The following is a 57671-nucleotide window of genomic DNA, read 5'->3' as shown; positions in this document are numbered from 1 at the left end:
CCGCCGGTCTCATGGATTGAACCAGCAGTGGCGTGGCAACGAACATCACCGTTCACAGTTGCGGGGGCAGCCGCGGCATCGACCGCGTTCCCTTCTTAGCTTCGACAAACGCCGAAGAACCTCGAAAGCGCAAGGCTACGCATGGTATTGGGGCGGGTCAATGTTCACTTGAAATCGGCGGTGATCCCTTCGCGAGCAGGCTCGCTCCCACAGGGGGAGCGCACTTCAATGTGGGAGCGAGCCTGCTCGCGAAGAATTCGCCTCGATTCAGAGTTGAGAACCCTTGCCAATTGACGCCCAACCCCTGCCCATGCTCTCCTACACACCTTGTTACGGGTGCCCTTCACAGGGTGAAACGGGAAACCGGTGAATCATGTGCTTTACTTCAAAGCCATGTCAGTCCGGTGCTGCCCCCGCAACGGTAAGCGAGCGAAGCATCAGATCCACTGTGCCATCACAGCATGGGAAGGTGATGCTTGCAGGATCAGGCTGATGCCTGCGCCCCTCGTGAGCCCGGAGACCGGCCCGCAACACAAAGTGACCAGAACGGTCACTGAAACAACAAACCCGCGGTGGGCGGGCGCTGTTTGAAACGCTGCGCGCCTGGCCGTGCAGGTTTTTGCATGCGCCCTCATTCCCCGCTGACAGACCAGAGGGAAACGCCATGTCGATCATCAGCAGCACCGGCCACACTACAACCAGCACCACTTCTAGCCTGGCTCAACGCCTGACCGCCGCCGTCTGCGCGTCGATCCTGGGTGCGTGCCTGGTGTATTTCGCCGGCTTCTCGCACATCGAAGCGGTGCATAACGCCGCCCACGATACCCGTCACAGCTCCGCGTTTCCGTGTCATTGAGACCTGCCAATATGATCAAGCGTATTGCGCAAACCGCAGGTTTCACCGGGCTGCTGGCCGCCCTGTTGCTGACGCTGCTGCAAAGTTTCTGGGTCGCGCCCCTGATTCTGCAGGCCGAAACCTACGAAAAAGCCGAACCGGCCGCTGTTGAAATGCATGAACATGCCGACGGCGCGATGGCTGCCCACACTCACGATGCGCAAGCCTGGGAGCCGGAAGACGGCTGGCAGCGCGTGCTGTCGACCACTGGCGGTAACCTGGTGGTGGCTGTCGGTTTCGCTCTGATGCTGGCCGGCCTGTACACCTTGCGCGCACCGACCAGAACCTCCCAGGGCCTGCTCTGGGGCCTGGCCGGTTATGCGACATTCGTGCTCGCGCCGACCCTCGGCCTGCCACCTGAATTACCCGGCACTGCCGCAGCCGACCTGGCACAACGGCAACTGTGGTGGGTCGGCACCGCCGCCTCCACCGCCGTCGGTATCGCCCTGATCGTATTCAGCCGTCACTGGCTGATGAAAGTCCTCGGCGCGGCGATCATCGCCGTTCCCCATGTGCTTGGCGCACCGCAACCGCAAGTGCATTCGATGCTCGCTCCAGAGGCGCTGGAAACTCAGTTCAAAATCGCTTCGCAACTGACCAACGTGGCGTTCTGGCTGGCCCTTGGGCTGATCAGCGCCTGGTTGTTCCGTCGCAAAAGCGATGGCCAATACCGCGCATGACGGATGTCAGCACAGCGCCGACCCTGGTGGTCGGCCTGGGCTGCCAACGGGGCTGCCCCGTCAGCACGTTGCGGGCGCTGCTCGACCAGGCGTTGGCGGCGCATCAAATCCCGTTGCATGAAATCAAGGCCCTGGCCAGCATCGACTTGAAACGCGACGAACCGGCACTGATCGAGCTGGCGACGCAACTTGGCCTGGAATTGATGTACTTCAGCAGCGAACAATTGGCCGTTTATGAGGCGCAACTCAGTCATCAATCGCAAATAGCGTTTGAGCGCACCGGTTGCTATGGCGTGGCGGAAAGCGCCGCACTGGCCCTGGCGGAACAACTGGCTCAGGCCCCGGCAAAACTGCTGATTCCACGACAAAAATATGCCCAGGCAACACTGGCATTGGCCGGCGCCGCCTGAAATCCCCGATAATCCCCGCCATCGATCATGAACATTCTTCATCTGAAGCCCTGTTCATCCCCTTTTTTCCCCACAGGAACCGACGATGACCGTCTACTTTATTGGCGCAGGTCCCGGCGACCCCGAACTGATTACCGTCAAGGGCCAGCGCCTGATTCGCAGCTGCCCGGTGATCATTTATGCCGGCTCCCTGGTGCCTGCCGCCGTACTGGAAGGTCATTGTGCCGAACAGGTGGTCAACAGCGCCGAGCTGCACCTGGAACAGATCATCGAACTGATCAAGACGGCCCACGGCAAAGGTCAGGATGTTGCCCGGGTGCACTCCGGCGACCCGAGCCTGTATGGCGCCATTGGCGAGCAGATCCGTTATCTGCGTGAGCTCGGCATTGCATTCGAAATCGTACCGGGCGTAACGGCCACGGCCGCTTGTGCCGCGCTTCTGGGCGCGGAACTGACGCTGCCGGACATTTCACAGAGCGTGATCCTGACGCGCTACGCCGACAAAACCGCCATGCCACCCGGAGAGGAATTCTCCAGCCTGGCGCAACACGGCGCGACCATGGCGATTCATCTGGGGGTCAGTCACCTGCCGAAGATCGTTGAGGAACTGCTGCCGCATTACGGCGCCGATTGCCCGATTGCGGTGGTGCACCGCGCGAGCTGGCCTGATCAGGATTGGGTGGTGGGAACGCTTGAGGATATTGCCGGGAAGGTTGAAGCCAAAGGGTTTCGGCGCACAGCGTTGATTCTGGTGGGCCGAGTGCTGGGCAGTGATCACTTCGGTGAGTCATCGCTGTATCGCGCGGGGCATGCGCATCTCTATCGCCCATGAGACCATTCGCGAGCAGGCTCGCTCCCACAGTTGACCGTATTCCAATGTAGGAGCGAGCCTGCTCGCGAAGGCGCCAGTGAATTCAACCCATAAAAAACGGCGCTCACGGGGCGCCGTTTTCTATAGTCGCAGCGAACACCTTAGTAGTAGGCGTTTTCTTTCTGCGTGTGGTCGGTCACGTCGCGAACGCCCTTGAGCTCGGGAATACGCTCGAGCAGGGTGCGCTCGATGCCTTCCTTCAGCGTCACGTCGGCCTGGCCGCAGCCCTGGCAACCACCGCCGAACTGAAGAACGGCGATGCCGTCTTCGACCACATCGATCAGGCTGACCTGACCGCCGTGGCTGGCCAGCCCCGGGTTGATCTCGGTTTGCAGGTAATAGTTGATGCGCTCGTTGATCGGGCTGTCGGCGTTGACCATCGGTACCTTGGCGTTGGGCGCCTTGATGGTCAGCTGGCCGCCCATGCGGTCGGTGGCGTAGTCGACAATCGCGTCGTCCAGAAAGGCTTCGCTGAACGAATCGATATAAGCAGTGAAGCTTTTGAGCCCCAACGCAGTGTCTTCGGGTTTTTCTTCGCCCGGCTTGCAGTAGGCAATGCAGGTTTCGGCGTACTGGGTGCCAGGCTGGGTGATGAAGATGCGGATACCGATGCCCGGGGTGTTCTGCTTGGAGAGCAGATCAGCCAGATAATCGTGGGCGGCGTCAGTGATGGTAATAGCGGTCATGGAAACTCCTCGCAGGCTTGGGCGCAGTTTACGCCAATCAACGCGCCGGACAAAGTCCCAGTATTTTTGTCGGGAAAGATTCCGATGATCCTCCCGACAAAACTATAGGAGCAGCCGGTTGACGCTCGATTGCTCGCGATGGTGGATCGGGGATTGTTCAGAGGTTCTCGTAGCGGTTCATGTCCAGCACGCCTTCTTCCACCGGATCGGTTTCGTGGATGTAGCGGCTCAGGTCATGGAAATAAGCCCAGAATTGCGGATGACTGCGGCGTACTCCCCACCGTTCGACGATTTTCTCGAAGCTGTTGGTATCCTTGGCGCTCTCCATTGCATCCACAAACGCCGGCACTTGCCCGGCCGGGATGTTGAACATGAAGTTCGGGTAGCTGCTGAGCACGCCCGGGAAAATCGTCAGGGTGTCGAGCCCCGGCTGATAACGCAGCGATTCGCCGAGCAGGAACGCGACGTTACTGTGGGCCCGGTTGCGCAGCAGGCTGTAGACCTCGCGTTTGCCGCTACGGGTTTCGATCCGTAGCAGGGTCGCCTCCGGCAGTTGATCGATGACTTTGAGTCCCGCCGCCGGGCGCGAAGTCAGGTGGCTCAACGCCTGTTCGGCATTTTGCAGGTCCGGATCGATATTCGGTCGCGAGCAGTAAGCGCCATCGCAGCGGTTGATCGGGTCGGGCCTGGCATTGAGATCGCCATAACGGGCCAACAATTGTTGGGCGAAATCCCGTTTGGGATCCCGCGGATCAAGCTTCAGTGCAGTCGGCTTGTCATCGTCGATGGACTCGTAGTCCAGCCACATCTTGAATTTGCCGCTGTTCTGATACCAGTCGTCGAGGTAGCCATCCCGGGAATCGGCAGGCATCAGGCGCAGGAAATTTTGCTCGGCACCGTTGCGGATCAGGTCGAAATACAGGCGCGTCTGGGCCTGGTGGGACACGTTGCCGAACACATCGAAGTTCACTGCCAGTTGATAGTAGGTGCGTTCCAGCAGCGGATAGTCGAACAGCCACATCGTTTGCGGCACCTCGCCGATCAGGCCTTTGGTCACCGAAGCACTGTCGAAATGGCGGAAGATACTCAGCAACGCATTGTCGTTGCCAGCCCACAGGGTCGACCAGCTCGGCGCTGGCTGGTCGGCGTAGCTGTCCCGACGCAAGGCTTCGTATTCATTACGTTTGTCGCGGTAGTCGTGCCACAGGCTGAGGACGCTGCCGACATCATCGTTCTGCCCCGGCATCGCCAGCAGCGGCGTAGCCTGCCCGCGATAGTTCGGATCGGTGACATAGAGGTCGTGCTCGGGCGCCTGGAACAGCGCCCAGAAATTATCGCGGATCACGTCCGTGGCGATCTGACCACGACACACTGGCCCACGGATAAACGTGCGCACAAAGTACTCGGCGTTATCGAGCATGAACTGATAGCGCGCCTGGGCCGGAATCGCTTCGAAGGTGGCAAACGGGTTGGCCCGGCTCTGCGGTCCATAGCCCGGCAACGCGCTGACCTGCCAGTTGCCGCTGTAGAACAGGCTCTTGACCCGTGCCAGCTTCGCCGTACTCAGCGGATAGGTGATGTGGGTTTTGTGCACAATCACGCCCTGTACCGGCCACAAGCGGTAGTAAAACTGCGTGCCCGGATCATCGTTCGGGCGGCGGGTGTTGATCAGGTCGATCGGCTGGCCGGTTGGGGTGCGCGAACGCACCCACTGGAAGAAATGCCCAGGCTCGCCATCCTTGAAGTAGAGATGGGCGAGGAACCAGTGCTCGTACAGCCAGCGCCCCACCAGACTTTCCCGGGCGCCCGGCGAATTGAGCAGGTTTTCCCACTGGACCACTTGCCGGGCTTCCGTTGCGCTGGGGGCCAGGTCCTGCTGGTCGATGGGCGCGCCTGCCGCCAGCCAGCGTTGCAATGTCTGGTACTGCTGGTCGGTCAGGCCGGTCACTGCCAGCGGCATACCCTCCTTCGGGTGCGAAGCGGCATAGCCGCCGAACTCCGCGGGCATGGCGCACATGTTTTCCCGGTTCAGGCCCAGGACGATGTCTTCCGGCAGCTTCGCGTTGGGCTGCAACGGGGTGTTGTGGCCAAGCTCCAGCATCCGCGCCATCAATGCGGCCTGGCTGCCCTGGGCATCGAGCACCGAATAGAAGCCCTTGTGCTGCCAGGCGGTTTTTCCGGAGGCGTCCAAAAACAGCCGCGTCGGTGCCACCGCTTTGGTGCGATCACCGTCATACACCGGGACTTTCGTCGCACCCCGCGCCGCGCCCTCGCCGCTGCCCAGGTTGAGCTGACAGGCGGCGTCGTTACAGGCGTGGCAGGCCACGCACTTTTCAGTGAAGATCGGTTGAATATCACGGCTGTAGGAAATGGCAGAGGAAACTGCCGGACTTTGCGCCACGGCGCCCCAGCTTAAAAACAGCAGCAATGTGCCGATGACGAAGCGATACGACATGTCCCTGGTCCCGAATCCTGAAAAAACGCCGCGATTCTACCGGTCTGTCACCTCTGCCAACATGAACGATATTCATGCAAAACCGAGTCATGCTCTAAAAGCGCACAGGTTTGCTATCATCCCGGCCCTTCGTCATGGTCTTACCGAGTAGTCCAAATGTCCGATCGCAGCGTTCGCCTTCAAGCTCTCAAGCACGCCCTCAAAGAGCGCATCCTGATTCTCGATGGCGGTATGGGCACGATGATCCAGAGCTACAAGCTCGAAGAGCAGGATTACCGTGGCAAACGCTTCGCTGACTGGCCGAGCGATGTCAAAGGCAACAACGACTTGTTGGTACTGACTCGCCCGGACGTGATTGGCGGCATTGAAAAAGCCTACCTGGACGCCGGCGCCGACATTCTGGAAACCAACACCTTCAATGCCACCCGGATTTCCCTGGCTGACTACGGCATGCAAGGCCTGGCGTACGAGTTAAACGTAGAAGGCGCACGCCTGGCGCGCAAGATCGCCGATGCCAAGACCCTGGAAACCCCGGACAAGCCGCGCTTCGTTGCCGGCGTGCTCGGCCCGACCAGCCGCACCTGCTCGTTGTCCCCGGACGTGAACAACCCCGGCTACCGCAACGTGACCTTCGATGAACTGGTGGAAAACTACACCGAATCCACCAAAGGCCTGATCGAAGGCGGCGCCGACCTGATCCTGATCGAAACCATATTCGACACCCTGAACGCCAAGGCCGCGATCTTCGCCGTACAAGGTGTGTTCGAGGAACTGGGCGTTGAACTGCCGATCATGATTTCCGGCACCATCACCGATGCCTCGGGCCGCACCCTGTCGGGCCAGACCACCGAAGCGTTCTGGAACTCCGTGGCCCATGCCAAGCCGATTTCCGTCGGCCTGAACTGCGCCCTCGGCGCCCGTGAATTGCGCCCGTACCTCGAAGAGCTGTCGAACAAGGCCAACACCCACGTTTCCGCGCACCCGAACGCCGGCCTGCCGAACGAATTCGGCGAGTACGACGAGTTGCCATCGGAAACCGCCAAGGTCATCGAAGAGTTCGCCCAAAGCGGCTTCCTCAACATCGTCGGCGGCTGCTGCGGCACCACGCCGGGCCACATCGAAGCCATCGCCAAGGCCGTGGCCGGTTATGCGCCGCGCGAGATTCCGGACATTCCCAAGGCTTGCCGCCTCTCGGGCCTGGAACCTTTCACCATCGATCGCAGTTCGCTGTTCGTCAACGTCGGCGAACGCACCAACATCACCGGTTCCGCCAAGTTCGCCCGGCTGATCCGCGAAGACAACTACACCGAAGCCCTGGAAGTCGCCCTGCAGCAGGTCGAAGCCGGCGCCCAGGTGATCGACATCAACATGGACGAAGGGATGCTCGATTCGAAGAAGGCCATGGTGACCTTCCTCAATCTGATTGCCGGCGAACCGGACATCTCCCGCGTACCGATCATGATCGACTCCTCGAAGTGGGAAGTGATCGAAGCCGGCCTCAAGTGCATCCAGGGCAAGGGCATCGTCAACTCGATCAGCATGAAAGAAGGCGTCGAGCAATTCATTCACCACGCCAAACTGTGCAAGCGCTACGGCGCCGCGGTGGTGGTGATGGCCTTCGACGAAGCCGGCCAGGCCGACACCGAGGCGCGCAAGAAAGAAATCTGCAAGCGCTCCTATGACATTCTGGTCAACGAAGTGGACTTCCCGCCGGAAGACATCATCTTCGACCCGAACATCTTCGCCGTGGCCACCGGTATCGAAGAGCACAACAACTACGCCGTCGATTTCATCAACGCCTGTGCCTACATCCGTGACGAGCTGCCATATGCGCTGACTTCCGGTGGCGTGTCCAACGTGTCGTTCTCGTTCCGCGGCAACAACCCGGTACGTGAGGCGATCCACTCGGTGTTCCTGCTGTACGCGATCCGCGCGGGGCTGACCATGGGCATCGTCAACGCCGGCCAACTGGAGATCTACGACCAGATCCCGGTGGAATTGCGCGACGCCGTCGAAGACGTGATCCTCAACCGCACACCGGAAGGCACCGACGCCCTCCTCGCCATCGCCGACAAGTACAAGGGCGACGGCAGCGTCAAGGAAGCAGAGACCGAAGAGTGGCGCAACTGGGACGTCAACAAGCGTCTGGAACATGCGCTGGTCAAAGGCATCACCACCCACATCGTTGAAGACACCGAAGAATCGCGCCTGTCCTTCAGCCGCCCGATCGAAGTGATCGAAGGCCCGTTGATGGCCGGCATGAACATCGTCGGCGACCTGTTCGGCGCCGGTAAAATGTTCCTGCCGCAGGTGGTCAAATCCGCCCGCGTGATGAAGCAGGCCGTGGCACACCTGATCCCGTTCATCGAACAGGAAAAGGGCGACAAGCCGCAAGCCAAGGGCAAGATCCTGATGGCAACCGTAAAAGGCGACGTGCACGACATCGGCAAGAACATCGTTGGCGTGGTGCTGGGCTGCAACGGCTATGACATCGTCGACCTCGGCGTGATGGTCCCGGCGGAGAAAATCCTCCAGGTGGCCAGGGAACAGAAGTGCGACATCATCGGCCTGTCCGGCCTGATCACTCCGTCGCTGGACGAGATGGTCCACGTTGCTCGCGAAATGCAGCGTCAGGACTTCCACCTGCCGTTGATGATCGGTGGCGCCACCACCTCCAAGGCGCACACGGCGGTGAAGATCGAGCCGAAGTACAGCAACGATGCGGTGATCTACGTCACCGACGCCTCCCGCGCCGTGGGCGTTGCAACTCAGTTGCTGTCAAAGGAGCTCAAGGCCGATTTCGTCGAGAAAACCCGCCAGGATTACATCGAGGTTCGCGAGCGCACGTCCAACCGCAGCGCCCGCACTGAGCGCCTGAGCTACGGCGCGGCCATCGCCAAGAAGCCGCAATTCGACTGGGCGTCCTACACGCCGGTCAAACCGACTTTCACCGGCACGCGGGTACTGGACAACATCGACCTCAACATTCTGGCCGAGTACATCGACTGGACGCCGTTTTTCATTTCCTGGGACCTGGCCGGCAAGTTCCCACGCATTCTCCAGGACGAAGTGGTCGGTGAAGCCGCTACCTCGCTGTACAACGATGCAAGGGAAATGCTGCGCAAATTGATCGACGAGAAGCTGATCAGTGCTCGCGCTGTGTTCGGCTTCTGGCCCGCCAACCAGGTGCATGACGACGACATCGAGCTTTATGACGATGACGGCAAGCCAATGGCCAAGCTGCATCACTTGCGCCAGCAGATCATCAAGACCGACGGCAAGCCGAACTTCTCCCTGGCCGACTTCGTCGCGCCGAAAGACAGTGAAGTGACCGACTACGTGGGCGGTTTCATCACCACCGCCGGCATCGGCGCCGAAGAAGTGGCCAAGGCTTACCAGGACGCTGGCGACGACTACAACTCGATCATGGTCAAGGCGCTGGCCGACCGCCTGGCCGAGGCGTGCGCCGAGTGGCTGCACCAGCAAGTGCGTAAAGAACACTGGGGCTACGCCAAGGATGAAGCGCTGGATAATGAAGCGCTGATCAAGGAGCAATACACCGGCATCCGTCCGGCACCAGGTTACCCGGCCTGCCCGGATCACACAGAGAAAGCCCAGCTGTTTGCCCTGCTCGATCCAGAGGCCCAGGAAATGCGCGCAGGCCGCAGTGGTGTATTCCTCACCGAGCACTACGCCATGTTCCCGGCTGCGGCAGTCAGCGGCTGGTACTTCGCTCACCCGCAGGCGCAGTACTTTGCCGTGGGCAAGATCGACAAGGACCAGGTGCAGAGCTACACCTCGCGTAAAGGCCAGGAGTTGAGCGTGACCGAACGCTGGCTGGCGCCAAACCTGGGTTACGACAACTAAGCTGTACTGTGGGAGCGGGCTTGCTCGCTCCCACTTTTGTCTTGTGCACAACTGAATTGTCTATGCTTACGACTCACACATTCGTGGCGAGGGATTTATGGACGATCCGGACGACAACAAGCCGCCGACCTTCTGGCAAATGCTGCACAGCGTCATGGCGGCCGCTTTCGGGGTGCAGAGCGGGAAGAACCGGGCCCGTGATTTCACTCACGGCAAGCCGAGTCATTTCGTGATTCTGGGGATTGGGTTCACGGTGGTGTTTGCATTGACGCTGCTCGGCATCGTCAAGCTGGTGCTGCTTCTGGCCGGGGTTTGAGGCGACTCAGTGCATCAGGGTTTGCAGGGTGAACGGGTAACGCCATGACGCAGGACGCCCCTTGGCCGAGAGTTTGTGGAAATCCACGCCGAAGTCCTGCGCGGTGCCCATCGCCAGCAGTCGCCGGGCCTGTGCCCGATCAATCAGTTGCAACAACGGAACCTGTCGGTCACGACCACCATACTGGCTGATGTCCACCCCTTCATCGTAGTCATGCAATTGCACCAGCGCCCAGCCACCGAGGGTAAAGTGCCCGCCCAGCAACACACTCAGGCGACCGTCCAGCAGTGCCTGCAGCGCCGCGGGTGAATTGTTGATCGCGCCGAACAACACGCCTTTGCCTGGCACGCCTCCAGCCTCGACATATGCCTGCATCACGCCGAACGCCATTTCGTCATTCGCGGCCCAGACCAGCGACGTCTGCGGGTAGCGTTTGAACAACAACCTGGCCTGCTCGTAGGCGCGTTGCCGGGTCCAACCGCCGTATACCAACTGCCGCAAACGCACCTCGGGGTGCTCGGCCAGGGCGCGCCGCATGCCTTTCTCGCGAAACTGCGCGGACGGGGTGATTTTCAAACCGGAAAAAGCCAGCAAATCGATGGTCTGGCTGGGAGCTACCGGGCCGTGCTGTCGGATCAGCTCCTTGAGCATCAGATAGCCGCCCTCCTCGTCATTGGGCACCAGGCTGCCGAGCAAATCGGGATACTTGTCAGGTCGTGCGCCGACAAGCTTCATCTGATCCGGGGTCAGGGCGTTGTTGACCATGAACAGCTTCACACCACTGCCTTTGGCCAGCCGCAGGATTTCAGGGGCGATGTACTGCTCGTTGACGAAGACCAGGTAGTCGGGACGATGGTAGCCCTGAAGGGCTTCACGAGCCTGGCGGATGGTGTTTTCGGAGACTCGGTCGGAATACTGGATGCGCAAGTCCATCCCCAGGTCGGTCGCCGCGGCCTGCATGAACTGCGAGTAACTCAGCCAGAAAGCTTCCGTGGGGGTTCCCGGGTTCAGGAACAGCACTGACGCCGCCTGGGCACAGGGTCCCACGACCATGCCCAGCGTCAGTAATACGCCACACAGAAACTTCAACATTGGTCGTCCGAGCCCCCGGAAATTCGCCGCGCATTATAGCCAACGAACATCCGTAAAAACGGCGATTTATCCGTTTTTTGTCGGACAATCGTCGGAACCGGGCCCGGACGGGGTCGTTTACTGATGACTGACCCAGAAAACCGCCGTCCCCACGACCAGAATGATCAGGAACAAGATTGCCCAGGCATCAACGGTGCTATCGCTTTTCCGTGCTTTGGTTGGGTTGCTCATTGCATCGCCTCTTGTCGGTTTTATCGGTGATTGCAGAAAGACTCGAGCAGAGTAAAGACGACGATTGCCCGCACCACAAACAGGGTCTATGCAACAACGATTCTCATTAGGCGATTTGGTTCTTTACATATGCTCAAACATCACTTTTACGCATAACTGCAAACTGTTATCTTGCCCCGGCTCCGAAGGGAGTGCGCGGCCGTGCGCGCAGAATTGCAGAGGCTCCATCGGACTCCGGCAAGCACAAAAACGCAGCTGTATCCGAGCGACCCAAGCCTGAGAACAGGACTTATATGTACGTATACGACGAATACGATCAGCGGATCATCGAGGACCGCGTCAAGCAGTTCCGTGATCAGACCCGACGCTATCTGGCAGGCGAGCTGAGCGAAGAAGAATTCCGCCCCCTGCGCCTGCAAAATGGCCTTTATATCCAGCGTTTCGCCCCTATGTTGCGAGTCGCTGTGCCTTACGGCCAACTGACTTCGCGCCAAGTGCGAATGATGGCCAGGATTGCCCGCGACTACGACAAGGGCTACGCCCACATCAGTACCCGGCAGAACGTACAGTTCAACTGGCCGGCCGTGGAAGACATTCCGGACATTCTCGCTGAACTGGCCACCGTGCAGATGCACGCGATCCAGACCAGTGGCAACTGCCTGCGCAACGTCACCACCGACCAGTTTGCCGGCGTCGCCGCCGACGAACTGATCGACCCGCGCCCATGGTGCGAAATCGTTCGCCAGTGGACCACGTTCCACCCGGAATTTGCCTACCTGCCGCGCAAATTCAAGATCGCCGTCAACGGTTCGACCTCCGACCGCGCCGCCATCGAAGTCCATGACATCGGCCTTGAGCCCGTGCACAACGCCGCTGGCGAACTGGGCTTCCGTGTGTTGGTCGGCGGCGGCCTGGGCCGTACGCCGGTGGTGGGTGCGTTCATCAATGAATTCCTGCCATGGCAAGACCTGTTGAGCTACCTCGACGCCATCCTGCGGGTCTACAACCGCTACGGCCGTCGCGACAACAAGTACAAGGCGCGGATCAAGATCCTGGTCAAAGCGCTGACGCCGGAAGTCTTCGCGCAGAAAGTCGATGAGGAAATGGAGCACCTGCGCGGTGGCCAGACCACACTGACCGAAGCCGAAGTGCAGCGCGTCGCCAAACACTTCGTCGACCCGGACTACAAGGTTCTGGAGAACCAGACCGCCGCCCTGGCCGAACTCGACCGGCAGCACCCGGGCTTCGCCCGCTGGCGCGCGCGCAACACCCTGACCCACAAGAAGCCGGGCTATGTGGCCGTGACCTTGTCCCTGAAGCCAACCGGCGTTGCACCGGGCGACATCACCGACAAGCAGCTCGACGCCGTAGCCGACCTGGCCGACCGTTACAGCTTCGGTCAACTGCGCACCTCCCACGAGCAGAACATCATTCTGGCCGACGTCGAGCAGGACAAGCTATTCGCCATGTGGGGCGAGCTGCGCGAGCAAGGCTTCGCCACACCGAACATCGGCTTGCTGACCGACATCATCTGCTGCCCGGGTGGTGACTTCTGCTCCTTGGCCAACGCCAAGTCGATCCCGATCGCCGAATCGATCCAGCGCCGTTTCGACGACCTGGACTACCTGTTCGACATCGGCGAACTGGACCTGAACATCTCCGGTTGCATGAACGCCTGTGGTCACCACCACGTCGGCCACATCGGCATTCTCGGGGTGGACAAGAAAGGCGAAGAGTTCTACCAGGTTTCCCTCGGCGGCAGCGCCAGTCGCGACGCCAGCCTGGGCAAGATCCTCGGCCCGTCCTTCGCCCAGGAAGCCATGCCTGACGTGATCGAGAAGCTGATCGACGTGTACATCGAACAACGTACCGAAGACGAGCGTTTCATCGACACCTACCAGCGTATTGGCATCGACCTCTTCAAGGAACGCGTCTATGCAGCGAATAATTAAGAACAACGAGGTCGTCGACGAGACCTGGCACCTGCTGCCCAAGGATTTCAGTATCGACGGGATCACCAACTGCGACGACTACATCGTCCCGTTGCAGCTGTGGCGCGAACACAGTCGTATGCTCCTTGCCCGCGACGGTGGCCTGGGCATCTGGCTGGACGCGGATGAAGAAGCCGAAGAAATCGGTGAAGATGTGGCGCAGTTCCAGGTCATCGCCCTGAACTTCCCGACCTTTACCGATGGCCGCAACTACTCCAATGCCCGCCTGTTGCGTGACCGTTATGGATTCAAGGGCGAATTGCGGGCCATTGGCGACGTGCTGCGTGACCAGTTGTTCTACATGCATCGCTGTGGATTCGACGCGTTTGCCGTACGCCCCGATAAAGATCCATATGAAGCGTTGGAAGGTCTCAAGGACTTCTCGGTGACCTATCAGGCCGCCACTGACGAACCGCTGCCGCTGTTCCGTCGTCGCTAAGTAAGTACGTAGCCCGACAAAAAGCCCTGAGTCGGAAACCGGCTCAGGGCTTTTTTGTGTCCGGCGTGAACCGTTACCAGAAGCGTTGCTGGGTCAAACGGCTCCACCAGTTCAGCACCAGGCGGTCGACCGAACCGCTGGCGGCCATGCCAATGCGTTCCTGCAGGCTTTTGCGCTCGGCATAGTGCAGGTGATAAAGCTCGGACTGCCTGGCGCGCTCGGCGAGGTATTCATCGCTGGTCTTGAGTTCGTCAACCAGGTGTTTTTCCAGCGCCGCAACACCGAGCCAGATTTCGCCGGTGGCCACTTCATCGATCGCCAGTTGCGGGCGATAGCGCGATACGAAGTTCTTGAACAGTTGATGGGTGATGTCCAGGTCTTGCTGGAACTTCTCCCGTCCCTTCTCGGTGTTTTCGCCAAACACGGTCAGGGTGCGTTTGTACTCACCGGCGGTCAGCACTTCGAAGTCGATATCGTGCTTTTTCAGCAAGCGATTGACGTTGGGCAACTGCGCCACCACGCCAATCGAGCCGAGGATCGCGAACGGTGCACTGATGATCTTCTGGCCGATGCACGCCATCATGTAGCCGCCGCTGGCAGCGACCTTGTCGATGCACACGGTCAAGGGCACGCCGGCTTCACGGATGCGCGCCAGCTGCGAGGAAGCCAGTCCGTAGCTGTGAACCATGCCGCCGCCGCTTTCCAGGCGCAGCACCACTTCGTCCTTCGCAGTGGCGAGGGTCAGCAAGGCAGTGATTTCGTGGCGCAGGCTTTCGGTGGCCGATGCCTTGATATCGCCATTGAAATCCAGCACGAACACCCGGGGTTTGGCCTCGGCTTTTTTCTTCTGTTTCTTGTCGGTCTTAGCCTGGGTCTTGCGCAGGGCCTTGAGCTGGTCCTTGTCGAGCAAGGTTTGCTCCAGGCGTTCGCGCAGTCCTTTGTAGAAATCATTGAGCTTGCTGACCTGCAACTGGCCGGACGACTTGCGCCGCCCTTTGCTGCGCAAGGCCGCAAAACTGGCCAGGACCACCAGAATGGCGATCACCAGGGTCACGGTCTTGGCCAGGAAAATGGCGTACTCGGAAAAAAACTCCACAGGGACTCCTCAAACGATGCACGGCTCGAACGCGCGCGGGATACTTCCAGCATACCCATGCGCCGGCCTTGCGACCAGTCGCGTAACCTCTGGTAACAGGCCTGTAACGAGCATTTCAAACAAGCGTATGTTTTTTCATTGACAGCTCACCGCCATCCTCATAACCTCGCCAAACCTTCAACGTACCGGGATGACGCGGACGTGGGCAGCATCTATTTGATTCGACATGGCCAGGCCTCCTTTGGTGCAGACGACTACGACGTCCTGTCGCCGACCGGCATTCGTCAGGCTGAAATCCTTGGCCGGCACCTGGCCGAACTCGGGATCAGCTTCGACCGCTGCCTGGCGGGAGACTTGCGCCGCCAGCAGCACACGGCCAACAGCACGCTGGAACAGTTCGCCGCGGTGGGCCTGCCGGTGCCGCTGCTGGAAACCGACTCCGCCTTCAACGAATTCGACGCCGATGCGGTGATCCGCGCACTGTTGCCGGCCATGCTGCCGGACGAACCCGAAGCGTTGCACATCTTGCGCAACGCCGCGCAAAACCGTGGTGAATTCCAGCGTATCTTCGCCCTGATCATCGAACGCTGGCTCGCCGGCACCTACGACACACCGGGCCTGGAAAGCTGGCTGGGGTTTGTCGAGCGGGTACAGGCCGGCTTGCATCGCATCCTCGACCAGGCCGACAACACCCAGAAAATCGCCGTGTTCACGTCCGGCGGCACCATCACCGCCCTGCTCCACCTGATTACGCAAATGCCTGCCCGGCAGGCCTTTGAATTGAACTGGCAAATCGTCAACACCTCGCTCAACCAATTCAAGTTTCGTGGTCGCGAGGTGACCCTGGCTTCCTTCAACAGTCATGCGCACCTGCAACTGTTGAAGACCCCGGAACTCATCACGTTTCGCTGAGTCCGGACTATTGTGACCCTGGCTGTAATCAACCCGCTCTTATTAGACAAGAAAGGATCGAACCATGACCTCCGTAGCTGATGCCGTAGAAGCAATGAAAGCCAAGTTCAACCCAGCCGCTGCTGCCGGCCTGGACCTGGTCTTCGGTTTTCGCATCGACGACACCAAGAACTTCTCGCTGATCGTCAAAGACCAGACCTGCGACCTGCAGGAAGGCGAGAACCCGGACGCCCAGGTGACCCTGGTGATGGACGGCGAAACCCTGAAAGGCATCGTCAGCGGCGAAACCGACGGCATGCAAGCATTCATGGGCGGCAAACTGCGCGCTGAAGGCGACATGATGCTGGCCATGAAACTGTCCGAGCTGTTCCCGTCGTCCTAAGCACCCGGTTCCCGATCTTCGGGAGCGTGCAAGGCCGCAAACGAATCCCGCCCCTCGTGGCGGGATTCGTCATTTTGAATCCCGACCTGTGGCGAGTGGTGCCAATGAGGTATCCGCTCTTACAATGCCCGCACTTACCACACCGGCCGCCCCATGGACATCGACCTCGCCCGCACCTTCCTCGAAATCGTCCGCCATGGCAGCCTGGCCGCGGCTGCCGAGAAGCTCCATGTCACCCAGACCGCGATCACTGCACGAGTGCAAAAACTCGAGAGCCAACTGGGCAGCACCCTGTTCGTGCGCAATCGTGCCGGAGCCCGCCTGACGCCCAACGGTGAAGCCTTCGTGATCTATGCCAATCAACTTGTGCAAACCTGGGAAGCCGCGCGGCGTGACTTGCCGTTGCCCGAGGGTTATCGCGATGTGCTGCACATCGGTGGCGAGGTCAGCCTGTGCAATCCGCTGATGCTCGGTTGGGCCGGTGAAATCCGTGAAAAAATCCCCAGCCACGCCTTGCGCATGGAAATCCGTGACGGCGAAAACCTGTTGCGCCAACTGGAGTTGGGCGTACTGGATGCCGCGCTGGTGTATCAGCCCGCGTATTGGCCGCGCTTGCAGGTCGAGCAGGTTCTTGAAGAAAAACTCATCCTCGTGCGTTCAGTCGAACGACCCGAGCCTTACGTGTACATTGATTGGGGTCCGGGCTTTCGCCGCCAGCATGACGCGGCCCTGCCGGAGAAAGCCAAGGCTGCGCTGACCTTCAACCTTGGTCCGTTGGGTTTGCAGTACATTCTCGAAAACGGCGGTAGCGGCTATTTCCGCACCCGCGTGGTACAGCGTTACCTTGAAAGCGGTGTACTGGAACTGGTGCCCAAGGCCCCGGAATTCAGTTATCCGACCTACCTGGTCTACTCCCGCGATCGCGACTCGCCAACCCTGCAACACGCCTTCGAAATGCTGCGCCAGGTCATCGATTCCGACGAAGACTGGTCACAGCGCTGGGACCCTCTGACCTGATAACGGTTTGCACCGGATCATGGCCAATGTGCCTTCAAGGTTCGGCCAGTCACCACGCTGGAATCGACTAATCTGCAGAGATAACAATAACGACAGGTGATTGCAGTGAGGCAGACCACCGAAGGATTCCGCAGCCGCTACCGCGCCGCCATTCATCCGCTCTACAACCCCTGGTTGCACGGTGCTTTTGTCCTGGCGTTCGGGGCACTGGCGATCAGCATTTTCTGGAGCAACGTACATCAGGTACGGCCGGCACAATGGCTGGCGGTACCAGCCACGCTGCTGTTGTTCAACTTCGGCGTGTACATGGTGCATCGCCACCTGGGGCATCATAAAAAGAGTTTCGCCCGGCTGTTTTATGCCCGTCACGCTGGTGACCACCACAGTTTTTTCACCCCCGGCCACATGACCTACGACAGCGCCCGCGACTGGCGGGTGATTCTGTTTCCGGCATGGTTGATCGTGCTGCACACCCTCGCCGTCGCCCTGCCCCTCTGGTGGCTGCTCAAGCAATTGGATACGAACGTTGCCGGATTGGTCGGCGGCCTTCTTGTCCTCGGTTACCTGGCTTATGAAGTGTTTCATGCCTGCGAGCACCTGCCGCCACGCAACCCGGTTACGCGGTTGCCGTGGATCCGCCAGATGCGCCGGCTGCATGAGCTGCATCACCGCCGCGAACTGATGCAGGAGCGTAATTTCAACATCGTTTTCCCGCTGATGGACTACCTGTTCGGCACCCTCTACTGGGAGCCGGAACCTGTGCCGCTCAATCCGCCGAGAACGCCCATGACCCGCATGCAGCATCAGATTATCATTACCGGAAACCCGGTAGACGTACTGGCCTACGCCAGTACTGTAACCCTTTGGCCGCAATGGCATCCCTCGTCGCTGCATATCGATGGGCCAAAAGGCCCGCTGCATGCCGGCGCACGTTTCGAGGAGGATATCCGCGCCGGTGGCCGCGACGGGCACTTGAGCTGGGAGGTAGCGCAATACCTGCCCGGACGGCGCTGGAGCGCCCGGGCTCGGGGTGATCATGGCCTGTCGCTGGTGGTGACCTATGAATGCGATGCCACAGGCCAGGACACACGTTTCGTCCGGACCCTGGAATATCAATTCAGCGGTCTGGCGATGCGGATTGCCAACCGGTTGTTGCTCCAGCGGCGCATCAATCGGGAGTCGGCGGCGTCGATGCAGGCGTTGCGCGACATGGCGCAGAAATACCTGGTGGCGACAGGAGTCAACGCGTGAGCAGAATCTTCAAATGCCTGTTGCTGGTCATCGTCGCCGTCGGCGCCTTCCTGCTGCTGATGCCAACCAGGGTGCAACCGGTGGCCTGGGCGCCACAACCCGCGCCTTCCCTCACCAGCGGAATCTACGCCGACAATCAGCGGCTCAAGGGCATGGAGCGTGTCGGTGCCGCCGACATCGACGGGCCGGAAGCCTTGTTGCTGGAAAACGATACACTCCTCACCGGACTGCACGACGGTCGCCTGATCCGCACCAGCCTGGACGGCAAGACCACCAAAGTCCTGGTCGATACCGGTGGCCGGCCATTGGGCCTGGCCCGGCATCCCAATGGCCTGCTGGTGATCGCCGATGCCATCAAAGGCTTGTTGTCACTCGACGCCCAGGGTCGCCTGGTGGCTCTGACCACAGAAGCCGGCGGCGTTCCCTTCGGCTTTACCGACGATGTGGTTATCGACAAATCGGGTCACTACGCCTATTTCAGCGATGCTTCGAGCCGCTTTGGCTATGGCCACGATGGTGAAGCCGTGCTCGAACACGGCGGTGACGGCCGACTGCTGCGTTATGACTTCCAGAGCGGCAAAACATCGGTTGTGCTGGACAAGCTGGAGTTTGCCAATGGCGTAACCCTGGGGCCGGACGATGCCTACGTGCTGGTCAATGAAACCGGCGCCTACCGTATCAGCCGTTACTGGCTCAGCGGCCCCAAGGCCGGCACCCATGACCTGTTTATCGACAACCTGCCGGGGCTACCGGACAACCTGTCGTTCAATGGTCACGACCGGTTCTGGGTGGCACTGTATGCCCCCCGAAACGCCCTGCTCGACGGCACGGCGGCGCATCCGTTCATACGCAAGATGATCGTGCGAGCCATGACCGTCTTGCCCAAACCCGTGGAAAAACGCGGGTTTGCCCTGGGCCTGGACCTTGAAGGCAAAGTGATCGCCAACTTGCAGGACGGCAGCAGCGACAACTACTCCCCCATCACTACGGTGCGCGAGTATGGGGACTGGTTGTATTTCGGCTCGCTGAAAGCGCAGAACATGGTGCGGTTGCCGTTGAGCAAGGCATTGCAATGAGCAAGCCCAGCATCTGATCCTGTAGGAGCGAGCTTGCTCCGGGCGGCGTTCCGACGATAAACCCGAGAACGCCGCGGGGCACCTGCCAACCAGCGTTATCGTTGACGACCATCGCGAGCAAGCTCGCTCCTACAGGGGGCGGTGTTCAGTTCACAGGGGTATTTGAGCTGGATGATGAGGCACCTCGTCGAGAGCCGTAACATCGGTCTCCGGGCATTCGAGGTGCCGGTTCTGGTTGCCGTTCCAGCCTGGATCAGGACGACGAGCCAAGTTGCCTGACGATCTTGTCCTTGACCTCCAGGCGCTTCGCCTTGAGCTTCGTCACCGTGTCATCGCTGGATTTGGCCTCCTCCGCCTTCACCACTTCGGCATCAGCCAGGGAATACTTGTTGATCAGTGAATCCAGTAACGGATCCTTGGTGCGTTTCTGCTGGATTTCTTCCTTTGAGCGTTTCAGATCCTGATAAAGGTCATGGGGCACCGGCATGGAACACCTCCGTCTGTTGATCGGCAGCGAGACGCGATCAATTGCGTTCACCAACTATCAGAATGGCCTCGGTTAGCCTGTTCTGTCGACCACCTGTCAGACCAGCGGTGTCCGTTCGTCGTCCTGTCGCAAAGTCGATAAAACCTTCGCCTGCGCCGACGCCTCCACCGGCTGACGTTTACTTGAGTACCTTTAAAACCTGTGTGGAGAATCAGCTGTTTTTGTCAGCCGTTGAGCACCGTGCGCACCATTTGCCTGAGTGCTTCGGGATTGTAGGGTTTGCTCAGCAGATGGGTGTCGGGGCTGAGCTGGTGATTACGCGAGATGATGTCGCGGGTATGCCCCGAGGTGAACAGCACGGCCACCGGAGGTTCCTGCACTTTCGCCCAGGCCGCGAGGTCCGAACTCTTGATCAGCCCAGGCATGACCACGTCGGTGAAGATCAGGTCCACCGCCAAGCCTTCCAGCAACATTTGCATGGCGACGTCACCGTTGGTGGCCGTGAGGATCTGATAGCCCTCTTCGCGCAACAACTCCACCACCGACACCCGCACCGCCTCATTGTCTTCAACCACCAGGATGCGTTCGTGCCCGCCCCGCTGCGGCACATCAGGGCTCGGTGTTTCGCTGAGTGCCGCGCGCAAGGTACGCGGGAAGTACAACTGCACCCGAGTCCCCTGCCCGACGTCGCTGGCAATTTCGATATGACCGCCACTCTGTTTGACGAAACCAAACACCATGCTCAATCCCAGCCCGGTGCCCTGCCCGTCGGCCTTGGTGGTGAAAAACGGTTCGAACGCCTGGGCCAGCACCTGCGGCGGCATGCCGACACCGGTATCCGTCACGGACACCCGCACATAGTCCCCGGCGGTAATGCCCTTTGCTGCGCAAAACTTGCGATCGAGGGTGATGTTTTCCGCACAAAGGTCAATCCTGCCCTCGCCTTGAAGGGCGTCACGGGCATTGATCGCCAGATTGAGAATGGCGTTTTCCAGTTGATTGCGATCAACAAACACATTCCAGGAATCTTCAGGTGCCGTCATATGAACCTGAAGGGTTTCACCCAGGGCACGCAGCAACAGCTCCGCCAGGCCATCGAAAATCTGTCGCAGCGTGAAGACTGCAGGCGACAACGGTTGGCGGCGGGCGAATGCGAGCAATTGCGAGGACAACTTGGCACCGCGCTCGACGGCGGCAATCGACGCCGCGACCCGGCGCTGCACATTGGCGTTGCCCGGCTCATGGCGTGCCAGCAGGTGCAGGTTGCCGGCGATCACTTGCAACAGGTTGTTGAAGTCATGGGCCACACCACCGGTGAGGCCGCCGATGGCTTCGAGTTTCTGTGACTGGCGCAATTGTTCTTCCGCCGCCAGGCGCGCCTCGACCTCATCGGCCACCCGCTGTTCCAGGTTGCGGGTGAACTTGAGCAGGGATTCTTCGGCGGTCTTGCGTTCGTGAATATCGATCAGCACGGCAGGGAAACGAAACGCCTCGCCCTGCTCATCGAACTCGCAACACCCACTGGCGAGTACCCAGAGGTAGCTGCCATCGGGGCGCTGAATCCGGTACTCGACGTTGTAGGGTTCGCCTGTCTCGACCGACAGTGTGATGCGCTCCTGAACCCAGCCGCGATCGTCCGGATGGATCCGGCTTTCAGCGATGTCCTGGGACAGATTTTGCAAGTCTTGCCCGGGCGGATAGGAAAACGTGCGGGCGAAGCGCTCATCACCCGACAGCACGTTGCTCTTGATGTCCCAGACGAAGGAGCCGAGCAAGGCACCGGCGTTCAGTGCCAGGCGCACTCGTTCGTTGTCCGCACGATAAGCGTCTTCGGCTGTCTGTCGCCCACGTTCGGACATCACCCGTTCCGTGGTTTCCACCACCATGGACATGACCCCGGCCGGACGTCCGTCATCGTCAGCCACCGGGCTGTAGTAGAGGTCCATCCAGACATCTTCCGGAACCCCGTCACGCAACAGCACCAGTTCTTTGTTGCGATAGGACAAGGTGCCGCCCGCCAGGCAGGTATCCACCACGTGGCGATTGAACTCGGCGACCTCGGGCCAGCCCAGTTCGACCGTAGAGCCCAGCAGGTACGGATGGCGCCCACCGGCAAACTTGGAGTATGCGTCGTTGTAGATCATGTACCCCGACTGTCCCCAGAGCATCACCATCGGCAACGGCGAGGCGAGCATCAACTGCACCGCACTGCTCAGGCTTTTCGACCATGAGTCGAGTGGGCCAAGCTCAGTCAGCCTCCAGTCGAACGCACGAATGCGCCCGGCCATTTCGCCGTTCCATCCGGCACACCCGTGGCTATCCGCTAGAAACTGCATCGCCTGGCCCAATCCCGATAAATTGCACCCGTTTGTTTCGAGCATTCTGGACGCTATTCGTTTCATAGAGGTATAGCTGATTCCAGTTGGATCCTTGGCTCCCACAGATTGATTTGCGATTACACCTCTATCAAATGTTTGAGCGGGTTGTAGCTGGTCTTCAACGTAGCCGCGACGTCGAGAATGGCCTTCTCTATGCCATTCAGATGCATGCAGGTCAGCTCGATGGCCGCGCTCTGGTTACCTGCTTCGATGTATTCGATCAGCCGCAGGTGTTCATCGTCGCGGCAGGCTTCATGGCTGTCGTCATCCAGTGCAGCGGCATACAGCGACGCCCGGGAAATCAGCTTCTGGAACCAGTCGAGCAGCACCGGGTTGTTCAGGCTGCGGGCCAGCTTGATGTGAAATTCGCCGAGCAGGTGAATCAATCGCTCGTGATCACCACTTTGATGCGCCTCATCTTCCAGTAGCAAGTGATCGCGCAGGTCCTGGGTCACCGCCGTATCGCGACGACGGCACAGTTCACTGACGATACCGATCTCGACCAGACGCCGGGTTTCGAACAGCGAACGAATCTCCTCGTCGCTGGGCAACGACACCGATGCACCTTTATTGGGCTCGGTGGTGACCAGTCCGTCAGCCTCCAATTGCTTGAGCGCAGCCCGGACAGACGTGCGGCTGACATTGAACAGCTCGGCCAGCGAGGCTTCGCCGAGTTTCATTCCCGGGCGCAGCGAGCGCTTGCTGATCGCCTCGTAAACCCCTTGGTAGACGCGGTCGACCGTGGTTTCCAGTTTCTTTTCCGTCATTCATCAACTCCTTCAGCCCTGTGCAAACGACCCTGGCGAATGAACAGCCATTGAAAAAGGGGCTTGCACAGGCAGGTTAATCCGGGTATTTCTAAATTGCATCCAGATTTTGCATACAATAATTAGAGGAATGCACCATTATGGGTCATCCAGTTGCAATTGAAGTGCGAAACGTCTCCAAACGCTATTCCGACGATCCAGGGCTTGCACCCGCCCTCGATGATGTATCGGTAGACATTGCCGACAACGAATTTTTCACCCTGCTCGGCCCGTCCGGCTGTGGCAAGACCACCCTGTTGCGCACCATTGCCGGCTTCGAGCATGTCAGCGACGGCGAGATTCGCCTTGCGGGCGAGGCGGTCAATGACTTGCCGCCGTTCAAGCGTCGGGTCAACACGGTGTTCCAGAGTTACGCACTGTTTCCGCATATGAGTGTTGCGCAGAATATCGCCTTCGGCCTCGAGATGCAGGGCCTTGATCGCAAACTGATCCCGCAGCGGGTCGATGAGATGCTCGCGCTGGTGCAAATGCAGCACCTGGCCAGGCGCAAACCCGCCGAACTGTCCGGCGGCCAACAGCAACGGGTGGCTCTGGCCCGTGCCCTGGCGCCGAAACCGAAAGTGCTGTTGCTCGATGAACCGCTGTCGGCCCTGGACCTCAAGCTGCGCAAGGAAATGCAGGTCGAACTCAAGCGCGTGCAGAAAGAAGCCGGGATCACCTTCATTTTTGTCACCCACGATCAGGAAGAAGCGCTGACCCTGTCCGATCGTATCGCCGTGATGTCCGCCGGCAAAATCCTGCAAATCGGCACGCCCAATGAAATCTACGAGCGCCCGCGACACCAATTCGTCGCGCAATTCATCGGCGATATCAACTTCCTCCCCGGCCACCTCAAGCGCGGCCAGCAGAACGAAAAGCTCTTTGTGCCCAGCGGCATGCCAGTGGAAATCCCCTGCCCGGCCCAGGGCTTTGACGGCAGCAAGGTGCAACTGGCGTTCCGCCCCGAGCGTTCGCAACTGGTCGAGCCGACCCAGCCCCACCACCTGCGCGGTGTGATCGAAGCCGTGCTGTATGTCGGCACGGCCACGCTCTACCAATGCCGTTTGAACAACGACATCAAGGTCATGCTGCGCGAGAATAACGAAGGCCTGAGCCACGGGCGGGTGGTGGGGGATCGCGTCGCAGTCAACCTGCCGCCCCACGCCTGCCTGTTGATGGAGGCCTGAGATGAGCGTCAGCAGCACTTCTCCGGCCCTGAACCGTGCGCTGTTGCTCAGCCCGGTCGTCCTGACCCTGCTGTCCCTGATCGCCATTCCGCTGGGCATCATGGGCTACATCAGCCTGTTGCCACGCAACGTCTATGGTGGCGTCGACTGGCAGGCCAACTGGCAATTGCAAAGTTATGTGCAGTTGTTCTTCCAGGAAGGTTTCGACGGTGAACTGGAACTGAACTGGGTCTATGCCCAGGCACTGATCCGTTCGGTGTTCCAGGCCGGCGGCACCACGGTCCTGTGTTTCCTGTTCGGCTTCCCGGTGGCGCTGTGGATGTCGAGCCTCACGCCCCGTCGGCGCAACCTGATGGTGTTGCTGATCACCATCCCGTTCTGGACCAATCTGCTGATCCGCAACTACGCGTGGCTGATCATCCTGCGCGAACAGGGCTGGGTGGCCCAGAGTCTCAACGCGCTGTTGCCACAGGCCGGCGGCATCACCCTGCTCTACAACGACTTCGCGGTCAGCGTCGGGCTGGTCTACAGCTTCCTGCCGTTCATGATTCTGCCGATCTATTCGACCCTGGAAAAACTCGACTGGCGCCTGGTGGAGGCAGCCTATGACCTGGGCGCCAACCGCTGGCACGCATTGCGCCGGATCATCCTGCCGCTGTCGATGCCGGGGGTGATTGCCGGTGCATTGCTGGTGTTCGTGCCAAGCCTGGGCGCCTTCATTACCCCGGCGATCCTCGGCGGCGGCAAGACGCTGATGATCGGCAACCTGATCCAGCAGCAGTTCGGCACCGCGCGCAACTGGCCGCTGGGCAGCTCGCTGTCGTTCCTGTTGCTGGGGATCATGTTGCTGTCCCTGGTGCTCTACGCCCTCTATAGCCGCAATGCCGCCAAGACCCTGCGTCGGGGAGCCCAAGCATGATCGCCCTGCACCTGAAAAAACTGCCGCTGACCCGTGAAGTCAGCCTGTTGATGCTGGCCTATCTGTACCTGCCGATTTTCGTGTTGATCGTCTACAGCTTCAACGCCAACCGCTCGGCGACGGTGTGGACCGAGTTCTCGCTGGACTGGTACGGGCGCATCCTGGCCAACCCGTCGATCCAGACCGCCGCGCTGAACTCGATCATCGTCGCCAGTATCGCCACGGTGTGCGCCACGGCGATTGCCTTGCTCGCGGCACTGGCGACTTACCGGCCGTTCTACGGACAGAAAATGGTCGAGGGCGGGATCAACCTGCCGCTGATCCTGCCGGAGATCGTCACCGCCGTGGCCACCCTGCTGCTGTTCATGGCACTGGGGATCAAGCTCGGTTTGCTGACGGTGATCATCGCCCACATCGGCTTCTGCATTCCCTTTGCCTACCTGCCGATCCGTGCGCGGCTCAATGACCTGGACAAGAGCCTGCTGGAAGCGGCGAACGACCTGTACGCCAACCCCTGGCAGGTGTTTCGCCGGGTGACCTTGCCGTTGCTGTGGCCGGCGGTGCTGTCCGGCTCGGTGCTGGCGTTCGTGGTCAGCCTCGACGATTTCATCATGACCTTCTTCGTCGCCGGGCCGGGTTCGACGACCTTGCCGGTGTACATCTTCTCAGCCATCAAGGCCGGCGTGACGCCGGAGATCAACGCGATCTCGACCCTGATGCTGGTGATATCCATCGTGCTGGTGGTGCTGGCCTTCTGGCTGGGACAGCGCGGTAAACAACAATAAGCCTGGAGACTACTTTGATGAGCAAGAAAGTGAAAAGCCCCCGTTTCGCTGCTGCCAGTTTCGCCGTTGCCGGTCTGGCCTTGAGTTGCTTCACCGCGTTCACGACGCTCAGCGCCCAGGCCGCCGAGCCCAAGGAGCTGTTCTTCTATAATTGGACCGACTACTACCCGGTCGATCTGCTGGCCAAGTTCGAAAAGGAGACCGGCATCAAGGTCACCATGGACGGCTACGACAGCAACGAAACCCTGCTGGCCAAGTTGCAGGCCGGCGGCGCGGCCTATGACGTGATCGTGCCGTCGCAATCGATCATGCGCACCCTGATCAACCAGGACCTGCTACTGGAAATCGACGCCTCGACCCTGCCCAACTTCCAGTACGTCAAACCGGCGTTCCGCGACCCAGGCTTCGACCCCGGCCGCAAGTTCTCGGCACCGTACCTGTGGGGCACCACCGGGTTCTCCTATGACAGCGCCCGGGTGCCCGGCGGCAAACTCGACGAGTCGTGGAAAGAGTTCTTCGAGCCGCGCAAGGAGCTGCAAGGCCAACTCGCCGCCCTCGACACCTCCAGCAGCGTGATCAACGCCGCCAGCCACTACCTGAATGTCGACGAATGCAGCGAAAACCCGCAGGACGCCAAGCGCATCCTCGAACTGCTGCAAAAACAGAAACCGTTCCTGAAGATGTACAGCTCGGACAACACCGTCGACCGCATGGCCTCCGGTGAAGTGATCATGATGCAGAACTGGAACGGCTCTACAGCGCGAGCCACCCTGCAGAAGAGCACGATCAAATACGTGTATCCGAAGGAAGGCCTGGCAATGTTCCAGGACAACTTTGCCGTACCGAAAAGCGCGCCACACCCCGGCAACGCGAAGATTTTCATCGACTGGATGATGAAACCGGAAAACGCCGCCGCCGTGTCCAACGCCATCGCCTACGCCAACGGCATCCAGAGCGACAAGTTGATCGACGCCAAATGGCGAGTCATGGACGCCATCAACATGCCCGACGAATTCGCCTCGCGACTGCGCCCTGAGAAAGAGTGCAGCAACAAGGCGCGGGAACTGCAGGACCGGATCTGGGCGAAGCTCAAGGGCTGATCTGAAACCGAGTCGTCTGCATCGCGAGCAGGCTCGCTCCCACACTTGAAATGCGTCCCCCTGTGGGAGCGAACCTGCTCGCGATGAGGCCCTCCCACACAACACCAACTTGAGGTATGTATGACCCACCCCCGCTGGCTACGCAATGTGCGCCCCTACGGCGCCTCCGCCGAAGACCTGCTGATCGAGAACGGACGGTTCACCCAGCGTCGCCCTGCATCGACCACCGAACTGCTGGCCACCGACATCGACGGCCATAACCAGCTGCTCACTCCCGCACTGGTGGAAAGCCACGTGCACCTGGACAAAACCCTCTGGGGCCAGCCATGGCGTCCCAACAGCGCTGGCCCGACCCTCAAGGACTACATTGCCAACGAACGGCGCATCCTGCGCGAAGTCACCACACCGATTGCCCAACGGGCCGGGGCCCTGCTGGAAAACTGCATCGCCCGTGGCTCGCTGACCATGCGTTGCCACGTCGATATCGACCCGGAGTTCGGCCTGCGACATGTCGAGGCCATGCAGCAACTGCGCGAACAATACCGCGACCTGATCGACCTGCAACTGGTGGTGTTCCCGCAAACCGGCCTGATCAGTCGCCCCGGCACCGCCGAACTGATGCGCGAAGCCATGGCCCTGGGCGTGGAGAACGTCGGCGGACTGGATCCGTGCGGCATCGATAACGATCCGGTTGCGCAACTGGATTTCGTGTTCAGCCTGGCCAGCGAATTCGACCGTGGCATCGATATCCACCTGCACGACAAGGGTGAACTGGGTCTGTGGCAGATCGCGCTGATCGCCGACTACACCGAGCGCTTCGCTCGCCAGGGCCGGGTGATGATCAGCCATGCGTACTGCCTGGGGATGTTGCCGTGGAGCCAGGTCAAACCGGTGGCCGAGCGTCTGGCGACACTGGGTATTTCGCTGATGAGTTCGGCCCCGGCCGATTGCGCGGTGCCGCCGTTCCTGGCCCTGCGCGAAACCGGCGTGAACCTGTGCCTGGGCTCCGACGGCATTCGTGATGCCTGGTCGCCCATGGGCAACGGCGACATGCTGGAACGGGCGATGCTACTGGCGTTCCGCTTCGACCTGGGCAAGGACGCAGAACTGGCGGCGGCATTCGAAGCCGCAACCGTCAATGGTGCCCAGGCACTGGGTTGCGAAGCCAATCGCCTGGCGATAGGCCAGCCGGCGGATTTCCTGCTGATGCCGGTGCAAACACTGGGCGAAGCGGTGGTTTCGCGGCCGCTGCGTCAGGTCTATCGCGCGGGTCAGTTGATTGCTGCGGGTGGCCGCTTGCTGGAAAGCCGTCTGTGAAGCGCATCGGCTTGCGGGCCAGTTGCGTGGTCGGCTTCGACGGCACGCAGCATGTGCTGTGGCGCGACGGCGAAGTGGTGTTCGCAGGCTCGCGCATTGAGTTTGTCGGGCGCAATTATCCGGGCCCGGTAGATCAGTGGGTTGATTACGGCAATGCGCTGATCGGCCCCGGCTTCATCGATCTGGATGCCCTCGGCGACCTCGATTCCACGGTGCTGACCCTGGACAACGGTGACGAGCGCGACATGGGCCGGATGTGGTCGGCGCAGTATCTGGCGCGTGGATCGCGGGAAAGTTACAGCCCCGAAGAAGAAGTCTTCAAATACCGCTACGCCTTCACGCAACTGATCCGCAACGGCATCACCACGGCCATGCCGATCACCTCGATGTATTACCGCGAGTGGGCCGAAACCTACAATGAGTTTGCGGCGGTAGCCGATGTGGCGGCCGAGTCGGGGCTGCGCACTTACCTCGGCCCCTGCTACATGAGCGGCATCAGTTACTGGCAGGCCGACGGTACGCTGGCCCACCACTGGGACGAAGTCCGGGGTATGGCGGGGCTGGATGCGGCTGAACGGTTTTTCCGCGATTTCGACGGCGCGAATGACGGCCTGATTCGCGGGGCGCTACTGCCGGACCGCATCCAGACTTGCACCCCGGCGCTGTTGCAACGCACCGCTGCGCTGAGCCGCGAGTTGAACGCACCGATGCGTTTGCATTGCTGTCAGGGCCTGGGCGAAGTGGCAATGGTCGAGCAACTGCGCGGTGCTTCGCCGTTGGGCTGGTTGCAGCAGCTTGGGCTTATGAACCCACGCAGCCTGCTGCCCCACGGCATCTACACCCAAGGTGATGACGACTTGCAGCGAGTCGTGGACGGCGGCGCCAGTCTGGTGCATTGCCCGGTGGTGTTCGCCCGCGATGGCGAGGCGCTGAACTCGTTCGGACGCTATCGGGCCAAGGGCATCAACTTCGCCCTGGGCACCGACACCTGGCCGGCGGACTTGCTGGACAACATGCGCCAGGGCTTGAACATCGCCCGCCTGATGGAGGGCGGTAATGACCTGACCAGCACACTGGATCTGTACAACGCCGCGACACTTGGCGGCGCCACGGCTTTGGGCCGCGACGATCTCGGGCGGCTGGCGCCGGGGTGCAAGGCCGACATCACCGTGTTCAACCTGCGCGGAATGCACCTGGGGCCGTTATTCGATCCGCTGAAGAACCTTCTGCTGGCCGGTCGCGGTGACGACTGCATCGCCAGCTATATCGATGGCCGTTGCGTGATGCAGGACGGCCAGGTCAAGGGCGTCGACTACTGCGCCCTGCAACGCCAGGCCCAACGGCAATTCGAAAAACTGATGCGCAGCCACAGCGACCGGGCCTTTGGCCAACCGGACTGGAAAAGCCTCTTCCGGCCAGCCATCCCGTTCGCCGACGACTACAGCACACAGGCGCCACTGAGCGCCATCGATCCCCTTTTTTAGAGAATTCTGCCCATGCAAAGCTTCGACTTCAGCCAACTGAGCCCACGGGACAAATACAAGATTCTGATCGGCAGCGTCGTGCCGCGGCCGATTGCCCTGGTCACCACCGTCGACGGCGAAGGCCGGGGCAACGCGGCGCCGTTCAGCTTCTTCAATGCGCTGTCGGCCGACCCGCCCATCCTCGCACTGGGCGTGGAAAACTACGGCGACCAAAGCCCCAAGGACACCACCCGCAACATTCAGCTCAACCAGGAATTCACCGTGAACATCGTCAGCGATGCACTGGTGGAAGCCATGAACGTCTGCGCCGTGCCCTTCGCCCCCGGCTTCGACGAATTGACCGCCGCCGGCCTCACCGCCATCCCCGGCACCACGGTCAAATGCCCGCGCATTGGCGAAGCCCCGGTGGCGCTGGAGTGCCGGCGGATGATGGCGCTGTCCATCGGCCAGTCGCGGGAAATCATCTTCGGTGAAGTGCTGATGGCCCATGTGCGAGACGAACTGATTGATCCGAAAACCCTGTACATCGATCAGTTGGGACTGGATGCAATCGGACGCATGGGCGGGCATGGCTATGCGCGCACGCGGGACTACTTCGACTTGCCGACACGCTCATTGCAGGCGTGGACGGACGCGCCGGGCGGTGGGGAGCGGTTTTGGCCGGTGGGTAAATAATGCGTACTTGCACATAACCTGTGGGGGCGGCGGTGCGGCGCTCCGACTTTCTCGCGAAGGCCGCGACTCAGTCCATAGGCCAAACCCGAATCAGTCCTGCCTGTACCCGCGCACTTCATCGACGCCACGGTTGGCCAACTGGTCGGCCCGTTCGTTGCCGTGATGACCAATGTGTCCGCGCACCCATTTCCAGGTGACCTTGTGGCGATTGACCTGCTCGTCGAGCAACTTCCACAGGTCAGCGTTTTTCACCGGCTCCTTCGCCGCGGTTTTCCAGCCGCGCTTCTTCCAGTTGTCCATCCACTCGTTGATGCCTTTCATCACGTACTGGGAGTCGGTCACCAGCAGCACGTCACAGGGACGCTTGAGCTCTTCCAGGCCACGGATCGCGCCCATCAGCTCCATGCGGTTGTTGGTGGTATTGGCTTCGCCGCCCCAGAGTTCCTTTTCAACGCCCTTGCACACCAGCAGTGCGCCCCAGCCGCCAGGGCCAGGGTTGCCTTTGCAGGCGCCATCGGTGAACAGTTCTACGCTATCGCTCATGCCAATCTATCCAGAAAGTGCGCTGGCCCGCCGATCATTGATCGACGACGCCCGAGGCCGGGACAGGCCCGGCCGCAAATAAAAAGTGTGTATTACGGTTCGATGTTGCGACGGTTGACCTTGGCCATCGGCAAAGGAATCAGCTTGCCCATTGGCTCGCGCCGCTCCTGACGGACTGGTCGCAGGCCCACCACGATCTTGCGCGCCACCAATAAATAGAAGCCACCGCCCGACAGTTGCCAGTCACCGGCCTTGCGCTCCCAACCAGCCAGGCGGGTCTGCCATGCCGGTGACGCAAGCGGCGGACGATAGCACCCGAAGCGGCGTTTCTCCAGCGCGAAGCCCAGCAGGTTCAGCCAGTCCGCGACCCGTGACGGCGAAATGCAGCGCGCCTTGCGCAGCGCATCCTGGGCAAACACGTGCCGCAGGCCCCAAGTGCTCCAGGGATTGATGCCAATGATCAGCAAATGCCCGCCGGGACGTACGCTGCTTGCCGCCTCGCGAAGCAGACCGTGGGGCGACAGACAGAAATCCAGGCCATGCTGCAATACCACCACATCGGCAGCATGCTCGCTCAGCGGCCAGGCCTGTTCTTCACAAACGATCTCGACCCCCGGTAATGGCGCGCCAAGGCGCACATTGCGCTGAACCTGCGGCGCTGACGGTGGGGGCTCGGCCGAGGGGCCGTAATGCACCAGATAGCCACCAAAGAACCGCCCGAGCTCGTCTTCGAGCATCTGCCGCTCTTCGCCCAGCAGAAATTGCCCGAGCGGGCCTGCCAGCCACTCGCGGGCCGCGCTGATCAACGCCAGCCAGTCAGGATCGGCTTGTGCGAACGCTTTATCAGTCATTGCATTCTCCAACGCGCCAGGAAGTTCTAAGATGCGCCATTGTTTTCCGCTTGGCGAATCCGACGATGATACAGATCACTGCCCTGCCCGCCTTCACCGACAACTACATCTGGTTGTTACAAGACCACGGCAGCAAACGCTGCGCGGTGGTCGACCCGGGTGATGCCGCCCCGGTACAAGCCTGGCTCTCGGCCAATCCGGATTGGGTACTGAGTGATATTTTGATCACTCACCACCATCATGACCACGTCGGCGGCGTCGAATTGCTCAAGAAAGCGACAAACGCGAAAGTCTATGGTCCGGCCAGCGAAAAGATCCCGGCGCGGGACGTCGCGCTCAATGACAACGACAAGGTCAGCGTACTCGGCTGGGACTTCGACGTCTTCGCGGTCCCTGGTCACACCCTGGGGCATATCGCCTATTACCATCACGGGTTGCTGTTCTGCGGCGACACCTTGTTTGCCGCTGGCTGCGGGCGGTTGTTCGAAGGCACGCCACAACAAATGTACCACTCGCTGACACGCCTCGCGGCGTTGCCGGAAGACACGCTGGTCTACTGCACCCACGAATACACCCTCAGCAACCTGAAGTTTGCGGCGGCCGTCGAACCGGACAATCCGAAAACCGCCGAGCGCCTGGCCAAAGTCACCCGCCAACGGGAGTCCGGGATCATGACGCTGCCGTCGACACTGGCACTGGAAAAGCTCACAAACCCGTTTTTGCGCTCCGGCGAAACATCCGTTAAAGAAAAAGCGGACGAACGGACCGGCACCGATAACTCGGCGCCCGATATGGTTTTTGCTGCTCTTCGAGCTTGGAAAGACACGTTCTAAAGGGATCTCAAAAGATTGCAACAATTCTGAAAGGTTGACCGCGCAGGGTGCGCTTCCTAGAATCGCCCGACATTTTTGCCCGGAACTTACTTCCAGCCAATGTCGTCACCTATTCGCAAAGCCATCAGTTCCGACGCATTGACCCGCTTGGCTCAAGCCATAGCGGTGGCTGTGTCCGCCACCCTGGCGGGCTGTTCCAGCCATGCGCCGCAGACTGATGCGGCGCATACGCCGAACATCGCCGCGCGCGCCAAGCAGAAGCCGATCTGGCTGAGCGAAAAACCCAGTCCGCAGATTCCACAGGACGTCTGGGAGCGCATGCGGCAGGGCTTCCAGTTGCAGGACGGGCTGGGCGTCAACCCGCGCATCGAGCAGCAGCGCCTTTGGTTCGCCAGCAATCCATCGTTCCTGGAAAACGCCGGCGAACGTGGCAGCCTCTACATTCACTACATCGTCGAACGCCTTGAAGAGCGCAACATGCCACTGGAACTGGCACTCCTGCCAGTGATTGAAAGTGCCTACAACCCGATGGCCTACTCCCGGGCCGACGCGGTGGGTCTTTGGCAATTCATCCCCTCCACCGGGCGCTACTTCAACCTGCGTCAAACCCGATTCTATGATGGCCGGCGCGACATCACCGCGTCGACCACCGCCGCGATGGATTACCTGACCCGCCTGCACGACATGTTCAACGGCGACTGGTTGCTGGCCCTGGCGGCCTACAACGCCGGCGAAGGCACCGTCAGCCGTGCCATCGAACGCAACGAACGCCTCGGCCTGCCGACCGACTACTGGAACCTGCCGCTGCCGGCCGAAACCCAGGCCTACGTGCCGAAGCTGCTGGCACTGTCGCAAGTGGTGATGGCACCGGAAGCCTACGGCGTGAACCTCAACCCGATCGCCAACGAACCCTACTTCCAGGTCGTCGAGATCAACCAGCGCATGGACCTGTCCAAGGTCGCTGAAGTCGCCAACATCGACGAAGACGAACTGTTCCAGCTCAACCCGGCCTTCAAGCAGCGCACCACCATCGACGGCCCGCAGCACCTGCTGGTGCCGACCTCCAAGGCGCAACTGCTGACCAGCAGCCTGCAGACCATGCGCCCTGAAGAGTTGATCAGCAAGAAATCGCTCAAGCCGGTCTTCGAAGGCGCCGACGACACTCAGGTCGCCAGCGCCAGGCGTTCCTACCGGGTCAAACGGGGTGACAACCTCGGTTCCATCGCCAAGGCCAACAACGTTGACGTGAAGGACCTGCAACGCTGGAACAAAATGACCGGCAAGGATCTCAAGCCTGGCCAGACCCTGGTCATGCAGGACAACAGTAAACGCAGTTCCGAGCGGGTCAACACCGTGATTGCGGCAAACAACAAGAAACAGCAGACCACGTACAAGGTCCAGCAAGGCGATTCGCTGTACATCGTAGCCAAGCGCTTCAACGTAGAGATGCAGCACCTCAAGCGCTGGAACCCGCGTGTCGGCCATGCACTCAAGCCCGGTCAGATGTTGACGGTGGCCAATCCGCACTAAAAAACAGCCCCTCAATCCTGGGGCTTTTTTATTCCTGCGCATTTTTTGTGAGCAGCACAAAACCTGTGGGAGCGTGGCCCGGCCGAGATTGCGCATTTATCCCCGTCTTTTTCCTGTCCATACAAGCTGTTACTGTACGATCCATAATGCCCAAGCCGCCCGAATCGGATCCCCTATTTGAAGCGTCCCCTGCCCCTGCTCCTGATCAGCCTGGCCTTGAGCTCCACCGCAAGCGCGACGATCAGCGAAAGCCATGGTTATGCGCAGTTCGGCACGCTCAAGTATCCGGCCCGATTTACCCACTTCGACTGGGTTAACCCGCAAGCGCCCAAGGGCGGTACGTTGCGGGTGATGGCGTTTGGCACTTTCGATACGCTCAACCCGTACACCTTCAAGGGCACCAGCCCGGTCACCACACCGAATTTCCTGCAATACGGTATCAACGAGCTCAACGAGCCGCTGATGGTCGGCACCGGGCAGTACGCGCCTTCGGGTGACGAGCCCGCGTCCAGCTATGGCCTGATTGCCCAGTCGGTGGAATATAGCGACGACCGCAGCTGGGTGGTGTTCAACCTGCGTCCCGAAGCACGCTTCCATGACGGTACGCCGATCACCGCCTACGACGTCGCGTTCACCTATCGCCTGCTGCTCAAGGAAGGCCATCCGATATACCGCACCAGCCTTCAGGAAGTGCTGCGGGTCGACATCCTCAACCCGCAGCGGGTCCGTTTCGTGTTCAAGCGTGCCGGCAATCCGCTGCTGATCCTGCGCCTGGGCGAAATGCCGGTGCTGGCGCAGCACTACTGGAAAGGTCGCGACTTCAAGGCCACCACCTTCGAGCCACCGCTGGGCAGCGGGCCGTATCGCATCACGGCAGTCACGCCAGGGCGCCAGATCGTCTTCGAACGAGTCAAGGATTACTGGGGCAAGGACCTGCCGGTCAATCGCGGCAAGTACAACTTCGACCGCATGGAAGTCGAGTTCTACCGCGACAGCGACGTGGCATTCGAAGCGTTCAAGGCCGGTGAGTTCGACATCTATATCGAGCATCAGGCGAAGAACTGGGACACCGGCTACAACTTTCCTGGCATACGCCGCGGCGACGTGATCAAGGCACAGATCCCTCACCAGATCCCGACCCAGACCCAGGGCCTGTTCATGAACAGCCGCCGCTCGACGTTTTCGGACGCCAGGGTCCGTGAAGCGCTGGGGCTGATGTTCAACTTTGAATGGACCAACCGCACACTGTTCGGTGGTGCCTACCAACGCGCCATGAGCTACTACCCCAACAGTGAGTTCTCGGCCAGCGGTTTACCGGTCGGGCATGAATGGCTGTTGCTCAAGCCCTATCGTGAACAACTGCCGCCCAGGCTCTTTACCGAACCGTTCAGCCTGCCGCAGACCGACGGGCGCGGCATCCCCAGAGAGACCTTGCGCAAAGCCCTCGGCCTGCTCGCCGAAGCCGGCTGGAAGCTCAATGGCCAGCGCCTGCAAAACGCCGCCGGGCAACCCTTGCGGCTGGAGCTGTTGCTGGTCAACCCGAACCTGGAACGCATCCTCCAGCCTTATATCGAGAACCTCGCCAGCATCGGCATCGATGCGCGGCTGCGCACGGTCGATCGCGCACAATACAAGCAGCGCCTCGACCAGTTCGATTTCGACATGATTCTGATGACCCTCAACCAGACCCTCAGCCCGGGCCTGGAGCAGTGGCAGTACTTTCACTCCAGCCAGGCCGGGGTCAAGGGCAGCAAGAACTACGCTGGCATCGCCAACCCGGTGGTCGACCATTTGCTCGAACAGTTGCTGGCCGCCCGGACCCGCGACGAGCAAGTCGCCGCCAGCAAGGCCCTGGACCGCGTGCTGCTGTGGCAGCACTACATCGTTCCCAACTGGTATCTCAATTATCACCGCCTGGCGTACCGCAACCGGCTCGCCTTCGTCACCACGCCGCCCTATGCCCTGGGCCTTAATGCGTGGTGGCTGAAATCTTCGGAGAAAGATCAATGAACCCCATCCGCACCCTGCTCCTGCAGGCCAGCGGCCTGTTGTTCGCCGGGCTGGCCTGCGCCGCCCCGCAACACGCAGTGACCCTGTACAACGAGCCGCCGAAATACCCGGCCGACTTCAAGCACTTCGACTACGTCAATCCAGACGCGCCCAAGGGCGGGACATTCCGTCAGGCCGGTTTCGGCAGCTTCGACAGCCTCAACCCGTTCATCAGCAAAGGCGTGCCGGCGGACGACATCGGCATGATCTACGACACCTTGGCCAAGCAAGGCCTGGACGAACCGTTCACCGAGTACGGCCTGATTGCCCGGCTGATCGAAAAAGCCCCGGACAACGCTTGGGTGCGCTTCTACCTGCGCCCCGAAGCACGCTTTCATGACGGCCATCCGGTACGCGCCGAAGACGTGGTGTTCAGCTTCCAGATGCTGACCAAGGACGGCGCGCCGATGTATCGCGGCTACTACAGCGACGTGGCGGAAGTGGTCGCCGAGGACCCGCTCACCGTTCTGTTCAAGTTCAAGCACACCAACAACCGCGAGCTGCCGCTGATCCTTGGCCAGTTGCCGGTGCTGCCCAAGCATTGGTGGGCCGACCGCGACTTCAACAAGGGCAACCTGGAAATTCCGCTGGGCAGCGGCCCGTACAAGGTGGCCGAAGTGAAGGCCGGGCGCTCGGTGCGCTATGAGCGCGTCAAGGATTACTGGGGCAAGGACCTGCCGGTCAATCGGGGTTTCTATAACTTCGACATGATGACCACCGATTACTACCGCGACAACACCGTGGCCCTGGAAGCGCTCAAGGCCGGGCAGTTCGACTACTGGCTGGAAATGACCGCGAAAAACTGGGCCAACGCCTACAACATTCCGGCGGTCACCGAAGGTCGGCTGGTCAAGGAACAGATTCCCAACGGCAATCCGACCGGCATGCAAGGGTTCGTGTTCAATTTGCGCCGCCCGGTGTTCCAGGATGTACGCGTGCGCCAGGCCTTGTCGCTATTGCTGGACTTCGAATGGACCAACAAGCAGCTGTTCAACAGCGCCTATGCGCGTACCCGCAGTTATTTCGAGAACTCGGAAATGGCCGCCACCGGCCTGCCGGATGCCGATCAGGTGGCGATCCTCGACCCGTTGCGCAGCAAGCTGCCGCCGCAAGTGTTCAGCGAAGCGTTCCAGAACCCGAGCACCGACGGCAGCGGCATGATCCGCACCCAGCAACGGGAAGCCTATCAACTGCTGCAGGAGGCCGGCTGGCGCATCGTCGATGACAAAATGGTCGACGCCAGTGGCAAACCGGTGGTCATCGAATTCCTGCTGGCCCAGACAGAATTCGAACGGGTGCTGCTGCCGTTCAAGCGCAACCTGAGCGACCTGGGTATCGAGCTGGTGATCCGCCGGGTCGACGTTTCGCAATACATCAACCGCGTGCGTTCCCGGGACTTCGACATGATCGTCGGCAGCTTCCCGCAATCCAACTCGCCGGGGAACGAACAACGGGAATTCTGGATGTCGGCCGCCGCCGACAAGCCCGGTAGCCGCAATTCCATGGGCCTGAAAGACCCGGTGGTCGATCAACTGGTCGAGCAACTGATCAACGCCGATTCGCGCAAGAGCCTGGTGGCCCATGCCCGTGCGCTGGACCGCGTTCTGCAATGGGGTTATTACGTAATACCCAACTGGCACATCAAGACCTGGCGCGTGGCGTACTGGAACCACATCGGCCACCCGAAGGTCTCGCCTAAATACGATATCGGCATAGCCACCTGGTGGGTCAAGCCCGACATCAAGCCTGCGATTGAAGTCGAAACCACACTGCAGGCCGGTCCTGCGGGCACGGAGTAATCAGATGCTGGCGTACATTTTTCGGCGACTGCTGCTGATCATCCCGACCCTGTTCGGCATCTTGCTGATCAACTTCGTGATCATCCAGGCCGCTCCGGGCGGGCCGGTGGAGCAGATGATCGCCAAGCTCGAAGGCTTTGAAGGCGCCACCAGCCGCATCGCCGGCGGCGGTGCCGAAGTGTCGGTGGCAGGCTCGGCCTATCGCGGCGCCCAGGGCCTGGACCCGGCGCTGATCAAGGAAATCGAGCACATGTACGGCTTCGACAAATCGGCGCCGGAACGCCTGTGGATCATGGTCAAGAACTATGCGTCCCTGGATTTCGGCGACAGCTTCTTCCGCGACGCCAAGGTCATCGACCTGATCAAGGAAAAGATGCCGGTCTCGATCTCCCTCGGGCTGTGGAGCACGCTGATCATGTACCTGGTGTCGATCCCGCTGGGGATCGCCAAGGCGACGCGGCACGGCAGCCACTTCGACGTCTGGACCAGTTCGGCGATCATCGTCGGCTACGCGATCCCGGCGTTCCTGTTCGCCATCCTGTTGATCGTGGTATTTGCCGGCGGCAGTTACCTGGACTGGTTCCCGTTGCGCGGGCTGACCTCGAACAACTTCGATGAACTGAGCATGGGTGGCAAGATCCTCGACTACTTCTGGCACCTGGCGCTGCCGGTGACCGCGCTGGTGATCGGTAACTTCGCGACCATGACCCTGCTGACCAAGAACAGCTTCCTCGACGAGATCAACAAGCAGTACGTGATCACCGCCAAGGCCAAGGGCCTGACCAACCACCGCGTGTTGTACGGTCACGTGTTCCGCAACGCCATGCTGCTGGTGATCGCCGGTTTCCCTTCAGCGCTCATCGGCATCTTCTTCACCGGTTCGTTGCTGGTGGAGGTGATCTTCTCCCTCGACGGCCTCGGCCTGATGAGTTTCGAAGCGGCGATCAACCGCGATTACCCGGTGGTGTTCGGCACGCTGTTCATCTTCACTCTGCTCGGGCTGGTGGTGAAACTGATCGGCGACCTCACCTACACCTTTGTCGATCCGCGTATCGACTTCGAAAGCCGGGAGCATTGAGATGAACCTGTCCCCCCTCAATCGCCGGCGCTTTGAACTGTTCAGGGCCAACAGGCGTGGCTGGTGGTCGCTGTGGCTGTTCCTGATCCTGTTCGGCGCCAGCCTCGGCGCCGAGTTGATTGCCAACGACAAGCCGCTGGCAGTGCATTACGACAACAACTGGTACTTCCCGGCGCTCAAGCGCTACCCGGAAACCACCTTCGGCGGCGAATTTCCCCTGGAGGCGAACTACAAGAGCCCGTATATCCGTGAACTGCTCAAGGCCAAGGACGCCTGGGTGCTGTGGGCGCCGATTCCCTACAGCTACCAGAGCATCAACTACGACCTGAAAGTCCCGGCCCCGGCCCCACCCTCGGCAGACAACCTGCTGGGCACCGACGATCAGGGCCGCGATGTGCTGGCCCGGGTGATCTACGGCTTCCGCATTTCGGTACTGTTCGCCCTGACCCTGACCGTGCTCAGCTCGATCATCGGCGTGATCGCCGGGGCCTTGCAGGGTTTCTACGGCGGCTGGGTGGATCTGGCCGGACAGCGCTTCCTGGAGATCTGGTCCGGGCTGCCGGTGCTGTACCTGCTGATCATCCTCGCCAGTTTCGTGCAGCCCAACTTCTGGTGGTTGCTGGGGATCATGTTGCTGTTCTCGTGGATGAGCCTGGTGGACGTGGTGCGCGCCGAGTTCCTGCGCGGGCGCAATCTGGAATACGTGCGCGCCGCCCGCGCCCTGGGCATGCAGAACGGCGCGATCATGTTCCGCCACATTTTGCCCAACGCGATGGTCTCGACCATGACCTTCATGCCGTTCATCCTCACCGGCGCCATCGGCACATTGACCGCCCTGGACTTCCTCGGCTTCGGCCTGCCGGCGGGCAGCCCTTCGCTGGGTGAACTGGTGGCCCAGGGTAAATCCAACCTGCAGGCGCCGTGGCTGGGTATCAGCGCCTTTGCGGTGCTGGCCTTGATGTTGAGTTTGCTGGTGTTCATCGGCGAGTCCGCTCGCGATGCCTTCGATCCGAGGAAGTGAAATGAATCAGGAAAATCTGATCGAAGTACGCGACCTGTCCGTCGACTTTGTCGTCGGCAATCGCTGCCAGCGGGCAGTCGAAGGTGTCAGCTTCGACATCAAGCGCGGCGAAACCCTGGCCCTGGTCGGCGAAAGCGGTTCTGGCAAATCGGTCACCGCACATTCGATCCTGCGCCTGCTGCCCTACCCGCTCGCCCGGCATCCGTCCGGCACCATCGAATATTCCGGGCAGAACTTGCTGAACCTGAAAGAAAAAACCATTCGCCACATTCGCGGCAACCGCATTGCGATGATCTTCCAGGAGCCGATGACCTCGCTCAATCCCCTGCACTCGATCGAGAAACAGATCAATGAGGTGCTGGGCATCCACAAGGGGCTGACCGGCAAGGTCGCGACCAAACGCACGCTGGAACTGCTGGAGATGGTCGGCATCCCCGAGCCGCACAAGCGTCTCAAGGCCCTGCCCCACGAATTGTCCGGCGGCCAGCGTCAGCGGGTGATGATCGCCATGGCCCTGGCCAACGAACCGGAACTGCTGATCGCCGACGAGCCGACCACTGCGCTGGACGTGACCGTTCAGCTGAAAATCCTCGAATTGCTCAAGGAACTGCAGGCCCGATTGGGCATGGCCCTGCTGCTGATCAGCCATGATTTGAACCTTGTGCGAAGAATTGCGCATCGCGTATGTGTCATGCAGCAAGGTTGCATCGTCGAACAGGCATCGTGCGAAGAATTGTTCCGCGCGCCGCAGCATCCGTACACTCGGGAACTGCTGGCAGCGGAGCCCGGCGGCAAGCCTGCAAGCAACGTGATCGGCCCGCCCTTGCTGGCGGTCGAGGACCTGAAAGTCTGGTTTCCGATCAAGAAAGGCTTGCTCAAGCGCACGGTGGATTACGTCAAGGCGGTCGACGGCATCAATTTCAGCCTGCCCCAGGGTCAGACCCTGGGGATCGTGGGTGAAAGCGGTTCCGGCAAATCGACGCTGGGCCTGGCGATTTTGCGGTTGATCGCCAGCAAAGGCGCCGTTCGCTTTGAAGGCCAGTCGCTCGATAGCCTGACACAGCAACAGGTCCGGCCGCTGCGGCGGGAGATGCAAGTGGTGTTTCAGGACCCGTTCGGCAGCCTGAGTCCGCGGATGTGCGTGAGCCAGATCGTTGGCGAAGGCCTGCGGATCCACAGGATGGGCACCGAGGCGGAACAGGAACAAGCGATCATTGCAGCACTCAAGGAGGTAGGCCTGGATCCGGAAACCCGGCACCGCTACCCCCACGAATTTTCCGGCGGGCAACGGCAGAGAATCGCCATTGCCCGGGCATTGGTGTTAAAACCGGCGTTGATTTTGCTGGACGAGCCGACTTCGGCCCTCGACCGCACGGTGCAACGCCAGGTAGTGGAGCTTTTGCGTTCGCTGCAAACCAAGTACAACCTGACGTATCTGTTTATCAGCCATGACCTGGCTGTGGTGAAAGCGCTGAGCCACCAGTTGATGGTGGTCAAGCATGGCCAAGTGGTCGAACAGGGAGACGCGCAAAGCATTTTTGCCGCCCCCCAACATCCGTATACACAGCAGTTGCTGGAAGCCGCTTTTTTGGCTCCGGCCACTGCGCAATAACCTGAAAGAGGAGCAACACATGGGTTTTCTCGCCGGTAAGCGCGTACTGATCGTCGGTGTCGCCAGCAAGCTGTCCATCGCATCCGGCATTGCTGCCGCCATGCATCGCGAGGGCGCTGAGCTTGCCTTCACTTATCAGAACGACAAACTCAAGGGTCGTGTCGAAGAGTTCGCACAAGGCTGGGGTTCGAGCCCTGAGCTGTGCTTCCCGTGCGACGTGGCCAGCGATGAAGAAATCGCCAAGGTCTTCGAAGAACTGAGCAAGAAGTGGGATGGCCTGGACTGCATCGTGCACTCCGTGGGCTTCGCCCCGGGCGACCAACTGGACGGCGACTTCACCGAAGCCACCACCCGTGAAGGTTTCCGCATCTCTCACGACATCAGCGCCTACAGCTTCGTGGCCCTGGCCAAGGCCGGCCGTGAAATGATGAAGGGCCGCAACGGCAGCCTGCTGACCCTGTCGTACCTGGGCGCCGAGCGCACCATGCCGAACTACAACGTAATGGGCATGGCCAAGGCTTCCCTGGAAGCGGGCGTACGTTACCTGGCCGGCTCCCTGGGCCCGGAAGGCACTCGCGTCAACTGTGTATCGGCAGGCCCGATCCGCACCCTCGCCGCCTCCGGCATCAAGAACTTCCGCAAGATGCTGGCCGCCAACGAAGCGCAAACCCCGCTGCGCCGCAACGTCACCATCGAAGAAGTCGGCAACGCCGGCGCCTTCCTGTGCTCGGACCTGGCGTCCGGCATCAGCGGTGAAATCATGTACGTCGATGGTGGCTTCAACACCACGGCCATGGGCAGCATCGAAGAGTAATCTTCGGTCAGCCAAAAAACCCGCCTCTTCTGGCGGGTTTTTTATGCCTGCGATTTCCCGAACGACGCTCCCACAGGGTTATTCGGTGTTCAGGCATTTGGCGAACAACTGCTGAATCGGCTGATTGCGCTGGCTGTAGCGCTGCAACAGCACGATCTCGCGGTAAAAGGTCAACTCACCCAACTGAATCACCCTGACCTTCGCCCCATGCTCCAGCCACAGCCCCGCCTCCGGCAACAGGGAGATCCCCAGGCCACACTCGACCATTTTGACAATGGCCTCCAGTTCATCCAGCTCCAGTGCCACCTGCACCTCGATCTGCCGTTCGCGCAGAAAGCGTGTCACCAGCCGCCCGCCAAACGAATTGCGGTCGTAGCGCACATGAGGGTGCCCGGCGAGCAGTTGCAACGGATCATCGCCCTCCAGGTCCGCCGGTACGATCAGCACGAACGGCTCCCGACGAATCACCTGCGCGAACAACTCCTTGGGCAACTCGAACGGTGGCTTGATCAGGATCGCCAGATCCACTTCTCCTGTGTCCACCTGACTCAGCAGGTTCAGCGATACACCGGGCACCAGCTTGGGTTCCAGCATGGGTGCCTGTTGGCGCAATCGCAGCAGGGCCTGTGGCAGCAACCCGGTCTGTACCGTCGCCACCGCGCCGATTTTCAACTCGCCACGGTACTCACCGACATCGTCACTGACGGCCATGCGGCTGAAGGTTTCGAGCATTTCCCTGGCCATCGGCAATGCACGCTGCCCTGCCGCATTGAGCAGTGCCTGGCGACCGGTGCGATCGAACAGGCGGATGCCCAGGGCGCGTTCCAGGTTGCGAATCTGCGCGCTGACCGCCGATTGCGTCAGGCCGATGTGCATGCCGGCCGCGGCGAAGGTGCCGTGACGCGCCACGGCGACAAAGGTTTTCAGTTCTCGAAGCATAGCGCCCTCGATTAATCGAAATAATTTGAGCTCGATGCAAAAATTATCGTCTTTCAATCAAAAATCACAGGGCTAAACTCAACACTTTCCCACCCGTCACCGAGGTACGCCTGATGCAACTGTCCCCTTTTCACCTGGCCATACCTGTCTACGACTTGCCTGCCGCCCGGCACTTTTACAGTGAGGTGTTTGGCCTGGAGGAAGGTCGATCAAGCGATCACTGGGTGGATTTCAATTTCTTCGGTCACCAACTGGTGATTCACCAGGCACCGAAAAACCCGGCGCAAGAAGCCGCGCACACCAATGCCGTTGATGGTCACGATGTGCCGGTGCCGCATTTTGGCGTGGTGCTCGGCATGGAGGAATGGGAGGCGCTGGCCGAACGGCTGAAATCGCTGGGGACTCGCTTCGTGATTGAGCCGGGGATTCGTTTTCAGGGGCTGGTGGGTGAACAGGCGACGATGTTTCTGTTTGATCCTTGCGGTAATGCACTGGAGTTCAAGGCGTTCAAGGATATCGGGCAACTGTTTGCCAAATAGTTGTTGCCTGTCAGGATGCCTTCGCGAGCAGGCTCGCTCCCCCTGGTGTTCCTTGAACTGTGGGAGCGAGCCTGCTCGCGAAGAGACTCGCCAATACATCTCTGCCCTAACGGCTCATCACCCGCTCGGCCTCACTCAGCAGTTCCTCGATCGAATCATGAACCTCAGGGTCATACTCGACCTGGACAACGCGGAACCGAATGTCATAACTGCGATGCGCCGTGGCGTTGCGCTCGTCGAGTATCTCATCGAGTCGCGCCTTGATCGCTGCAATCTCCACGACACTGGAACCGGTCAGCAGTGCCACGAACCGGTCACCTTCGAGCCGTCCGACCACATCGTTTTCACGAAAGCCGATACGCAGGACATCGGCGAATGTCTTGAGCGCATCGTCACCCTTGGCCCGGCCATACAGATAGCAGTTGCGCTTGAATTCATCGAGGGTGAAGTACAGCAGCGTCGCCGGCGTCGCCACTTCCCGGCAAGCGTCCAGCCCGAGCTTGGCCAGTTCGCTGAAGCCATGGCGATTGGAAAGCAGCGTCAACTCATCCATGCTCGCCATTTGCACGCCCGCCAACTCTTGCTCGGCCTGGCGCGCCAGATCGCGCAGCCGTTCACGTTCCTGCTGTGGCGTGAGCAACGGATTTGTGGATTGACCCGATTTGCCCGTTTTTCCTGAGATCAACATCGTTCACTCCTTTGGCAGGTATGCACGTTAGAGTCGCCCATACCCGCATTGGCTCCCTGTTTGCGTGCCGCTGGTCAGCTACCCGACACCGGGCACGGCCCTCCTGCATCGGCCCAGCGCTTGAACCGGGTGACGAAGATATCGTGGGGCACCGGCACCGGCGCGCGATTGCCGCCCGGATTCCAGCCCCATAGCACCAGCTTGTCATCGCTGACGTGTTTGATCAGCGCGGCGAAATCCCGATCGCCATTGCTGGAACGATCCTTGATCATTGCGCATAGCCGATCGGCTGGAAGGCCGATCCAGGCCATCCGGTGCGCTGCCGGCGGCAGGCTCCAGTGTGGCGCGCCGGGTGGCGCGTGAGGCCCATAACTGGCCGGTGGATTGCTTTGGGCATGGCACGTCGCACAGGGCAACCCGGCCGAACCCTTGCCATCCATGCCACGCACGACATTCATCGCGTGCGGCACCCCGGCATCGAATTGCAGCGGCGAATCACCGGGGATGTGGCAATTCTGGCAACGGGGGCTCTGGAATACCTTCTGCACGGTGTCGAATGCCTGCAAGGCCTCGCGATCATCGGCGAACAGGTGCGATGCATAGAGCGCGAGACAGATCAGTAATATCGCGCCCAGAATCAGATGGCGTTTCATCTCATACCCCCGACAGCTGCAAGGGCAGCTCCCGCAGGCGCTGCCCGGTCAGGGCAAACACCGCATTGGCCACCGCCGGCGCCGTGGGTGGCACACCGGCTTCGCCGATGCCGCCGGGTTTGTCACTGCTGGGCACGATATGCACTTCGACCACCGGCATTTCGTTGAGCCGCAGCACCTGATAGTCGTGGTAGTTGGACTGCACCACCTGCCCGTCCTTGAGCGTCAGTTTGCTGTGCAAGGTGAAGCCCAGGCCAAAGGTAATGCACGACTCCATCTGCGCGGCGATGCTCTGCGGGTTGACCGCAATGCCGCAGTCCACCGCACACACTACCCGGTGCACGCGGATGGCGAGATTGTCCTGGGACACTTCGGCCACCTGAGCCACGTAACTGCCGAACGACTCGTGCACCGCCACACCCAGGGCATGGCCATCCGGTAGCGGCGCCTTCCAGTTGGCTTTCTCCACCGCGAGATTCAGCACACCGAGGTGGCGCGGATGGTCCTTGAGCAAAGTGCGCCGATACTCCACCGGATCCTTGCCCGCTGCCGTGGCCAGCTCATCGATCAGCGACTCCATGACAAACGCGGTGTGGGTGTGCCCCACCGAACGTAACCACAACACGCTGATCCCGGTCTTCGGTGAGTGCAGTTCAATCTGGTGATTGGCCAGCCCTTCGAGGTAGGGGCTGTCGGCCACGCCTTCGACGGAGGTCTTGTCGATTCCGTCCTTGACCATGCTCGCTTCAAGCGAGGTTCCGGCCATGATCGACTGCCCGACCATCACATGCTTCCAGGCCTGTGGCAGGCCGTCGGCGTCCAGCCCGATGCGCGCATGGTGCAGGAACGCCGAACGGTAATAGCCACCACGGATATCGTCCTCCCGCGCCCACACGGTTTTCACCGGTGCACCTGCGGCCTTGGCGACATACACCGCTTCGCTGACGAAATCCGACGTCGGATTGGCCCGCCGCCCGAAGCCGCCGCCAAGAAACTCGGTATGGATCTCGACCTGTTCGGGCTTGAGCCCGGTGATTTTCCCGGCGACCATTTGGTCCAGGGTCTGAAACTGGGTACCGGTCCAGATTTCGCACTTGTCCCTGGTGATGCTCACCGTGCAGTTCAGCGGTTCCATCGGCGCGTGGGCCAGATAAGGCACGCTGTATTCAGCGTCGATGGTCTTGGCCGCCTTGGCCAGCGCAGCCTGGGTATCGCCGGCCTGACCGGCGTTCAGGCCGGGGGTGGCGGCGAGTTTGCGGAAGCTTTCCAGCAGTGCCTGGCTATCGAGCCCGGCATTTGGCCCCGGGTTCCAGTCGATTTTCAGCGCATCGCGCCCCAGCTTCGCCGCCCAATAATGATCGGCAATCACCGCGATGCCTGTCGGCACCTGCACCACTTTGTGTACACCCGGAATCGCCAGCGCTTCGGCGCCTTCAAAGGATTTGACGCTACCGCCGAATGTGGGTGAACGGGCGACCATCGCCGTCATCAGCCCGTCAAACTGCACGTCCATGCCGAATTTCGCCCGACCGGTGATTTTCTCCGGCGTGTCCAGGCGCCTGGTGGGTTTGCCGATCACTCGCCAGTCCTTGGCGTCCTTGAGCTTGATCGAGGCCGGGTCCGGCCGAGGCAACTGACTCGCGTCATCGACCAGTTCGCCATAGGTGGCGCGATGCTCGCCAGCGATGACCACGCCCGACTCGGTTTGAATCCCGGACGGCGGAACATTGAAACGCTTGGCCGCCGCCTCGATCAACATCAAGCGCGCCGCTGCGCCGGCCTGGCGATAGCGGTCGAATTCCATCCAGGTCGAGGTCGAGCCACCGGTGATTTGCATCCCGCCAAACCCGGCCATGCCGTAATCGGCAGCCGATGCCGGAGCATGCTCGACACGGATTTTCGACCAGTCAGCATCGAGCTCTTCGGCAATCAGCATGGTCAGGCCGGTCCAGATGCCCTGGCCCATTTCCGAGTGCCCCAGCAACACGGTGACGCTGTTGTCATTGCCAATGCGCAGGAAGGCGTTTGGCGCAAACACGTTGCCCTGGTTCTCCGCGCCCATGGCGAACCGGTGAGCACCGGGAATGACAAACGCGACCACCAGCCCCCCGCTCAGCCACGCACTGCCCTTGAGGAAACCACGGCGCGATAACGTGTCGATACTGTTCATGGCAACCTCAACCCAGCTCGGCGGCGCGCTTGACGGCGGCGCGAATCCGCGGGTAAGTGCCGCAGCGGCAGATGTTGCCGGACAGTGCCTGATCGATGTCGGTATCGGTCGGTTTCGGAATCTTCGCCAGCAACGCCGCCGCCGACATGATCTGCCCGGACTGGCAGTAACCGCACTGGACCACGTCAAGTTCCGCCCAGGCCTGTTGCACCGGGTGCGAACCGTCCGCGGACAGGCCTTCGATGGTGAGAATCCTTTGCCCGTGGGCCACAGCCGTGGCCGGTGTGATACAGGAACGTAGCGGCGCGCCGTCGACGTGCACGGTGCAGGCCCCGCATTGGGCGATGCCGCAGCCGAATTTGGTGCCGGTAAGGTGGGCCACATCGCGCAAGACCCAGAGCAACGGCATGTCGGCGGGGACATCCAGCTCCTGATCCTGGCCATTGATGTTCAGGGTCAGCATGGCGCAGTTCCTCAGGCTCACGATGATCTGAAGGGGCGTCGCTGCGGTCTTGTACAACCTGCGCGCGCCTCGGGCTATCCCTTCAGCTAAGCGCAAATTTACCGGCAGGCCGTGGCGCATCGACCACCGGTCATGAAAAAGCCGCCTCGAAGGGCGGCCCTGAACGCCCCCTAGAGCCTCGGCCCCAATAAAATGCCGGTGTAGCGCCAGACAAAAACACCGAAAGCGCTACACCACAGCAACGCCGACAGCGCCAGACCCTGACCGGAAAAAGGCACCAACCACACTCGACATACACCCGCCAGCAACAACAGGGCAAACCCCGCAACGATCGCCCTGGACGGCTGCAACAAACGCCCGGTATGCCCCAGGCTGACCCGCGCGATCATCGCCAGGATCAACCCGCCGATACCACCGACGGCCAGCGAATGGGTGGCCAGGCTTTGTTGCGACATCACGCCCAGGTGCCACAGCGCCATGGCCAGCGTCGCCACTGCGAGCCAGGCGTAAGCCAGGTACAGCGACCACAGCAGCGGCACGCGCCACAGGCCGCGGTCATGCCAGCGCCACAGGCGCAGCAGATGCAAACCGCTGATCAACGCAAACAACACTGCCAGCCACACACGTGGGACGTCGTTCAAACCGGCGGCAAAAGACACCGCCGCCAGCATGGCGCTGACCAGCAACACCTTGCCCGGCAACGGATGGGTTGCAGGCGCTGCGGGACGGTTCAAGCCACGCTGGATAAAGAACGGAATCACCCGCCCGCCGATCACGCTCATCAGCGCGGCCACCAGCCACAAAGCGGCCAGCACGCCACGGCGTTGCAGATTGGCGTCATCAACGACAAACCCCAGTAACGTCAATGCCTGACACCCGGCCAACAGCGACACCATCAACAGAATCGGATAATTCTCGCGCTTGCCCGCGGCCAGCAGATCGCGGCCCAACACCCACGCCAACAGCAGCAGGAATGGCGCTTGCAAGGCCAGCAGCAAGGGCGACGGTATCGGCAGGTACCAGGCCAGCCGCGCCAGCAGCCACACCAGCACCAGACCTATCAGCGGCCAGCCTTTGAGCCCCGCTCGGCCGGTCCAGTTGGGCACCGCGGTCAGGAGGAACCCGGCAATGATGGCCATGGCAAATCCGAAGGGCATTTCATGCCGATGCCAGGCAAGCATGCCACCCACCGGTTGCGCACCGGGCAAACGCCCGTACAGCCACAAGGCCCAGATCGCCACGGCGATGGCGGCGAACCAGGCCCCGGCGAGAAAGAACGGGCGAAAGCCAAGGCTGAATAACGGTGCAACGGCAAGCCGGCGCATCATGCCACCACCCGGGCCGGGCCTCGGCTCAGGCGATACTGGGACAGCAGGCGCATGACATAGCCGATTTTCAACAGGGTCGGGCCGAGAATGGTCATGGCGTGCAGGGTCACCAGTACGACGATCGACAGATGGCCGTCGTAAAGATAGGCACCGTAGATACCGGCCAGCAGCATCGCCAGGCCAGCCCCGAGCACACGGCTCGACAATTCAAGAACGTTCTGAGGGTTGCTGAAGAAGTTGAACATGTCCCGTACTCCTGTAGCCGTTCAGTTGTACGTTGGCTGTTTCATGTTCCGTGCCAGTTTTTTACCCCTTAAGAACCAGGCACTTGCGCAAAAACGAGTCATAAAGACACACTCAATAAATAGTCTTATTGACTACACATGGAGTTTTTTTGACTACATCATCACAACACTGGGGCAATTTTCTCGATCTACGGTACGGCCAGACGACCAGAGGCTGACTACTCTGAAAGTCCGGGACATGCGCAATCCGCAGAGGAGTTGGCACCATGCAACGCGTACAAAAACTCACACCCTGCCTGTGGTTCGACGATCAGGCCGAAGAGGCGGCCAAGTTCTATTGTTCGATCTTCGATCATTCGAAAATCACGGCCATCACCCATTACGGCCACGCCGGTTTCGAATTCCACGGCCGGCCCGAAGGTTCGGTCATGACCGTCAGCTTCGAGCTCGACGGGCAGAGCTTCACCGGCCTCAACGGCGGGCCGTTGTTCAAGTTCAGTGAAGCGGTTTCGTTTCAGGTCAATTGCCTGACCCAGGAAGAAGTCGACCATTACTGGGGCAACCTGTCGGCCGGAGGCGTTCCCGAGGCCCAGCAATGCGGTTGGCTCAAGGACAAGTTCGGGCTGTCGTGGCAGATAGTCCCCGTTGCGATGATGGACATGATCAAAGACCCGGACACGAAAAAATCCCAACGGGCCATGCAGGCGATGATGCAGATGAAAAAACTCGATATCGCCGAACTGCAACGAGCCTTTGACGGCGAGAGCTAATACACTCGGGCGCTGACCTGCCGAGGAGTGAGCATGAAGCACGCCGTTGCCAAAAACGCCGACAAGGCCCCGCGCTTCTGGCGCGATGATGCCCTGCCCTTCATCGAAGCCCGCTCCATCGCCGACGGGCGCGAAGTCTGCTACACCCGGCATGCCCACGAGCACTTTTCCATCGGGGCGATCACCGCCGGGCGCAGCACCTATGTCCATGAGCAGTGCGCATTCGAGGTCAGCGCCGGCACGGTCGTACTGATGAACCCCGGCGACGTCCACGCCTGCAACCCGATCGAAGACCAACCCTGGTCGTACCTGATGCTGTACGTCGATACGCCGTGGCTGACCGATTTGCAGCACCAGCTCGGGTTCAGCGATGACACGGCGTTTCGCCGCTTTTCGGTAACCCATACGCGGGACGCCAACCTGTTTGCCGGCCTCGCGGGCTTGTATCAAGTGTTGGTCGACCCGCAGCAGGATGTGCTGCGCAAACACAGCGTGACCGTGGAGTTTTTCACTGATGTGCAGCAGCGATTGAACCCGATCGACCCACCGCTGCGCGAACCCAATTTCAAGCTGGAGCGTGCCGCCGATTACATCCGCGACCACTGCACGCAAACCCTCAGGCTCGAAGACATTTGCGAGGCGGCGCAGCTGTCGCCGTCCTACCTGATCCGCGCGTTCAAGCAGCATTACGGCATGACGCCCCACGCGTTCCTGGTGAACCGGCGCATCCAGTTCGCCCAGGATCAATTGCGCAGCGGCAAGCTGATTGCAGACGTGGCGCTGGAAGCGGGGTTCGCCGATCAGGCGCATTTTCAACGGGCATTCAAACAGCATTTGGCGGCGACGCCGGGGCAGTATCGGGGGTGAATCTGCCGTTACGGCAGCAGTAGATACACCGCGCTCACCACCAGCAGCAACGCCATGGCGCGATTGAACAGGCGCATACCGGCCGGGTTGTGCAAAAAACCGCTCAGAAATGTCCCGGCAAAAGCCCAGCAACCGACCGACAGATAGCAGATCACCAGATAAATCGCCGCGAATTGCCAAACCAGCCGCGCCTCGCCATCGGCGACAAACGCGCCCATGCCGGCCACGCAGGCCAGCCAGGCCTTCGGGTTGAGCCATTGCATGATGGCGCCATACAGCATCGATGGGGCCTGCGCCGATTCACTGGCTTGCACCTGTCCATTGTCAGCCGCCAGCTTGAAGGCCATGTACAACAGAAAGGCCACGCCCGCCCATTGCACCACCCGCGTCAGTGCGGGCCACTGTTGCAACAACTCATGCAGGCCCAACCCCATCAGTACCAACAGCAAGACAAACCCCAGCGTGGCCCCGGCCACGTGACGCTGGCTGGCCCGCAAGCCAAACCGCGCGCCTGAACTCAGCGCCACAATGTTGACCGGCCCCGGGGTGATGGAAGCGACCAGCGCAAATGCCGCCATGGACATCATCAGACTCATTGCACACCTTCTTGCGTCGAGTTGAACAAGGCCCTCAAGGTAAAGTGCCGATCGGCTCGCGTATTGAAGAAAACTGCCCTGCCCGGCTTCGCTATGAGTAATAACCGACGATGCTTTTCACTTTGTTCAGGGCAATACGCAACGAGTCCATGTCCACCGAGCCCAACGCCAGGCGTATCGCGTGCGGCACATGGGCCGAAATCGCAAAGGGCTCGGCCGGCGACACCGACACCTGCTCGCGCATCAGCGCCATCGCGATCTGGTCGGCCCGGGCGTCTTCGGCCAACGGCAGCCAGATAAAGTAGGAGTTCGGGTGACTGATGGTCCTGAGCCCCGCCAGCACCTCGCGGGCCAGGGCTTGCCTGGCCCGGGCGTCCGCCCGTTTCTGCGCTTCCAGCTGACTGACGGTGCCATCGTCGAGCCAGGCCGTGACGATGGCGGTCATCACGCCGGGGGTGTTCCAGGTGGTCGCCATGGTGGTGCGCTCGAAGGCGGCGACCCATTGTACGGGTGCGGCAATGAAGCCAACGCGCAGCCCGGTGGCGACATTCTTCGACAGACCGGACACGTATACCGTTCTCTCCGGCGCCAGCTCGGCCAGTGGTGGCGGTACGTTCTCGGCCAGGAACGCGTAGGCGGCGTCCTCGATGATCGTCAGGTCATGCTGGCGCGCTATCGCCACCAGTCGCTCGCGCTGACCGGCGTCCATCACCCAGCCCAGCGGGTTATGCAAGGTCGGCATGGAGTACACGGCCCGTACCGATCGGCTGCGGCAGAGTTTTTCCAGGGCGGCCAGATCAGGCCCGGTTTCCGTGACCGGAATGGGCAAGACTTCCAGATGCAGCGTTTCGGCCAGCGTCTTGAAACCGGGATAGGTCAGCGCATCGGCGGCGATCACATCGCCGGGCTTGAGCAGCGTCATCATTGTCACCGCCAGGCCATGCTGGGCACCGCTGACGATCAACACTTGCTCGGCCGGCACGCTCAGCCCGCGTTCAACCAGATGGCGCGCGACCGAGGCCCGCTCATGCAGGCGCCCCGCGTGGGGCTGATAGCGCAGGAGGGATTCCAGGTCACCGGACAACGCCAGCTGACGCAAGGCATTGCGCAGCAGGTCGGCCTGGCCCGGCAATGACGGGTAGTTGAAATTCAGGTCAATCATCCCTGCCGCCACCACGTGCTGCGAGATGCCCTGACCTGGCGGCAGCGAGGTCTCTCTGACAAAGGTCCCGCGTCCGGTTTCGCCGCTGACCAGGCCCATGCCCTCCAGCTCGGCATACACTCGGCTGGCGGTGACCAGTGCCAGGCCGTGCTCAGTGGCCAGTTGCCGGTGAGTCGGCAGGCGCGTGCCGGGCGGCAAACGCCCGGAACGGATGTCGGCGGCAAAGGCATCCACCAGCGTTTTATAACGGGATCGAGGCATGTCTAGATGTATCCATGACAATTTTTTGATTGTATCGATAGTCGCTCATACGATGAGTTCAGTGCAATCAGACAATGAGCGTGAACCAAATGGAACGGACCTCGAACCTGCAACACCGAACGCTGGAAAACAGCACCAGCGGCTGGATCAATGGCCTGATCGGCGTGGTGATCTTCAGCGGCTCGCTGCCGGCGACGCGGGTGGCGGTGCTGGAGTTTGATCCGGTGTTCCTCACGGTCGCCCGCGCGACCATCGCTGCAATCCTGGCGCTGTGCCTGCTGTGGTTATTCAAGGAAAAACGTCCGGCGCGCGCTCAACTGATACCGCTGATGATCGTCGCGCTGGGCGTGGTCATCGGTTTCCCTCTGCTGACGGCGCTGGCGCTGCAATACGTGACGTCCGCACACTCCATCGTCTTCGTCGGCCTGTTGCCCCTGGCGACGGCGGTGTTCGGCGTTCTGCGCGGCGGCGAACGGCCACGGGCGGCGTTCTGGATTTTCTCAGTACTGGGCAGCCTGCTGGTGGTCGGGTTTGCCCTGTCCCAAGGGCTGACCGCCTCCCCGCAAGGCGACATCCTGATGCTGCTGGCCATCCTCGCCTGCGGCCTGGGTTATGCCGAAGGTGCGAAGCTGTCGCGCACGCTCGGTGGCTGGCAGGTGATTTCCTGGGCGCTGGTAGTGTCGCTACCGGTCGTGGCGGTGCTCAGCTGGATGCGCATGCCGGCTTCGTTCACCGGCATCAGCACGCCGGCCTGGTTCAGTCTGGCTTACGTCTCGCTGTTCAGCATGTTGATCGGTTTCGTGTTCTGGTATCGCGGCCTGGCCCAAGGCGGCATCGCTGCCGTTGGGCAATTGCAGCTGCTGCAGCCGTTTTTCGGCCTGACCCTGGCCGCCACCCTGCTACATGAACAGGTCAGCCTTGGCATGCTGGGAGTCACCGTCGCCGTGATTCTCTGCGTCGCCGGGGCGAAAAAATTCGCCAGATAGCCCCTTGTACGGTGGTTTACGCCCGTCACTGTATGGGTCTGGCCAGCGCGTTGCCGTGATAAAAATAGCGCTCTTGCTGCAGGAGCCCAGCATGGACCTCGCCACCCTCACCCTTTTTCTGCCGGCCTGTTTCGCCCTCAACATGGCACCCAGCCCCAACAACCTGCTGTCGGTCAGCAATTCGACCCGCTATGGCTGCCGCACCGCGTGTGTGGCCGGCATCGGCCGGTTGCTGGCGTTTGCCGGGATGATTGCCCTCGCCTCGGCGGGGCTGGCTGTGGTGTTGCAAACCTCCGAGCTGCTGTTCTACGCCATCAAGATCCTCGGCGCGGCGTACCTGTTCTACCTCGCCTGGCAATTGTGGCGCGCCGATCCTGGCGCCGAAAACGTGCTCACCACAGCGCCCGTGGGCACGCTGGCGCTGGCCCGGCAGGAATTCCTGGTAGCGGCCGGCAAACCTAATGATGGGCAATATGAAACCTCTCGATAGACCACCTTCGGCCGATTCTGGTGAAAAAGTCGACCATGGTTTCTGCTGCAGAAAAGTATGCGTCCGAGATTGAAGTCTTTACTTTCGGCAGAGGCTTCCGGACTCGGATTTCACGTAGCAGTGTGCAAAAAAGGCGTTTTAACCTCAATGACCAGGCAGTTTGGGCGGACCGACTTTTTCAACAGAATCGGCCAATAGCTGCCCCTTGGCGAGAGGCAGCTTACAACGATGAACCAACGACGATCGTTTCAAACCAGTAGCGACCTGTCCGCTATTGCAAAGGCACATAAATATCGGTCTGCCATTGATCCTGCGGTGTCTCGGGGGAAATGCTTAGATAATCGAAGAACAGCGGCTGGTCTCGAAGCTCCTCGCCGCTGGTAGGGAGCCAGTCGCGATAGATCGGATAGATCGATTCGCCGATGTGATCCGTCGAGCCCACGTGACGCACCACGACGCAGCGCCCGCCAGGGATAACCCTCTCGGTTACGCCGAACTCATTCGCTGCTACCGCTTCGTGAATCTCGCCGCAGATTGCAAACCGGAACTCTTCGGCCGGGGTCGTATCGGGGTTGCCGAAAGGAATACCAAAGCTGCGACTTGATGCCACCGGCGACTGTCCGCTCTGCATGCGCCACTCGATAAATTTACGCACGCTCTCATTAATGAGCCCGGGCGCTCCGCAATGCTCTAATGCTGCAACCCTGACTTCGTGAAACTCCACAATTCGTATCTGCATGATGATGCTCCTGGAAAAATGAGGGATGGTGAACACCGCACTCCAGACCTGCCAATTCGGTTGCTTCCTGAATGCACTCGGCGTCGTACCGAACGCCCGCCTGAACGCCCTGGAAAATGCTTCGGGGCTTTCGAAACCCGCACCGAAAGCGGCGTCCAGCACCGAGTAATCCGCGAGGGAAGACAAGCGATGCGCCGCGCGTCGTAGTCGCATCAGTTGTACATAACGTGAAACAGGCACGCCCACGAACGCGGTGAATTGTCGATGGAAGTGAAACGCCGAAAAATTCGCGACTTGGCTCAACGTCCTCACGGACAAGTCACCTTCGAGATTGGCGTCGATGTAGGCGAGTACCAGGTCGAAGCGTTTTGTGTAGGCGGCGTTGATCAGCAAGTCAGACACTGGATGGAGGCTCCGGGAAATACGGTAGGCAATAGAGTCGACTATACCGGCGTGCCCGCGCCTAGCCGTGTTTGCTCAGGTCGCGATTGAATTGCCTGTTCGACGTGGCCGCCTTGGATGCGCCGTCTTGAAGGTTACCGGGCGGTTCATCTGGGCCTCCAATGGTAAATCCTGTACGACTGACAGCTTCACGCCCTGAGGAAGTCAGTCAACCAAAATCGAGGTTCTTGAGGAGCGTTGAACCACGCTTCCTCAAGGCATTCAAATAGGTGGTTTCATCGTAGAGCGTCCTGGTCTGCCAGACCCGGTACAGAATCCGAATCCACTTAAACGCGAGTGCGCGTACGGTAGCCTGGGTCGAAAGCGGCCCTTCAAATGGTCAACCGCTTCTCCATCGGTTGATAGATCAGCCCGGCAAGCTCGCCCACTTCCCCTGCCAACGCAAAACCGTAACGTTGATAAGCGGCCACTGAAGACAGCGACGCTCTGACTGTTACTACATTGGCCCTGGCCTGCTCCAGAGCCGCATTCACCAAGCGCTTGCCAACGCCGTGGCGCTGCCAGACCGGCGCAACGAACAGCATCGCCACATGACGCCCTTCCTTTAGCTCGATCAGCCCGACCAGGGTTCCCTCTGCGACACAAACCAGCATCAGGTTGTCACTTACCATTCGTTCGGCAAACGCCTTCTGCGCAGCCACCTTTGTGAAGGTTTCCACGCCCTGCGCCGACAGCGAGGGCGCAACCGCCAGCATGAACGCCTCCAGGCACAGGGCATTGGCGCTCGGCAGGTCTTCCTGAGTCATCTTGCGTATCAGCATGGTCGTCGTCCGTGACTTGAGTAGGGGAATTTTTATACCAGAACATCCGACCTTGTGATACGCAGCAACGTCTCTGCGAACAGACACTGCCATGCGCGACAGGTACCGTTATAGACCGGCAGCATCGGGTCGAAACAAGCCCTTCCCGATGTGCGTTGCGACTGCCTAATCACGCTCAGACCAGGCAACCCGAGCGATTGCTAATATAAATTCTTTTAGAGGCACTAACGCCAATAGAAGACTGACTAGTTCCTATAGAAATCGGCAGCAGTGTTCTGCGACCAACTCACTTGGTCATCTTGTCAGGCACGACGCGCCAAAAGCAGCACTGAGGCGGCTGCCGACAACAATACTGCGCATGAGCGATTGAAAATCTGCTTTCCTCTCGGCTGGGCAAACCAGCGACGCAGGTGTAGCCCCATGTAGGCGTATGCACTGATAGCAATCCATTCCAGGACAAGGAACAGCCCGCCCAACACAAGGAACTGGGGAGCTACTGGCGCTGAAGACTCAACGAACTGCGGCAAAAACGCGGTAAAAATCAACACCGCTTTTGGATTTCCGATAGCTACCAAAAACTCCTGCCTAGCCAGCGCGAATAAACCTAATGGAGCAGT

General features: G+C 60.6%; 53 protein-coding genes, 1 pseudogene and 2 riboswitches (2 of these 56 cut by a window edge). Of the genes and pseudogenes, 33 read left to right on the top strand and 21 right to left on the bottom strand.

The window, feature by feature from the left end:
• Positions 1-139: riboswitch (cobalamin riboswitch) on the bottom strand (it extends 75 nt beyond the left edge of the window).
• A gap of 178 nt (positions 140-317) precedes the next feature.
• A riboswitch (cobalamin riboswitch) is annotated at positions 318-544 on the top strand.
• Between the two features lie 120 nt (positions 545-664).
• The 4 genes from CAF65_RS02470 to cobM all read left to right on the top strand — a co-directional run bounded on the left by CAF65_RS02470 (position 665) and on the right by cobM (position 2817).
• Positions 665-856: a CbtB-domain containing protein gene (locus CAF65_RS02470; protein WP_085714852.1), complete on the top strand. Its 192-nt coding sequence runs from the start codon at positions 665-667 to the stop codon at positions 854-856.
• A gap of 11 nt (positions 857-867) precedes the next feature.
• Positions 868-1575: a CbtA family protein gene (locus tag CAF65_RS02465; RefSeq protein WP_085714851.1), complete on the top strand. Its 708-nt coding sequence runs from the start codon at positions 868-870 to the stop codon at positions 1573-1575.
• On the top strand, positions 1572-1985 hold the full coding sequence (locus CAF65_RS02460) for a cobalamin biosynthesis protein (protein ID WP_085714850.1): 414 nt from the start codon (positions 1572-1574) through the stop codon (positions 1983-1985). The genes CAF65_RS02465 and CAF65_RS02460 overlap by 4 nt, the downstream gene beginning before the upstream one ends.
• An 85-nt stretch (positions 1986-2070) precedes the next feature.
• Positions 2071-2817, top strand: coding sequence for a precorrin-4 C(11)-methyltransferase (gene cobM / locus CAF65_RS02455; RefSeq protein WP_085714849.1), 747 nt, complete (start codon positions 2071-2073; stop codon positions 2815-2817).
• Between the two features lie 140 nt (positions 2818-2957).
• Here cobM and nfuA read toward each other — a convergent pair whose 3' ends face one another.
• Both nfuA and CAF65_RS02445 read right to left on the bottom strand, forming a co-directional pair.
• Positions 2958-3542 (bottom strand): Fe-S biogenesis protein NfuA, encoded by a 585-nt coding sequence (gene nfuA, locus CAF65_RS02450; RefSeq protein WP_085714848.1) that lies wholly within the window; start codon positions 3540-3542, stop codon positions 2958-2960.
• Positions 3543-3699: 157 nt separating this feature from the next.
• On the bottom strand, positions 3700-5997 hold the full coding sequence (locus CAF65_RS02445; protein WP_085714847.1) for a fatty acid cis/trans isomerase: 2298 nt from the start codon (positions 5995-5997) through the stop codon (positions 3700-3702).
• 156 nt (positions 5998-6153) lie between these two features.
• Between CAF65_RS02445 and metH the strand changes: the two genes are divergently transcribed.
• Both metH and CAF65_RS02435 read left to right on the top strand, forming a co-directional pair.
• Positions 6154-9864, top strand: coding sequence for a methionine synthase (gene metH / locus CAF65_RS02440; protein WP_085714846.1), 3711 nt, complete (start codon positions 6154-6156; stop codon positions 9862-9864).
• A 97-nt stretch (positions 9865-9961) separates the two neighbouring features.
• The gene (locus CAF65_RS02435; protein WP_085714845.1) at positions 9962-10180 is read left to right on the top strand and encodes a DUF2970 domain-containing protein; all 219 of its coding nucleotides are present in this window, start codon (positions 9962-9964) and stop codon (positions 10178-10180) included.
• A 6-nt stretch (positions 10181-10186) separates the two neighbouring features.
• Here the strand turns inward: CAF65_RS02435 and CAF65_RS02430 are convergent, their stop codons facing one another.
• Complete coding sequence (locus tag CAF65_RS02430; protein ID WP_085714844.1) at positions 10187-11272, bottom strand: ABC transporter substrate-binding protein; 1086 nt, start codon at positions 11270-11272, stop codon at positions 10187-10189.
• A gap of 524 nt (positions 11273-11796) precedes the next feature.
• Here CAF65_RS02430 and CAF65_RS02425 point away from each other — a divergent pair.
• Positions 11797-13455, top strand: a complete 1659-nt coding sequence (locus CAF65_RS02425; protein WP_085714843.1) for a nitrite/sulfite reductase — start codon at positions 11797-11799, stop codon at positions 13453-13455.
• Positions 13439-13933: a DUF934 domain-containing protein gene (locus tag CAF65_RS02420; protein WP_085714842.1), complete on the top strand. Its 495-nt coding sequence runs from the start codon at positions 13439-13441 to the stop codon at positions 13931-13933. Before CAF65_RS02425 ends, CAF65_RS02420 begins: the two co-directional genes overlap by 17 nt.
• Positions 13934-14006: 73 nt before the next feature.
• Here the strand turns inward: CAF65_RS02420 and sohB are convergent, their stop codons facing one another.
• The gene (gene sohB / locus CAF65_RS02415; RefSeq protein ID WP_085714841.1) at positions 14007-15029 is read right to left on the bottom strand and encodes a protease SohB; all 1023 of its coding nucleotides are present in this window, start codon (positions 15027-15029) and stop codon (positions 14007-14009) included.
• Positions 15030-15230: 201 nt separating this feature from the next.
• Between sohB and CAF65_RS02410 the strand changes: the two genes are divergently transcribed.
• From CAF65_RS02410 to CAF65_RS02390, 5 genes are all read left to right on the top strand, one after another.
• On the top strand, positions 15231-15941 hold the full coding sequence (locus tag CAF65_RS02410; RefSeq protein WP_085714840.1) for a histidine phosphatase family protein: 711 nt from the start codon (positions 15231-15233) through the stop codon (positions 15939-15941).
• Positions 15942-16005: 64 nt separating this feature from the next.
• Positions 16006-16323 (top strand): SCP2 sterol-binding domain-containing protein, encoded by a 318-nt coding sequence (locus CAF65_RS02405; RefSeq protein ID WP_085714839.1) that lies wholly within the window; start codon positions 16006-16008, stop codon positions 16321-16323.
• 153 nt (positions 16324-16476) lie between these two features.
• Positions 16477-17340 carry a LysR family transcriptional regulator gene (locus CAF65_RS02400; protein WP_085714838.1) on the top strand — a complete coding sequence of 288 codons (864 nt, stop codon included), beginning with the start codon at positions 16477-16479 and terminating at the stop codon, positions 17338-17340.
• Between the two features lie 105 nt (positions 17341-17445).
• On the top strand, positions 17446-18591 hold the full coding sequence (locus tag CAF65_RS02395; RefSeq protein WP_085715229.1) for an SRPBCC family protein: 1146 nt from the start codon (positions 17446-17448) through the stop codon (positions 18589-18591).
• The gene (locus CAF65_RS02390; RefSeq protein WP_085714837.1) at positions 18588-19667 is read left to right on the top strand and encodes an SMP-30/gluconolactonase/LRE family protein; all 1080 of its coding nucleotides are present in this window, start codon (positions 18588-18590) and stop codon (positions 19665-19667) included. The genes CAF65_RS02395 and CAF65_RS02390 overlap by 4 nt, the downstream gene beginning before the upstream one ends.
• A gap of 253 nt (positions 19668-19920) precedes the next feature.
• Here the strand turns inward: CAF65_RS02390 and CAF65_RS02385 are convergent, their stop codons facing one another.
• From CAF65_RS02385 to CAF65_RS02375, 3 genes are all read right to left on the bottom strand, one after another.
• Positions 19921-20154, bottom strand: coding sequence for a DUF465 domain-containing protein (locus tag CAF65_RS02385; RefSeq protein WP_085714836.1), 234 nt, complete (start codon positions 20152-20154; stop codon positions 19921-19923).
• A gap of 224 nt (positions 20155-20378) precedes the next feature.
• A complete protein-coding gene (locus CAF65_RS02380; protein ID WP_085714835.1) occupies positions 20379-22490 on the bottom strand; it encodes a PAS domain-containing sensor histidine kinase in 2112 nt (703 codons plus the stop codon).
• A 119-nt stretch (positions 22491-22609) separates the two neighbouring features.
• Positions 22610-23299: a GntR family transcriptional regulator gene (locus CAF65_RS02375; protein ID WP_085714834.1), complete on the bottom strand. Its 690-nt coding sequence runs from the start codon at positions 23297-23299 to the stop codon at positions 22610-22612.
• A gap of 140 nt (positions 23300-23439) precedes the next feature.
• Between CAF65_RS02375 and CAF65_RS02370 the strand changes: the two genes are divergently transcribed.
• The 7 genes from CAF65_RS02370 (at position 23440) to CAF65_RS02340 (ending at position 30805) form a co-directional block, all read left to right on the top strand.
• Positions 23440-24525, top strand: a complete 1086-nt coding sequence (locus CAF65_RS02370) for an ABC transporter ATP-binding protein (RefSeq protein WP_085714833.1) — start codon at positions 23440-23442, stop codon at positions 24523-24525.
• Between the two features lies 1 nt (position 24526).
• Positions 24527-25444: an ABC transporter permease gene (locus CAF65_RS02365; protein ID WP_085714832.1), complete on the top strand. Its 918-nt coding sequence runs from the start codon at positions 24527-24529 to the stop codon at positions 25442-25444.
• Entirely contained in the window at positions 25441-26229 is a 789-nt protein-coding gene (locus tag CAF65_RS02360) for an ABC transporter permease (protein WP_085714831.1), read from the top strand. The genes CAF65_RS02365 and CAF65_RS02360 overlap by 4 nt, the downstream gene beginning before the upstream one ends.
• Positions 26230-26246: 17 nt before the next feature.
• Complete coding sequence (locus CAF65_RS02355) at positions 26247-27329, top strand: extracellular solute-binding protein (RefSeq protein ID WP_085714830.1); 1083 nt, start codon at positions 26247-26249, stop codon at positions 27327-27329.
• A 120-nt stretch (positions 27330-27449) separates the two neighbouring features.
• Positions 27450-28646, top strand: coding sequence for an amidohydrolase family protein (locus CAF65_RS02350; RefSeq protein WP_085714829.1), 1197 nt, complete (start codon positions 27450-27452; stop codon positions 28644-28646).
• The gene (locus CAF65_RS02345) at positions 28643-30130 is read left to right on the top strand and encodes an amidohydrolase family protein (RefSeq protein ID WP_085714828.1); all 1488 of its coding nucleotides are present in this window, start codon (positions 28643-28645) and stop codon (positions 30128-30130) included. Before CAF65_RS02350 ends, CAF65_RS02345 begins: the two co-directional genes overlap by 4 nt.
• Before the next feature lie 12 nt (positions 30131-30142).
• Positions 30143-30805: a flavin reductase family protein gene (locus tag CAF65_RS02340; protein ID WP_085714827.1), complete on the top strand. Its 663-nt coding sequence runs from the start codon at positions 30143-30145 to the stop codon at positions 30803-30805.
• A 90-nt stretch (positions 30806-30895) separates the two neighbouring features.
• Here the strand turns inward: CAF65_RS02340 and rnhA are convergent, their stop codons facing one another.
• Both rnhA and CAF65_RS02330 read right to left on the bottom strand, forming a co-directional pair.
• Positions 30896-31348 carry a ribonuclease HI gene (gene rnhA, locus CAF65_RS02335; RefSeq protein WP_085714826.1) on the bottom strand — a complete coding sequence of 151 codons (453 nt, stop codon included), beginning with the start codon at positions 31346-31348 and terminating at the stop codon, positions 30896-30898.
• A gap of 92 nt (positions 31349-31440) precedes the next feature.
• The gene (locus CAF65_RS02330; RefSeq protein WP_085714825.1) at positions 31441-32199 is read right to left on the bottom strand and encodes a class I SAM-dependent methyltransferase; all 759 of its coding nucleotides are present in this window, start codon (positions 32197-32199) and stop codon (positions 31441-31443) included.
• A gap of 65 nt (positions 32200-32264) precedes the next feature.
• Between CAF65_RS02330 and gloB the strand changes: the two genes are divergently transcribed.
• The 8 genes from gloB to fabI all read left to right on the top strand — a co-directional run bounded on the left by gloB (position 32265) and on the right by fabI (position 42935).
• Positions 32265-33032: a hydroxyacylglutathione hydrolase gene (gene gloB, locus CAF65_RS02325; protein ID WP_085714824.1), complete on the top strand. Its 768-nt coding sequence runs from the start codon at positions 32265-32267 to the stop codon at positions 33030-33032.
• A 99-nt stretch (positions 33033-33131) separates the two neighbouring features.
• Positions 33132-34562, top strand: coding sequence for a transglycosylase SLT domain-containing protein (locus tag CAF65_RS02320; RefSeq protein WP_085714823.1), 1431 nt, complete (start codon positions 33132-33134; stop codon positions 34560-34562).
• A gap of 189 nt (positions 34563-34751) precedes the next feature.
• Positions 34752-36572: an extracellular solute-binding protein gene (locus CAF65_RS02315; RefSeq protein WP_371918994.1), complete on the top strand. Its 1821-nt coding sequence runs from the start codon at positions 34752-34754 to the stop codon at positions 36570-36572.
• The gene (locus tag CAF65_RS02310) at positions 36569-38410 is read left to right on the top strand and encodes an extracellular solute-binding protein (RefSeq protein ID WP_085714821.1); all 1842 of its coding nucleotides are present in this window, start codon (positions 36569-36571) and stop codon (positions 38408-38410) included. Before CAF65_RS02315 ends, CAF65_RS02310 begins: the two co-directional genes overlap by 4 nt.
• A gap of 4 nt (positions 38411-38414) precedes the next feature.
• Positions 38415-39488 carry a microcin C ABC transporter permease YejB gene (locus tag CAF65_RS02305; RefSeq protein WP_085714820.1) on the top strand — a complete coding sequence of 358 codons (1074 nt, stop codon included), beginning with the start codon at positions 38415-38417 and terminating at the stop codon, positions 39486-39488.
• 1 nt (position 39489) lies between these two features.
• A complete protein-coding gene (locus CAF65_RS02300; RefSeq protein ID WP_085714819.1) occupies positions 39490-40509 on the top strand; it encodes an ABC transporter permease in 1020 nt (339 codons plus the stop codon).
• Between the two features lies 1 nt (position 40510).
• Positions 40511-42121, top strand: coding sequence for an ABC transporter ATP-binding protein (locus CAF65_RS02295; RefSeq protein WP_085714818.1), 1611 nt, complete (start codon positions 40511-40513; stop codon positions 42119-42121).
• Positions 42122-42140: 19 nt separating this feature from the next.
• The gene (fabI, locus tag CAF65_RS02290) at positions 42141-42935 is read left to right on the top strand and encodes an enoyl-ACP reductase FabI (protein WP_085714817.1); all 795 of its coding nucleotides are present in this window, start codon (positions 42141-42143) and stop codon (positions 42933-42935) included.
• Between the two features lie 78 nt (positions 42936-43013).
• On the opposite strand, the gene CAF65_RS02285 is transcribed toward fabI, so the two are convergent.
• Positions 43014-43874 (bottom strand): LysR family transcriptional regulator, encoded by an 861-nt coding sequence (locus CAF65_RS02285; RefSeq protein ID WP_085714816.1) that lies wholly within the window; start codon positions 43872-43874, stop codon positions 43014-43016.
• 113 nt (positions 43875-43987) lie between these two features.
• Here CAF65_RS02285 and CAF65_RS02280 point away from each other — a divergent pair, with 113 nt between their 5' ends.
• A complete protein-coding gene (locus CAF65_RS02280) occupies positions 43988-44413 on the top strand; it encodes a VOC family protein (protein ID WP_085714815.1) in 426 nt (141 codons plus the stop codon).
• 106 nt (positions 44414-44519) lie between these two features.
• On the opposite strand, the gene CAF65_RS02275 is transcribed toward CAF65_RS02280, so the two are convergent.
• From CAF65_RS02275 to CAF65_RS02250, 6 genes are all read right to left on the bottom strand, one after another.
• The gene (locus tag CAF65_RS02275) at positions 44520-45101 is read right to left on the bottom strand and encodes a GGDEF domain-containing protein (protein WP_085714814.1); all 582 of its coding nucleotides are present in this window, start codon (positions 45099-45101) and stop codon (positions 44520-44522) included.
• A 74-nt stretch (positions 45102-45175) separates the two neighbouring features.
• Positions 45176-45754 carry a hypothetical protein gene (locus CAF65_RS02270; RefSeq protein ID WP_085714813.1) on the bottom strand — a complete coding sequence of 193 codons (579 nt, stop codon included), beginning with the start codon at positions 45752-45754 and terminating at the stop codon, positions 45176-45178.
• Between the two features lies 1 nt (position 45755).
• A complete protein-coding gene (locus CAF65_RS02265) occupies positions 45756-47924 on the bottom strand; it encodes a xanthine dehydrogenase family protein molybdopterin-binding subunit (protein ID WP_085714812.1) in 2169 nt (722 codons plus the stop codon).
• Positions 47925-47931: 7 nt separating this feature from the next.
• Positions 47932-48387, bottom strand: coding sequence for a (2Fe-2S)-binding protein (locus CAF65_RS02260; protein WP_085714811.1), 456 nt, complete (start codon positions 48385-48387; stop codon positions 47932-47934).
• Between the two features lie 170 nt (positions 48388-48557).
• Complete coding sequence (locus tag CAF65_RS02255; RefSeq protein ID WP_085715228.1) at positions 48558-49712, bottom strand: NnrS family protein; 1155 nt, start codon at positions 49710-49712, stop codon at positions 48558-48560.
• Positions 49712-49960, bottom strand: coding sequence for a transmembrane sensor/regulator PpyR (locus tag CAF65_RS02250; protein WP_085714810.1), 249 nt, complete (start codon positions 49958-49960; stop codon positions 49712-49714). Before CAF65_RS02250 ends, CAF65_RS02255 begins: the two co-directional genes overlap by 1 nt.
• A 266-nt stretch (positions 49961-50226) precedes the next feature.
• Here CAF65_RS02250 and CAF65_RS02245 point away from each other — a divergent pair, with 266 nt between their 5' ends.
• Positions 50227-50730, top strand: a complete 504-nt coding sequence (locus CAF65_RS02245) for a VOC family protein (protein WP_085714809.1) — start codon at positions 50227-50229, stop codon at positions 50728-50730.
• A 33-nt stretch (positions 50731-50763) separates the two neighbouring features.
• Entirely contained in the window at positions 50764-51597 is an 834-nt protein-coding gene (locus tag CAF65_RS02240) for an AraC family transcriptional regulator (protein WP_085714808.1), read from the top strand.
• An 8-nt stretch (positions 51598-51605) separates the two neighbouring features.
• Here CAF65_RS02240 and CAF65_RS02235 read toward each other — a convergent pair whose 3' ends face one another.
• Entirely contained in the window at positions 51606-52193 is a 588-nt protein-coding gene (locus tag CAF65_RS02235; protein ID WP_085714807.1) for a LysE family translocator, read from the bottom strand.
• Positions 52194-52284: 91 nt separating this feature from the next.
• Positions 52285-53616 (bottom strand): PLP-dependent aminotransferase family protein, encoded by a 1332-nt coding sequence (locus tag CAF65_RS02230; protein ID WP_085714806.1) that lies wholly within the window; start codon positions 53614-53616, stop codon positions 52285-52287.
• A gap of 89 nt (positions 53617-53705) precedes the next feature.
• On the opposite strand from CAF65_RS02230, the gene CAF65_RS02225 reads away from it, so the two are divergent.
• On the top strand, positions 53706-54602 hold the full coding sequence (locus CAF65_RS02225; protein ID WP_085714805.1) for a DMT family transporter: 897 nt from the start codon (positions 53706-53708) through the stop codon (positions 54600-54602).
• A gap of 91 nt (positions 54603-54693) precedes the next feature.
• A pseudogene (locus CAF65_RS02220) lies at positions 54694-55062 on the top strand (LysE family translocator); the annotation flags it as partial.
• Between the two features lie 301 nt (positions 55063-55363).
• Here CAF65_RS02220 and CAF65_RS02215 read toward each other — a convergent pair.
• From CAF65_RS02215 to CAF65_RS02205, 3 genes are all read right to left on the bottom strand, one after another.
• Positions 55364-56233 (bottom strand): GyrI-like domain-containing protein, encoded by an 870-nt coding sequence (locus CAF65_RS02215; RefSeq protein ID WP_085714804.1) that lies wholly within the window; start codon positions 56231-56233, stop codon positions 55364-55366.
• A gap of 371 nt (positions 56234-56604) precedes the next feature.
• A complete protein-coding gene (locus CAF65_RS02210; protein WP_085714803.1) occupies positions 56605-57054 on the bottom strand; it encodes a GNAT family N-acetyltransferase in 450 nt (149 codons plus the stop codon).
• Between the two features lie 302 nt (positions 57055-57356).
• Positions 57357-57671, bottom strand: partial view of a LysE family translocator gene (locus CAF65_RS02205; protein ID WP_085714802.1) — the 3' portion only. Its footprint extends 306 nt past the window's final position; only the last 315 of its 621 coding nucleotides appear in the window; its start codon lies beyond the right edge, outside the window; its stop codon occupies positions 57357-57359.

The organism is Pseudomonas sp. B28(2017) (assembly GCF_002113025.1).
Classification (GTDB): domain Bacteria; phylum Pseudomonadota; class Gammaproteobacteria; order Pseudomonadales; family Pseudomonadaceae; genus Aquipseudomonas.
The sequence above is the reverse complement of the archived record's forward strand: the minus strand, read 5'-3'. Positions and strand labels throughout refer to the sequence as shown.

Bases quoted from the DNA above. Each gene is read 5' to 3' on its own strand.
- CAF65_RS02470 (WP_085714852.1), top strand. From the start codon at position 665: ATGTCGATCATCAGCAGCACCGGCCACACTACAACCAGCACCACTTCT.
- CAF65_RS02465 (WP_085714851.1), top strand. From the start codon at position 868: ATGATCAAGCGTATTGCGCAAACCGCAGGTTTCACCGGGCTGCTGGCC.
- CAF65_RS02460 (WP_085714850.1), top strand. From the start codon at position 1,572: ATGACGGATGTCAGCACAGCGCCGACCCTGGTGGTCGGCCTGGGCTGC.
- cobM (WP_085714849.1), top strand. From the start codon at position 2,071: ATGACCGTCTACTTTATTGGCGCAGGTCCCGGCGACCCCGAACTGATT.
- nfuA (WP_085714848.1), bottom strand. From the start codon at position 3,542: ATGACCGCTATTACCATCACTGACGCCGCCCACGATTATCTGGCTGAT.
- CAF65_RS02445 (WP_085714847.1), bottom strand. From the start codon at position 5,997: ATGTCGTATCGCTTCGTCATCGGCACATTGCTGCTGTTTTTAAGCTGG.
- metH (WP_085714846.1), top strand. From the start codon at position 6,154: ATGTCCGATCGCAGCGTTCGCCTTCAAGCTCTCAAGCACGCCCTCAAA.
- CAF65_RS02435 (WP_085714845.1), top strand. From the start codon at position 9,962: ATGGACGATCCGGACGACAACAAGCCGCCGACCTTCTGGCAAATGCTG.
- CAF65_RS02430 (WP_085714844.1), bottom strand. From the start codon at position 11,272: ATGTTGAAGTTTCTGTGTGGCGTATTACTGACGCTGGGCATGGTCGTG.
- CAF65_RS02425 (WP_085714843.1), top strand. From the start codon at position 11,797: ATGTACGTATACGACGAATACGATCAGCGGATCATCGAGGACCGCGTC.
- CAF65_RS02420 (WP_085714842.1), top strand. From the start codon at position 13,439: ATGCAGCGAATAATTAAGAACAACGAGGTCGTCGACGAGACCTGGCAC.
- CAF65_RS02405 (WP_085714839.1), top strand. From the start codon at position 16,006: ATGACCTCCGTAGCTGATGCCGTAGAAGCAATGAAAGCCAAGTTCAAC.
- CAF65_RS02400 (WP_085714838.1), top strand. From the start codon at position 16,477: ATGGACATCGACCTCGCCCGCACCTTCCTCGAAATCGTCCGCCATGGC.
- CAF65_RS02385 (WP_085714836.1), bottom strand. From the start codon at position 20,154: ATGCCGGTGCCCCATGACCTTTATCAGGATCTGAAACGCTCAAAGGAA.
- CAF65_RS02380 (WP_085714835.1), bottom strand. From the start codon at position 22,490: ATGCAGTTTCTAGCGGATAGCCACGGGTGTGCCGGATGGAACGGCGAA.
- CAF65_RS02375 (WP_085714834.1), bottom strand. From the start codon at position 23,299: ATGACGGAAAAGAAACTGGAAACCACGGTCGACCGCGTCTACCAAGGG.
- CAF65_RS02370 (WP_085714833.1), top strand. From the start codon at position 23,440: ATGGGTCATCCAGTTGCAATTGAAGTGCGAAACGTCTCCAAACGCTAT.
- CAF65_RS02365 (WP_085714832.1), top strand. From the start codon at position 24,527: ATGAGCGTCAGCAGCACTTCTCCGGCCCTGAACCGTGCGCTGTTGCTC.
- CAF65_RS02360 (WP_085714831.1), top strand. From the start codon at position 25,441: ATGATCGCCCTGCACCTGAAAAAACTGCCGCTGACCCGTGAAGTCAGC.
- CAF65_RS02355 (WP_085714830.1), top strand. From the start codon at position 26,247: ATGAGCAAGAAAGTGAAAAGCCCCCGTTTCGCTGCTGCCAGTTTCGCC.
- CAF65_RS02350 (WP_085714829.1), top strand. From the start codon at position 27,450: ATGACCCACCCCCGCTGGCTACGCAATGTGCGCCCCTACGGCGCCTCC.
- CAF65_RS02340 (WP_085714827.1), top strand. From the start codon at position 30,143: ATGCAAAGCTTCGACTTCAGCCAACTGAGCCCACGGGACAAATACAAG.
- rnhA (WP_085714826.1), bottom strand. From the start codon at position 31,348: ATGAGCGATAGCGTAGAACTGTTCACCGATGGCGCCTGCAAAGGCAAC.
- CAF65_RS02330 (WP_085714825.1), bottom strand. From the start codon at position 32,199: ATGACTGATAAAGCGTTCGCACAAGCCGATCCTGACTGGCTGGCGTTG.
- gloB (WP_085714824.1), top strand. From the start codon at position 32,265: ATGATACAGATCACTGCCCTGCCCGCCTTCACCGACAACTACATCTGG.
- CAF65_RS02320 (WP_085714823.1), top strand. From the start codon at position 33,132: ATGTCGTCACCTATTCGCAAAGCCATCAGTTCCGACGCATTGACCCGC.
- CAF65_RS02310 (WP_085714821.1), top strand. From the start codon at position 36,569: ATGAACCCCATCCGCACCCTGCTCCTGCAGGCCAGCGGCCTGTTGTTC.
- CAF65_RS02305 (WP_085714820.1), top strand. From the start codon at position 38,415: ATGCTGGCGTACATTTTTCGGCGACTGCTGCTGATCATCCCGACCCTG.
- CAF65_RS02300 (WP_085714819.1), top strand. From the start codon at position 39,490: ATGAACCTGTCCCCCCTCAATCGCCGGCGCTTTGAACTGTTCAGGGCC.
- CAF65_RS02295 (WP_085714818.1), top strand. From the start codon at position 40,511: ATGAATCAGGAAAATCTGATCGAAGTACGCGACCTGTCCGTCGACTTT.
- fabI (WP_085714817.1), top strand. From the start codon at position 42,141: ATGGGTTTTCTCGCCGGTAAGCGCGTACTGATCGTCGGTGTCGCCAGC.
- CAF65_RS02285 (WP_085714816.1), bottom strand. From the start codon at position 43,874: ATGCTTCGAGAACTGAAAACCTTTGTCGCCGTGGCGCGTCACGGCACC.
- CAF65_RS02280 (WP_085714815.1), top strand. From the start codon at position 43,988: ATGCAACTGTCCCCTTTTCACCTGGCCATACCTGTCTACGACTTGCCT.
- CAF65_RS02275 (WP_085714814.1), bottom strand. From the start codon at position 45,101: ATGTTGATCTCAGGAAAAACGGGCAAATCGGGTCAATCCACAAATCCG.
- CAF65_RS02270 (WP_085714813.1), bottom strand. From the start codon at position 45,754: ATGAAACGCCATCTGATTCTGGGCGCGATATTACTGATCTGTCTCGCG.
- CAF65_RS02265 (WP_085714812.1), bottom strand. From the start codon at position 47,924: ATGAACAGTATCGACACGTTATCGCGCCGTGGTTTCCTCAAGGGCAGT.
- CAF65_RS02260 (WP_085714811.1), bottom strand. From the start codon at position 48,387: ATGCTGACCCTGAACATCAATGGCCAGGATCAGGAGCTGGATGTCCCC.
- CAF65_RS02255 (WP_085715228.1), bottom strand. From the start codon at position 49,712: ATGCGCCGGCTTGCCGTTGCACCGTTATTCAGCCTTGGCTTTCGCCCG.
- CAF65_RS02250 (WP_085714810.1), bottom strand. From the start codon at position 49,960: ATGTTCAACTTCTTCAGCAACCCTCAGAACGTTCTTGAATTGTCGAGC.
- CAF65_RS02245 (WP_085714809.1), top strand. From the start codon at position 50,227: ATGCAACGCGTACAAAAACTCACACCCTGCCTGTGGTTCGACGATCAG.
- CAF65_RS02240 (WP_085714808.1), top strand. From the start codon at position 50,764: ATGAAGCACGCCGTTGCCAAAAACGCCGACAAGGCCCCGCGCTTCTGG.
- CAF65_RS02235 (WP_085714807.1), bottom strand. From the start codon at position 52,193: ATGAGTCTGATGATGTCCATGGCGGCATTTGCGCTGGTCGCTTCCATC.
- CAF65_RS02230 (WP_085714806.1), bottom strand. From the start codon at position 53,616: ATGCCTCGATCCCGTTATAAAACGCTGGTGGATGCCTTTGCCGCCGAC.
- CAF65_RS02225 (WP_085714805.1), top strand. From the start codon at position 53,706: ATGGAACGGACCTCGAACCTGCAACACCGAACGCTGGAAAACAGCACC.
- CAF65_RS02210 (WP_085714803.1), bottom strand. From the start codon at position 57,054: ATGCTGATACGCAAGATGACTCAGGAAGACCTGCCGAGCGCCAATGCC.